General features: G+C 62.6%; 57 protein-coding genes and 1 tRNA gene (2 of these 58 running past the window's edge). 14 read left to right on the top strand and 44 right to left on the bottom strand.

Annotated features, from left to right (window positions below; translation table 11 throughout):
- The 7 genes from arsJ to F3K02_RS05030 form a co-directional block, all read left to right on the top strand.
- Positions 1-773: the 3' portion of an organoarsenical effux MFS transporter ArsJ gene (gene arsJ / locus F3K02_RS05060; RefSeq protein WP_177133955.1), read on the top strand. The gene continues 496 nt to the left of window position 1, outside the view; the window shows 773 of its 1,269 coding nt (coding positions 497-1,269); its start codon lies off the left edge, out of view; it ends in the stop codon at positions 771-773.
- A 29-nt stretch (positions 774-802) separates the two neighbouring features.
- Positions 803-1,324 carry an arsenate reductase ArsC gene (locus F3K02_RS05055; RefSeq protein ID WP_177133953.1) on the top strand — a complete coding sequence of 174 codons (522 nt, stop codon included), beginning with the start codon at positions 803-805 and terminating at the stop codon, positions 1,322-1,324.
- A gap of 4 nt (positions 1,325-1,328) precedes the next feature.
- On the top strand, positions 1,329-1,832 hold the full coding sequence (locus F3K02_RS05050) for an arsenate reductase ArsC (protein WP_177133951.1): 504 nt from the start codon (positions 1,329-1,331) through the stop codon (positions 1,830-1,832).
- A gap of 17 nt (positions 1,833-1,849) precedes the next feature.
- Positions 1,850-2,878: an ACR3 family arsenite efflux transporter gene (gene arsB, locus F3K02_RS05045; protein ID WP_177133949.1), complete on the top strand. Its 1,029-nt coding sequence runs from the start codon at positions 1,850-1,852 to the stop codon at positions 2,876-2,878.
- A gap of 121 nt (positions 2,879-2,999) precedes the next feature.
- Positions 3,000-3,413: a hypothetical protein gene (locus tag F3K02_RS05040; protein ID WP_177133948.1), complete on the top strand. Its 414-nt coding sequence runs from the start codon at positions 3,000-3,002 to the stop codon at positions 3,411-3,413.
- A gap of 54 nt (positions 3,414-3,467) precedes the next feature.
- Entirely contained in the window at positions 3,468-4,100 is a 633-nt protein-coding gene (locus F3K02_RS05035; protein ID WP_177133946.1) for a DOMON-like domain-containing protein, read from the top strand.
- 8 nt (positions 4,101-4,108) lie between these two features.
- Positions 4,109-5,311 carry an exo-beta-N-acetylmuramidase NamZ family protein gene (locus F3K02_RS05030; protein WP_218179359.1) on the top strand — a complete coding sequence of 401 codons (1,203 nt, stop codon included), beginning with the start codon at positions 4,109-4,111 and terminating at the stop codon, positions 5,309-5,311.
- Between the two features lie 58 nt (positions 5,312-5,369).
- Here F3K02_RS05030 and F3K02_RS05025 read toward each other — a convergent pair whose 3' ends face one another.
- The 26 genes from F3K02_RS05025 to F3K02_RS04900 all read right to left on the bottom strand — a co-directional run bounded on the left by F3K02_RS05025 (position 5,370) and on the right by F3K02_RS04900 (position 30,654).
- The gene (locus tag F3K02_RS05025) at positions 5,370-5,927 is read right to left on the bottom strand and encodes a hypothetical protein (RefSeq protein ID WP_177133944.1); all 558 of its coding nucleotides are present in this window, start codon (positions 5,925-5,927) and stop codon (positions 5,370-5,372) included.
- A 79-nt stretch (positions 5,928-6,006) separates the two neighbouring features.
- Entirely contained in the window at positions 6,007-6,504 is a 498-nt protein-coding gene (locus tag F3K02_RS05020; RefSeq protein ID WP_210825236.1) for a GNAT family N-acetyltransferase, read from the bottom strand.
- A complete protein-coding gene (gene glmM / locus F3K02_RS05015) occupies positions 6,504-7,838 on the bottom strand; it encodes a phosphoglucosamine mutase (protein ID WP_177133940.1) in 1,335 nt (444 codons plus the stop codon). Before glmM ends, F3K02_RS05020 begins: the two co-directional genes overlap by 1 nt.
- Positions 7,839-8,010: 172 nt before the next feature.
- On the bottom strand, positions 8,011-8,427 hold the full coding sequence (locus tag F3K02_RS05010) for a hypothetical protein (protein WP_177133938.1): 417 nt from the start codon (positions 8,425-8,427) through the stop codon (positions 8,011-8,013).
- Between the two features lie 13 nt (positions 8,428-8,440).
- Positions 8,441-10,345, bottom strand: coding sequence for a type IV secretory system conjugative DNA transfer family protein (locus F3K02_RS05005; RefSeq protein ID WP_177133935.1), 1,905 nt, complete (start codon positions 10,343-10,345; stop codon positions 8,441-8,443).
- Entirely contained in the window at positions 10,342-11,316 is a 975-nt protein-coding gene (locus tag F3K02_RS05000) for a hypothetical protein (RefSeq protein ID WP_177133933.1), read from the bottom strand. The genes F3K02_RS05005 and F3K02_RS05000 overlap by 4 nt, the downstream gene beginning before the upstream one ends.
- 48 nt (positions 11,317-11,364) lie before the next feature.
- Positions 11,365-12,789, bottom strand: a complete 1,425-nt coding sequence (locus F3K02_RS04995) for a phospholipase effector Tle1 domain-containing protein (RefSeq protein ID WP_177133932.1) — start codon at positions 12,787-12,789, stop codon at positions 11,365-11,367.
- A 21-nt stretch (positions 12,790-12,810) separates the two neighbouring features.
- Positions 12,811-13,296 (bottom strand): hypothetical protein, encoded by a 486-nt coding sequence (locus F3K02_RS04990; RefSeq protein ID WP_177133930.1) that lies wholly within the window; start codon positions 13,294-13,296, stop codon positions 12,811-12,813.
- A 103-nt stretch (positions 13,297-13,399) separates the two neighbouring features.
- Positions 13,400-13,864, bottom strand: a complete 465-nt coding sequence (locus F3K02_RS04985; protein ID WP_177133928.1) for a hypothetical protein — start codon at positions 13,862-13,864, stop codon at positions 13,400-13,402.
- A gap of 5 nt (positions 13,865-13,869) precedes the next feature.
- Positions 13,870-14,919: a P-type DNA transfer ATPase VirB11 gene (gene virB11 / locus F3K02_RS04980; RefSeq protein ID WP_177133926.1), complete on the bottom strand. Its 1,050-nt coding sequence runs from the start codon at positions 14,917-14,919 to the stop codon at positions 13,870-13,872.
- Between the two features lie 19 nt (positions 14,920-14,938).
- A complete protein-coding gene (locus F3K02_RS04975; protein ID WP_177133924.1) occupies positions 14,939-16,039 on the bottom strand; it encodes a TrbI/VirB10 family protein in 1,101 nt (366 codons plus the stop codon).
- Positions 16,036-16,845, bottom strand: a complete 810-nt coding sequence (locus tag F3K02_RS04970) for a TrbG/VirB9 family P-type conjugative transfer protein (RefSeq protein ID WP_218179358.1) — start codon at positions 16,843-16,845, stop codon at positions 16,036-16,038. Before F3K02_RS04970 ends, F3K02_RS04975 begins: the two co-directional genes overlap by 4 nt.
- Positions 16,842-17,738, bottom strand: a complete 897-nt coding sequence (locus F3K02_RS04965) for a VirB8 family type IV secretion system protein (RefSeq protein WP_177133923.1) — start codon at positions 17,736-17,738, stop codon at positions 16,842-16,844. The genes F3K02_RS04970 and F3K02_RS04965 overlap by 4 nt, the downstream gene beginning before the upstream one ends.
- 57 nt (positions 17,739-17,795) lie before the next feature.
- A complete protein-coding gene (locus F3K02_RS04960) occupies positions 17,796-18,227 on the bottom strand; it encodes a TcpQ domain-containing protein (protein WP_210825216.1) in 432 nt (143 codons plus the stop codon).
- Between the two features lie 61 nt (positions 18,228-18,288).
- Positions 18,289-19,887: a TrbL/VirB6 family protein gene (locus F3K02_RS04955; protein ID WP_177133919.1), complete on the bottom strand. Its 1,599-nt coding sequence runs from the start codon at positions 19,885-19,887 to the stop codon at positions 18,289-18,291.
- Positions 19,888-19,942: 55 nt separating this feature from the next.
- Complete coding sequence (locus F3K02_RS04950; protein WP_218179357.1) at positions 19,943-20,617, bottom strand: hypothetical protein; 675 nt, start codon at positions 20,615-20,617, stop codon at positions 19,943-19,945.
- Positions 20,618-20,662: 45 nt separating this feature from the next.
- Complete coding sequence (locus tag F3K02_RS04945) at positions 20,663-21,028, bottom strand: hypothetical protein (protein ID WP_177133915.1); 366 nt, start codon at positions 21,026-21,028, stop codon at positions 20,663-20,665.
- Positions 21,029-21,335: 307 nt separating this feature from the next.
- Positions 21,336-21,863, bottom strand: a complete 528-nt coding sequence (locus tag F3K02_RS04940) for a hypothetical protein (RefSeq protein WP_177133913.1) — start codon at positions 21,861-21,863, stop codon at positions 21,336-21,338.
- Between the two features lie 131 nt (positions 21,864-21,994).
- Positions 21,995-22,426, bottom strand: a complete 432-nt coding sequence (locus F3K02_RS04935) for a hypothetical protein (protein WP_177133911.1) — start codon at positions 22,424-22,426, stop codon at positions 21,995-21,997.
- Entirely contained in the window at positions 22,427-24,898 is a 2,472-nt protein-coding gene (locus F3K02_RS04930) for a VirB4 family type IV secretion/conjugal transfer ATPase (RefSeq protein WP_177133909.1), read from the bottom strand.
- 52 nt (positions 24,899-24,950) lie between these two features.
- On the bottom strand, positions 24,951-25,271 hold the full coding sequence (locus F3K02_RS04925; RefSeq protein ID WP_177133907.1) for a VirB3 family type IV secretion system protein: 321 nt from the start codon (positions 25,269-25,271) through the stop codon (positions 24,951-24,953).
- A gap of 42 nt (positions 25,272-25,313) precedes the next feature.
- Positions 25,314-25,679, bottom strand: a complete 366-nt coding sequence (locus F3K02_RS04920) for a TrbC/VirB2 family protein (protein WP_218179356.1) — start codon at positions 25,677-25,679, stop codon at positions 25,314-25,316.
- Positions 25,680-25,692: 13 nt separating this feature from the next.
- Positions 25,693-26,808: a lytic transglycosylase domain-containing protein gene (locus F3K02_RS04915; protein ID WP_218179355.1), complete on the bottom strand. Its 1,116-nt coding sequence runs from the start codon at positions 26,806-26,808 to the stop codon at positions 25,693-25,695.
- A 192-nt stretch (positions 26,809-27,000) separates the two neighbouring features.
- Positions 27,001-27,846, bottom strand: coding sequence for a dihydropteroate synthase (folP, locus tag F3K02_RS04910; protein ID WP_177133905.1), 846 nt, complete (start codon positions 27,844-27,846; stop codon positions 27,001-27,003).
- 69 nt (positions 27,847-27,915) lie between these two features.
- Positions 27,916-29,838, bottom strand: a complete 1,923-nt coding sequence (gene ftsH / locus F3K02_RS04905) for an ATP-dependent zinc metalloprotease FtsH (RefSeq protein WP_177133904.1) — start codon at positions 29,836-29,838, stop codon at positions 27,916-27,918.
- Between the two features lie 138 nt (positions 29,839-29,976).
- On the bottom strand, positions 29,977-30,654 hold the full coding sequence (locus tag F3K02_RS04900; protein ID WP_177133902.1) for an RlmE family RNA methyltransferase: 678 nt from the start codon (positions 30,652-30,654) through the stop codon (positions 29,977-29,979).
- A gap of 44 nt (positions 30,655-30,698) precedes the next feature.
- On the opposite strand from F3K02_RS04900, the gene F3K02_RS04895 reads away from it, so the two are divergent.
- The 3 genes from F3K02_RS04895 to F3K02_RS04885 are packed head-to-tail and all read left to right on the top strand — an operon-like array spanning position 30,699 to position 34,054.
- Complete coding sequence (locus F3K02_RS04895) at positions 30,699-31,169, top strand: YhbY family RNA-binding protein (protein WP_177133900.1); 471 nt, start codon at positions 30,699-30,701, stop codon at positions 31,167-31,169.
- A 60-nt stretch (positions 31,170-31,229) separates the two neighbouring features.
- Entirely contained in the window at positions 31,230-33,323 is a 2,094-nt protein-coding gene (locus F3K02_RS04890) for a M3 family metallopeptidase (RefSeq protein WP_177133898.1), read from the top strand.
- Between the two features lie 56 nt (positions 33,324-33,379).
- On the top strand, positions 33,380-34,054 hold the full coding sequence (locus tag F3K02_RS04885; protein ID WP_177133896.1) for a glutaredoxin family protein: 675 nt from the start codon (positions 33,380-33,382) through the stop codon (positions 34,052-34,054).
- Positions 34,055-34,073: 19 nt separating this feature from the next.
- On the opposite strand, the gene rpiA is transcribed toward F3K02_RS04885, so the two are convergent.
- Entirely contained in the window at positions 34,074-34,745 is a 672-nt protein-coding gene (rpiA, locus tag F3K02_RS04880; RefSeq protein WP_177133894.1) for a ribose-5-phosphate isomerase RpiA, read from the bottom strand.
- A gap of 41 nt (positions 34,746-34,786) precedes the next feature.
- Between rpiA and F3K02_RS04875 the strand changes: the two genes are divergently transcribed.
- Positions 34,787-35,878: a quinone-dependent dihydroorotate dehydrogenase gene (locus tag F3K02_RS04875; RefSeq protein ID WP_177133892.1), complete on the top strand. Its 1,092-nt coding sequence runs from the start codon at positions 34,787-34,789 to the stop codon at positions 35,876-35,878.
- A gap of 18 nt (positions 35,879-35,896) precedes the next feature.
- Here the strand turns inward: F3K02_RS04875 and F3K02_RS04870 are convergent, their stop codons facing one another.
- From F3K02_RS04870 to uvrB, 13 genes are all read right to left on the bottom strand, one after another.
- Entirely contained in the window at positions 35,897-37,003 is a 1,107-nt protein-coding gene (locus F3K02_RS04870) for an NAD(P)/FAD-dependent oxidoreductase (RefSeq protein ID WP_177133890.1), read from the bottom strand.
- A 68-nt stretch (positions 37,004-37,071) separates the two neighbouring features.
- Positions 37,072-37,146, bottom strand: a tRNA-Val gene (locus F3K02_RS04865).
- 94 nt (positions 37,147-37,240) lie between these two features.
- Complete coding sequence (gene dnaQ / locus F3K02_RS04860) at positions 37,241-37,948, bottom strand: DNA polymerase III subunit epsilon (protein WP_177133888.1); 708 nt, start codon at positions 37,946-37,948, stop codon at positions 37,241-37,243.
- Positions 37,949-38,044: 96 nt separating this feature from the next.
- Positions 38,045-38,383: an ISC system 2Fe-2S type ferredoxin gene (gene fdx, locus F3K02_RS04855; protein ID WP_177133886.1), complete on the bottom strand. Its 339-nt coding sequence runs from the start codon at positions 38,381-38,383 to the stop codon at positions 38,045-38,047.
- 31 nt (positions 38,384-38,414) lie between these two features.
- Positions 38,415-40,298 (bottom strand): Fe-S protein assembly chaperone HscA, encoded by a 1,884-nt coding sequence (gene hscA / locus F3K02_RS04850; protein ID WP_177133884.1) that lies wholly within the window; start codon positions 40,296-40,298, stop codon positions 38,415-38,417.
- Between the two features lie 52 nt (positions 40,299-40,350).
- Positions 40,351-40,869: a Fe-S protein assembly co-chaperone HscB gene (hscB, locus tag F3K02_RS04845; RefSeq protein WP_177133882.1), complete on the bottom strand. Its 519-nt coding sequence runs from the start codon at positions 40,867-40,869 to the stop codon at positions 40,351-40,353.
- Positions 40,870-40,933: 64 nt separating this feature from the next.
- A complete protein-coding gene (iscA, locus tag F3K02_RS04840) occupies positions 40,934-41,257 on the bottom strand; it encodes an iron-sulfur cluster assembly protein IscA (protein ID WP_177133880.1) in 324 nt (107 codons plus the stop codon).
- A 22-nt stretch (positions 41,258-41,279) separates the two neighbouring features.
- Positions 41,280-41,666: a Fe-S cluster assembly scaffold IscU gene (iscU, locus tag F3K02_RS04835; protein WP_077331347.1), complete on the bottom strand. Its 387-nt coding sequence runs from the start codon at positions 41,664-41,666 to the stop codon at positions 41,280-41,282.
- 12 nt (positions 41,667-41,678) lie between these two features.
- Positions 41,679-42,896, bottom strand: a complete 1,218-nt coding sequence (locus F3K02_RS04830) for an IscS subfamily cysteine desulfurase (protein ID WP_177133876.1) — start codon at positions 42,894-42,896, stop codon at positions 41,679-41,681.
- Between the two features lie 162 nt (positions 42,897-43,058).
- Positions 43,059-43,595, bottom strand: a complete 537-nt coding sequence (gene iscR / locus F3K02_RS04825) for a Fe-S cluster assembly transcriptional regulator IscR (protein WP_177133874.1) — start codon at positions 43,593-43,595, stop codon at positions 43,059-43,061.
- Between the two features lie 162 nt (positions 43,596-43,757).
- Positions 43,758-45,683, bottom strand: a complete 1,926-nt coding sequence (locus F3K02_RS04820) for a sensor histidine kinase (protein WP_177133872.1) — start codon at positions 45,681-45,683, stop codon at positions 43,758-43,760.
- Positions 45,680-46,372 carry a LuxR C-terminal-related transcriptional regulator gene (locus F3K02_RS04815; RefSeq protein WP_177133870.1) on the bottom strand — a complete coding sequence of 231 codons (693 nt, stop codon included), beginning with the start codon at positions 46,370-46,372 and terminating at the stop codon, positions 45,680-45,682. Before F3K02_RS04815 ends, F3K02_RS04820 begins: the two co-directional genes overlap by 4 nt.
- Positions 46,373-46,462: 90 nt before the next feature.
- A complete protein-coding gene (uvrB, locus tag F3K02_RS04810; protein WP_177133868.1) occupies positions 46,463-48,568 on the bottom strand; it encodes an excinuclease ABC subunit UvrB in 2,106 nt (701 codons plus the stop codon).
- 113 nt (positions 48,569-48,681) lie between these two features.
- Here uvrB and F3K02_RS04805 point away from each other — a divergent pair, with 113 nt between their 5' ends.
- Positions 48,682-49,890 (top strand): amino acid aminotransferase, encoded by a 1,209-nt coding sequence (locus F3K02_RS04805; protein WP_177133866.1) that lies wholly within the window; start codon positions 48,682-48,684, stop codon positions 49,888-49,890.
- A gap of 69 nt (positions 49,891-49,959) precedes the next feature.
- Here F3K02_RS04805 and ygiD read toward each other — a convergent pair whose 3' ends face one another.
- A complete protein-coding gene (gene ygiD / locus F3K02_RS04800; protein WP_246309179.1) occupies positions 49,960-50,778 on the bottom strand; it encodes a 4,5-DOPA-extradiol-dioxygenase in 819 nt (272 codons plus the stop codon).
- 302 nt (positions 50,779-51,080) lie between these two features.
- Between ygiD and F3K02_RS04795 the strand changes: the two genes are divergently transcribed.
- Positions 51,081-52,556, top strand: a complete 1,476-nt coding sequence (locus F3K02_RS04795; protein ID WP_177133862.1) for a polyhydroxyalkanoate depolymerase — start codon at positions 51,081-51,083, stop codon at positions 52,554-52,556.
- A 46-nt stretch (positions 52,557-52,602) separates the two neighbouring features.
- Positions 52,603-53,265 carry an electron transport complex subunit RsxB gene (gene rsxB / locus F3K02_RS04790; protein ID WP_177133861.1) on the top strand — a complete coding sequence of 221 codons (663 nt, stop codon included), beginning with the start codon at positions 52,603-52,605 and terminating at the stop codon, positions 53,263-53,265.
- A 24-nt stretch (positions 53,266-53,289) separates the two neighbouring features.
- Here rsxB and F3K02_RS27865 read toward each other — a convergent pair whose 3' ends face one another.
- The 3 genes from F3K02_RS27865 to F3K02_RS04775 form a co-directional block, all read right to left on the bottom strand.
- Positions 53,290-55,605, bottom strand: coding sequence for a methyl-accepting chemotaxis protein (locus F3K02_RS27865; RefSeq protein ID WP_343066996.1), 2,316 nt, complete (start codon positions 55,603-55,605; stop codon positions 53,290-53,292).
- A gap of 98 nt (positions 55,606-55,703) precedes the next feature.
- Complete coding sequence (locus tag F3K02_RS04780; RefSeq protein ID WP_177133858.1) at positions 55,704-56,042, bottom strand: hypothetical protein; 339 nt, start codon at positions 56,040-56,042, stop codon at positions 55,704-55,706.
- 222 nt (positions 56,043-56,264) lie between these two features.
- On the bottom strand, positions 56,265-56,275 hold the 3' portion of the coding sequence (locus F3K02_RS04775) for a VOC family protein (protein ID WP_177133856.1). Its footprint extends 478 nt past the window's final position; 11 of the gene's 489 nt are visible here — the last part of the coding sequence; the start codon falls outside the window, past its right edge; it ends in the stop codon at positions 56,265-56,267.

The raw sequence follows: 56,275 nt of genomic DNA, 5'->3' as shown, positions 1-56,275 counted from the left end.
GCTTTTTCCTCGGCGGCCTGCTGCTCGATGCGCTGGGCTTCCAGCACGCGCTCTGGGCCATGGCCGGCTTGCTGGTGCTGGTGTTGGCGGGCGTGGTGGGCTTCGTGCCGCCACTGATGGGCAAGAGCAAGGCGTCCAAATCGGCCAAGGAACTGTTTGCGAAGAACGCCGGCATCAACGCGCTGGCCGCCGCGCGTGTGGCGCTGTTCGGCGCACGCGACGTGTGGTTCGTGGTCGGCGTGCCGGTGTTCCTGTATTCGCAGGGCTGGACCTTCACCATGGTCGGCGGCTTTCTCGCGCTCTGGACCATCGGCTACGGCCTGGTGCAGGCGCTCGCGCCCAACATCGTCAGCCGCAGCGCCGACGGCCTGAGCGCCGAGGTGCCGGAGGCGCGCTGGTGGTCGCTGGCGCTGGCGCTGATTCCAGTGGGCATCGCCACCGCCGTGCTGCTGGAAGCGCCGAATTTGCAGTGGTGGGTGGTCGGCGGCCTGGGCCTGTTCGGCTTCGCCTTCGCCGTCAACTCCTCGGTGCACTCCTACCTGATCCTGGCCTACGCCGGCAGCGAGAAAGCGGCCGAAGACGTGGGCTTCTATTACGCCGCCAACGCGCTGGGCCGCTTCTTCGGCACGCTGATGTCGGGCCTGCTCTACCAGTGGGGCGGCTTGCTCTACGCGCTGGTGGGCTCGGCGCTGATGCTGCTGGTGTGCTGGCTGCTGACGCTGGGCTTGCCCACGCGCCTGGCGCTCCACGGATCTCCCTCACCCACGCCCTAGTTCCTGCATTCCTTCCAAAGGACGATTCCATGAACACCCCCAAGGTTTACAACGTGCTGTTCCTGTGCACCGGCAATTCGGCGCGCAGCATCATGGCCGAAGCCATCCTCAACGCGCAGTCGGCTGGCCGGTTCCGCGGCCACAGCGCGGGCAGCCACGCGGTAGGCAGCGTGCACCCGATGGCTATCGATCTGCTGCAGCGCAACCACTACAGGACCGACAGCCTGCGCAGCAAGAACTGGGACGAATTCGCCACGCCGGACGCGCCGGTGATGGACTTCGTGTTCACCGTCTGCGACAAGGCGGCGGCCGAAGTCTGCCCGGTCTGGCCCGGACAACCGATCTCGGCCCACTGGGGCGTGGCCGATCCGGCCGCCGCCACTGGTACCGAAGAGCAGCGCCAGCGCGCCTTCAACGATGCGTTCAGCGTGCTCTCGCGCCGCATCTCGCTCCTGATGTGCCTGCCGATCGAAAAGCTCAGCCGTCTGACGCTGCAGAAAGAAGTGACCGACATTGGCCTGGTCACGGCCACCGAACCCGCCAGCGCCTGAGCCCATGAGCCTCCAGCACCCCGTTCACATCCTCTTTCTCTGCAACCACAACACCGCCCGCAGCCTGATGGCCGAAGCCGTGCTCAACCACATGGATGGGCCCACGTTTCGCGCCCACTCGGCCGGTTGCCAACCCAGCCAGGACGGGACTGCGCACCCGCTGACACTGGAAGTGTTGCAAGCCGCCGGCATCCGAACCGATGGTCTGCGCAGCAAAAGCTGGGATCGGTTCGCGCTGCCCGAAGCGCCACACATGGACCTGATCATCACGCTGTGTGACGACGCGGCAGCGGAAGTCTGCCCGGTCTGGCCAGGCCACCCCGCCACCGCGCACTGGAGCTATGAAGACCCGACGCTTCTGACCGGCAGCCACGACGAACAGCTGTATGCCTTCAAGCAGGTCTTGCACGCGCTGCACCAGCGTCTGGAGCTGCTGATGAACCTGCCCCTGGCCCAGCTCGACCGCCTGATGCTGGAAGCCGAAGCCCGGCGCCTGGCCCAGGGCTGACCCATCACAATCGCCGCATGGGACTCTTCGAACGCTACCTCACCGTCTGGGTCGGCCTGGGCATCCTCGCGGGTGTCGGCCTGGGCCTGCTCACGCCCGCCAGCTTCGCCGCCATCGCGGCGATTGAAGTGGCGCACGTCAACCTGATCGTCGCCGTGCTGATCTGGATCATGATCTACCCGATGATGATCCAGATCGACTTCGCGGCGGTGCGCGACGTCGGCAAGAAGCCGCAGGGCCTGTTGCTCACCGTGGTGATCAACTGGCTCATCAAGCCGTTCACCATGGCGGCGCTGGGCGTGCTGTTCTTCAAATACCTGTTCGCGCCCTTCGTGGACCCGCAGTCCGCCAACGAATACATCGCCGGCATGATCCTGCTGGGTGTGGCGCCCTGCACCGCCATGGTGTTCGTCTGGAGCCAGCTCACCAAGGGCGACCCCAACTACACGCTGGTGCAGGTGTCGGTGAACGATCTCATCATGGTGTTCGCTTTCGCGCCCATCGCCGCCTTCCTGCTCGGCGTGACCGATCTGGCCGTGCCCTGGCAGACACTGCTGCTGTCCACCGTGCTCTATGTCGTGCTGCCGCTGGTGGCGGGTGTGCTCACGCGCCAATGGCTGCGCTCGAACGGTGGCGAGACAGCGGTGAGCGCGTTCGTGAAGTTGCTCAAGCCCTGGTCGGTGGTGGGCCTGATTGCCACCGTGGTGCTGCTGTTCGGCTTCCAGGCCGAGACCATCGTGGCCCAGCCGCTGGTGATCGGGTTGATCGCCATCCCCCTGCTGATACAGACCTACGGCATCTTTGCCATCGGTTACGTGGGCGCGCGCTGGCTCAAGCTGCCCCACAACATCGCCGCGCCAGCCTGCCTGATCGGCACCTCGAATTTCTTCGAACTCGCCGTGGCGGTGGCGATCTCACTGTTCGGCCTGCACTCGGGCGCTGCGCTGGCCACGGTGGTCGGCGTGCTGGTGGAAGTGCCGGTGATGCTGTCGCTGGTGGCGCTGATCAACCGAACGCGGCACTGGTTCGTGCCCCAGACGCTCTGAGCAGCGGCACCGCGCTGCACCAGCGTCCTCACTACAATTTGAACGAGCTGCGGTGGCAGCCTGCCTTGGCGGTTCCCTTCGGTGAAGAACCGCCTTCTTCGGTCGATCCAGGAGCATCCCCATGCACACACCGCGCACCCTGTTGGTCGTCAGTTTGCTCTCATCGATCTGGGGGTGCTCCAGCATTTCCCTCGAACCCACCGAGCCGCCAGTGCGCGAGGTGAAGTCCATCGACGGCCAGTCTGAAGGCGAGGTCACGGGCACCGCCGCACCCGGCAGCCGGTTTGCCCAGCTCCGGATCGGCATGGAGGCCCAGTCGGTCCGAAAGCGCATCGGCGAGGCCGATGCGATGTACTCCCACGACACCGGCAAGCGCTGGATCCCGTTTTACTTCGGCAGCGATGCCCGCCGCATCATCACCCACTACAAAGGCGACGGCTGCCTGACCTTCACCGGCGGCACCGTCTGGGGCGGTGGCAACAACCAGCTGATCCGCATCGACAACGACCCGTCGGGCCGTTGCTACCAGCCGTGAGCGCGACGCGCTGACCACGGCCGGAGCGGCTCCGGCCTGCCAGAATACGGGGCTGTGACTTCCGCCCCCACCCCGATCCAGCCATTGCCCGCGAGGCCTCTGGCGCTGACCTGCCACCCCGCCACCCCCTGCCCGCTCGACCTGCAGCTGAGCGTGTCACTGGCGGCGGCGGGTACCGAGACTGGCGCCGGCTGGCTGCTGCACTACCGCATCACGGGTGACACGGCGGGACTGCTCGTCCCGCCGCCCCGTGTTCCCGGACCGGCCGATGGCCTGTGGCAGCACACCTGCCTGGAGGCCTTCGTCGCCCGCGCTGGCGAGCCGGCCTACCAGGAGTTCAATTTTTCGCCATCGGGTCGGTGGGCGGCTTACCGCTTCAGCGCCGAACGGGTGCGCGATCTGCCCGCCGAGGCAGCAGCGCCGCCCTTCGAGCCTGAGCTGGAGTTCGCGGAACAGGCGCAGTCCCTCAATCTGCAAGTCTGGCTGCCGCGTGAGGCATTGCCAGAAGCCACGGCCAGCGCGCCCCTGATCCTGGGACTGAGTGCCGTCCTGGAAACCCGCGATGGCCAGCTCAGCTACTGGGCCCTGCACCACCCCGCCGCACGCCCCGACTTTCACCACCGCGCCGGTTTCGCGCATGTGCTCGACCTGCCGCCGTTTCCCACAGCACCCTTCAACCCCGCCTGACACCCCGCATGAAATTCGGCATCGAACGTTTTCTGGAAGACCCCGCCCTGCGCGCCCCGCTCGCCGGCCGGCGGATCGCCCTGCTGGCCCACCCGGCTTCGGTCATCCGCGACCTCACCCATTCGCTCGATGCGCTCGCCGCCCTGCCCGACGTGAAACTCACGGCCGCCTTCGGCCCGCAGCACGGCCTGCGCGGCGACAAGCAGGACAACATGGTCGAGTCGCCCGACTACCTCGACCCGCGCCTCGGCATTCCTGTGTTCAGCCTGTACGGCGAGGTGCGCCGCCCCACCGACGCCATGATGGACGCGTTCGACGTGCTGCTGGTCGACCTGCAGGACCTGGGCTGCCGCATCTACACCTTCATCACCACGCTGCGCTACGTGCTCGAAGCCGCCGCGCAACATGGCAAGGAGGTCTGGGTGCTCGACCGCCCCAACCCCGCCGGCCGCCCGGTCGAGGGCCTGACGCTGCGCGAAGGCTGGGAGAGCTTCGTCGGCGCAGGCCCCATGCCTATGCGCCACGGAATGACCATGGGCGAGCTTGGCCACTGGTTCATCACCACGCTGGGGCTGACGGTCGAATACCGCGTGATCACCATGGAAGGCTGGGCGCCCGACGCTGCGCCCGGTTTCGGCTGGCCCACCGAGCGCACTTGGGTCAACCCCAGCCCCAACGCCGCCAACCTCTGGATGGCCCGCGCCTACGCTGGCACCGTGATGCTCGAAGGCACGACGCTCAGCGAAGGCCGCGGCACCACGCGCCCGCTGGAGCTGTTCGGTGCACCTGGCATCGACGCGCGGCGCCTGATCGCCGACATGCACCGCACCGCACCGCAGTGGCTCAAAGGCTGTGTGTTGCGCGAGTGTTTCTTTGAGCCCACCTTCCACAAACACGCCGGCCAGCTCTGTGCCGGCGTGCAGATCCACGTGGAAGACCCGACGCACTACGACCACACCGCGTTCCAGCCCTGGCGCCTGCAGGCCCTGGCGTTCAAGGCGCTGCGGCTGCAGGCACCCAACTACCCGCTGTGGCGCGACTTCGCCTACGAGTACGAACACGATCGCCTAGCGATCGACCTGATCAATGGCGGGCCGGCACTGCGCGAGTGGGTGGACGACCCAGAGGCCTCGGCGGATGAGCTGGATGCCCTTGCGGCGGCCGACGAAGCGGCCTGGGCGCAAGCGCGTCGGCCGTACCTGCTGTACTGAAACCCCGCCGCATCGCCCGCATCCCGAACGGGGCTGAAGCACCCACCCGGCACCAGCCTCAGCGCCGTGCCATCACCGCCTGTGTCACAGCGCCCATGTCGTGTTCCACCACCTGCCGGACCCAGGACATGCGGGTGGCGCGCAGCTTCTCGGCCACCTGAGGTTCGCTGGCCTGGAAGCGATGCGCCACCTGCAACGACACCAGACCGCGACCGTCCGGGCTCTTCACATAGCGAAAGACATTGAACTCCATGCCCGCCTGATCGGCGGACCAGGTCAGGAAGTCGATGGTGGCATCGGTCTTCGTTTCATTGCTCATCACGCTCGTGCGAGCCTGCGGGTTGGCCTTCATGACCACCCGCTCCAGTTGCAGGGCCGCGGCCACGGGGTCGTTGTCCAGAAACGGCATCTGCTGAAACCGCAAGCCGACCAGCCGGGTCCAGTTGTTCAGGTTCTCCGTCGGGCGCACGAATTCCACCACCCGGTCGCCGCTGGGGGGCGCACCGACAAACTGCTGGATGTAGTTTTCACCGTCAAAACGGAACGACGCGGGCTGCGCCCACAACGCCGCGCCGGGCAGCACACACAGCAAGCCACAAAACGACCGTCTTTTCATATCCACTCACTCCCTTAAAAACCATCCAGGCCAGGCACAGGGCTCTGCGGCCCTCTTCGTGCACGGCCTTGTCTTGTATTCAGGCGGCTTCCAGCCACTTCTGCATGAACTGCGCCGTGCCCATCGCCGGGTCCAGCTGGTAGCCGGCGTAGCCGATGCGCTGGTAGAGCTTGACCGCGGGCGCATTGCCCGACAGCACCTCCAACGTCATCTTCACCGCCCCGCGTTCGCGGGCAATGATCTCGGCCAGCGCCAGCATCTGCTCGGCGATGCCACGCCCTCGGTGGCTGGACAACACGGCCACGTCGTGCACGTTCACCAACGGCTTGCACGCAAAGGTCGAAAAACCCTCGATGCAGTTGACCAGGCCCACCGGCGCATCACCGTCAAATGCCAGCACGCTGTAGGCCTGTGGTCGTGCCGCGAGTTCGCGCACCAGGTGGGACTTGGCAAAGTCGCTCAGGCCATCACCGCCACCCGCCGGATCGCTGGCGTAAGCGTCGAGCAGCATCACCAGCGATGCCGCATCGTGCGGGTTGGCGTAATCCGCGCGGCGGACAGAAACCGCGGCCGCCATCATCCGGCCCTCACCGCGTTCACCAGCCGCTCGGCGCAAGCCTGGGCCTGCTGAGGATCGCGCGCCTCGACCATCACGCGAAGCAGCGGCTCGGTGCCACTGGCGCGGATCAGCACGCGCCCCGTGTCCCCCAGCTCGGCCTCGACCGCTTTCGTCTCATCGGCCAGCAGGGTGTTGGTTTTCCAGTCCTGCCCGGGCTGCAGGCGCACATTGATCAGGGTCTGCGGAAACAGCGTCACATCGGCCAGCAGCTGCGCCATGGTCTTGCCGCTGCCGGCGCACGCCTGCAACACCTGCAGCGCCGACACCAGGCCGTCGCCGGTGGTGTGTTTGTCCAGCACCAGCAAGTGCCCCGAGCCTTCACCACCGAGGATCCAGCCGTGGCGCTCCAGCTCTTCGAGCACGTAGCGGTCGCCCACCCGGGCGCGCACGAACTTGACCCCGCGTTTCCGGAACGCCACCTCGACCGCCATGTTGGTCATCAGCGTGCCCACGACCCCGGGCACGTCCACGTCGCGCGCGATGCGGTCGGCCGCGATCAGGTACAGCAGCTCGTCGCCGTTGTACAGGCGCCCGCTGGCGTCCACCAGTTGCAGCCGGTCCGCGTCACCGTCCAGGGCCACGCCATAGTGGGCCCCGCTCGCCCGCACCGCATCGACCAGGGCCTGCGGATGGGTCGCGCCGACCTCGTGGTTGATGTTCAGCCCGTCGGGGGCGCAGCCGATGCGCACCACCTCGGCGCCCAGCTCATGGAACACCGCGGGCGCGATCTGGTACGCCGCGCCGTGGGCGGCGTCGACCACGATCTTCAGGCCCTTGAGGGTGAGGTCGTTGGAGAAGGTGCTCTTGCAGAACTCGATGTAGCGACCCGCCGCGTCGTCCATGCGACGCGCCTTGCCCAGGTTGCGCGAGTCGGCCCAGACCGGGTCCTTGTCCAGCTCGGCCTCGACGGCGTGCTCCCAGTCGTCCGAGAGCTTGTTGCCCTGCGCGCTGAAGAACTTGATGCCGTTATCTCCAAAAGGGTTGTGGCTTGCCGAGATCACCACGCCCAGGCTGGCGCGCTGTGCGCGTGTCAGGTAGGCCACGGCCGGTGTCGGCACCGGTCCGAGCAAGACCACGTCCACCCCGGCGGAGTTGAAGCCGGACTCCAGCGCGCTTTCCAGCATGTAGCCCGAGATGCGCGTGTCCTTGCCGATCAGCACCGTGGGGTGCGCCTCGTCGCGCTTGAGCACGCGGCCCACGGCGTGGGCCAGTTTGAGAACGAAGTCGGGCGTGATCGGGGCCTGGCCAACGGTTCCGCGGATGCCGTCGGTGCCAAAGTATTTGCGGGTCATGGATTCAGAATGATTTGTGCAGAGACACCCGGGATTATCGGGGTGTGGCCGCGGCCTCGCGCCCCTCAGGGACGACGCGCTCGTTCAAAGGTTCAGCGGTTCAAAGAGAGCTTCGCGCCAGAACGGATGCCACCGGTCTCGCAGGCACCAGAGTTCATCCCGCCTGTGAGCACTAGACAAAATAAATCAGGTTGAAAAATCCAACGCAAACCATCGTTACCGCCAGAGCCATCAAGTGCTTGCGATCATGCGCCGACTTGCGATGGATCCATGCATGAAACGGCACTGCGAGGAGGATGAGCACCGGTACAGCATATAGAGCCATGACCAGGAACAGGCCGGAAAACTCGTTTCTATGATCCGCCTGAAACCACACCCAGCCCATGGCTAGATTGATGACTCCCAGAATCAGTGCGTGCAGCAACAAGAACCGGATCAAAGAACCGAACGACCATTGCGATGATGGGTGCCCAGTCACTGGGGCATCCACAAAAACTCTGTCATGGCGCCGGAATCCAGATCCGTCCTGCGCCGGGATACGCCCCTGATGACCGGCTGATGATCGACCATCAGCAAAGGTTGGATCCACCGGTACATTCGGGTTACCGATCCAACAGACTCATCACCCCATCCACCTCGCGCTGGATCCCCGCCAGCCCGGTGTATTCGCCGGGCGCTTCGGGTGTGCGCTGGCGGTGCGCCTCGTACTGCTGAGCCAGCGAGGATTCGACACTCTGGTGAACCACGGGCGAGGCATCCTGCTCAACGGCTGCGCGATGCACCGGGGCGTTCGCCCCGGCTTCGAAGGTCTTTGGCAGGCTGCCCGGCAAGGCCAGCATCGGCACCTCCACCTTGGGCAGCAAGCGCTCCTTGAAAGCCGCTTCCTTGAAATAGCGGATCTTCTCAGCCATCACCGGGTGCGCCATGCCTTCGACCAGCAGGATCTGTTTGTCGTCGCCCAGGGCCTTTAGCTCCTGCGGCAGCATGAGCGCACGCCGCTCGTCGCTCTCGCTGCGCGTGTAGCTGCTGTCGCGCGAACGGCTGCGGCTCACACTGTCCTTGCGCATGGCTGTGTAACCCAGCATCTCGCTGTATTCGTTGGCGTCCTGCTGCTCACGCGGCGCGAAGATGATGCGCAGTGCGTGGTTGGTCATGATGGTGCGCGCGTTTTCCTTGCCATAGGTGGTCTCCAGCTGCGCCATGCTCTGGATGATGGGCATCAGCCGCAGGTTGTAGCCGGCCATGAAGCTGACGGCGCTGGCGATGATGTCGACGCGCCCGATACTGGTGAACTCGTCCATGAGCAGCAGGCACTGGTGCTTGAGCTCGGGGTTTGCCTGGGGCAGTTCACGGGTGTTCTGGTTGATCAGCTGGCTGAAGAACAGGTTGAGGATCAGGCGGCTCTCGGCCAGCTTGTTGGGCTGGATCACCACGTAGATGCTCATCTTCTTTTTGCGCACATCCCGCAAATCGAAGTCGTTGCCGCTGGTCGCTGCGTCCACCACCGGATTGAGCCATGGATTCAGCGGCTCCTTGAAGGTGCCCATGATGCTGGCGAAGGTCTCGTTGGCCTGACCGAGCAGCGTGGCGAATGCGGTACGTGCGCTTGGGCTCAGGTGTGGCCAGGCCGCCAGCTCCGACAGGTAGGCCTTGATGTCCTGCCCCGGTCGGCCAGACGCCAGACGGTACAGACCGCCCATGGTGGGTGCGTCATAGGGTGCGTCGAACTGGTCTGCCAGGTACGCGGCCTGCTCGAAGGCGTACAGCGCGAAGGCCACAAAGGCGTTCTGCGCCTGGTTGGCCCAGAACGGGTCTTTGTGCAGCTCCGACACCGGGTACAGCATGGCCGCGATGCTCTGCACATCGCTGATGCGGAAATGTTCGTCCTTCGACACATAGGACAGCGGGTTCCAGCGGTGCGTGCGCCGGTCTTCGGCGAAGGGGTTGAAGAGGTAGACATCCTGCCCGTAGCGGGCGCGAAAGCCGCTCGTGAGGTCGAAGTTCTCCTGTTTGATGTCGAGCACCACCACCGAGCCCTGGTAGCTCAGCAGGTTGGGGATCACGATGCCCACACCCTTGCCCGAGCGGGTGGGCGCGGCCAGCAACGCAAACTGCTGGCCGTTGAAGTAAACGAACTTCCCGTCCTTCTTGCCCACGACCAGCGCCGTCTCTTCGGGCTTGAGCATGCGTCGCTCCCGCAGGTCGCCAGCGGTCGCGAACCGGGCCTCTCCGTACAGGTTGGGCTTTTTCCGGAACAGCATCAGCGCGGTCAGCGCCACCAGCACCAGCAGTGGCAAGGCAAACCCGATCACCCCGCTGCTCTTGATCACGCCGGCGTGGGCGGGCACATCCGAATAAGCAGACCAGTAGCGCCAATAGTCCAGCCAATCCATGCGCGCCCAAGGCATGTCCAGGCGCCAGAAAAGCACCAGACCGCTCAGATACAGACCGGCGAACAGGGCTGCTGCCAACGCCACCAGAAAAAACAGCAGCTTGGCTTGCCTCATGGCTTGCTGTTCCCCTCGCCCAGGCGGGCTACCTGCTCTTTGTAGCGGCGCAACTGGTCGCGAGACCAGTCGTAACGGCACAGCTCGGTCGCTGCTGGCAAGGCCTTGACAGCCACCCCTTGTTCACGCACCTGTGAGGCACAGCGCGCGTCGCGGTAGCGGTGCCAGCTCTGGTGGTCCAGATGCTGTGTTCTAACGTAGGCCTCGGCGTAGCCCTTGCCCAACGAACCGATCAGGACCTGCTTCTTGCCCATGCGGTATTCACGCACCATCGTCAACAGGACGCGGTCTTGCTCAATGCGCGCCCGGCGACAGCTGATCAACTCGGGCGCCAACGGGTCGCAGATCGCGCTCACCTTCGCGACAGCCTTCCCCTTTTTTGGCAAGTCCGCCTTGGCACGCACCCACCGCGCGGTGGCTGGCGCAAAACAGTGGCTTTCCTGTTGGGAGGTGCCGGCTGCATTGACGACTTTCAAGGACAGGCAACCCGGTTCGGTCGCCGCGATCTCGCCGGCATTGGACACGACATCCACCTGGGCAAAGTTGCCCGTCTTGGCATCAAACTGGTACAGGCTGTCGACCGACAGCTTGCCGTCCATTGCGAACAGGCGCGTGACCTTGAAGTCCAGCAGGCCGTCCCCGTTGAAATCCTTGAAGTCCAACCAGGCCTGCCGGTCCAGCCGCTCGCGTGGCAGTTCAAAAGCGTGTGGCAACGCCTGCAACTCCTTGCCATCGCGACTCACCACGATGTAACCCGACCCCACCTCGCCCTCCACCGCGTCCGCCTTGTCGTCGAACTCAAAGTCGAAACGCAGCGTGCCGGCATCGAGGCCAATCTGCTGAGTCAGGGCCTGCAGGCCGCTGCGCTGGGGTTGGAGGAAATGGAGGGGCACATGCCCACACGCGGCCAGCGCTGCTGTCAGCAGCAGCGCCCCCGGAACACGCATCCTGCCCCATATCTTTGTCTTCATTGGCACTCCCTTTTCAGTTGATTGGTTTTTCTCGGCGGCACAACAGCCTCAAGCGCGCGCCCTTTCCTGCGCGACCACTTGCCCGACTTGTTCGGCTGAATACCCTGGGTTCAACAGACCTGCGCCGAGGCTTTGCCGAGCCTGCGCCTGCCATGCGCTCAAGGCCCCGTCCTGCTCAAAGGACGCCCCTCGCTCGGGTGGGCGTGTAGCAGCGAACACCTCGTCCACGGCCCGCACGGTCTGTTCCAGCGGTTGGTTCAGGCGCCCGTTGGAAGCCTGGTCATAGAACTGCCGTTCGATTTGTGATCGCACCGCCTGCTGGTCGGTCACGGACAGGTTGGCATTCAGCATGCGCTGATCGAAACGGTGCTGAAGCAGTACATGGTTGTCCTTCTGTGCATCGCTCAGCCGGCGATCCTGGAGCACGCCGCGCATGTGCTCCGGGAAGGTTTCAAATCGGGCGGGGTCGGCGTGTACGGGCGTCGTGCCCCGCGAACCGCGCTCACCCTGCACCGCCCATTGCAGCGAAGGTCGGGTCTGACCCGGATCGCCGTCGCTCGAAACGCTGTACAGCTTGTCGCCGTTGCGCGCGGTCTGGTAGGCCTCTGAGTGCAGTGGTACCGGCTCATTGGTGTCGAACCGCTGGCTGGCGGGCACGTCCGCGACAGTCACCCCGGTGTTCTGTAGGTACTTCGTCGAGCCCTCCAGCGCGGCGGCGGCCGTGCCCCGCTGGTGAGAGCCCCCACCGATGCCGCAATGGTTGCCATGCAGGTTGACGGTCCTGACGCGCGGGTCGCGGCTGTAGTCAGCCGCTTTGAACTCCGTCCGGAACTCATCATCGGCTCGCACCACCAGCACATCACCCTGCACATTGGGCGGCAAGCGCATGTCGCCCTTGATGTAGCTGTGCACCGGGTCGAACATCACCATGCCCTTGACCTCGATGCCCCCAGGCGGCGCCAGCACCTTGCCATCCTCGGTCACCAGACCTTTGTCGTTGAGCATCTGAGCCAGCAATACCTGAGACGCGGTGCCGCGGCTGAAGCCTACGCTGGAAAGGCTGATGTCTTTGAAGGTGGCGGAGGGGTTGTTGTGGAGGTAGTTGCCGGCCTTTTCTACGAAGTCCAGGTAGGCTTGTTTGGCAGCAACCCGTACCGGTTCCGTGGGAAATGGGCCTGCTTGGAGCAAATCACCCATTTCGCCCCCTGTACCCACTCCAGGGTAGTAACGGGCCTGAAGATTGCCATTCGACGGCGAGGCTTCCTCAGCTTGCTTGTGCAGATTCGCCACATTCGTCGGATACGGGTTGCCCGACAGCCGCAGATTGTCCTTGTCGTTGTTCGTGCCATCAAACGCCGCAAAGAAAACGAACTTCCCGGCTGGTGCGCCATGAAGCAGACCCATGGCATCGCGCTGTATCTGAACCTGCTGGACTTCTTCTCGCGACAGATGGCGCTCGATGGTGGTTCCCATGCCCGTAGCTCCTGATCAGATCTATCTGGACAGTTCGTTGGTGGGATAGATTTCAAAGGTTTCCCGGTACCTGGATGAACTCGTCTTCTTGTTGGGGGACAAGTCGCTGTTGCGGACCTTGGGCGTGATCACATACACATAGAGCTGCTTGCCTTCGATCACAAACGTCAGGCCATGGTCGGTCATGTCCTTGGGTAGACGCTGGCGCAAATCCACCCGGTCCTCGACCACCTCCCCTGTCGACTTGATGCGCCATTTGACAAATAGGAATTCCCCAACCGGCATGGGTCCATTGACACCCGTTGATGGCGGCAACATGCTCTTACCCTCATTGATGGGGTGCTCGGGCGTGATGACACTTGCCCGAACCATCCGGTACTTGTCACCGTAGCTGTATTCCAGCAACTCATGGGCCGGGTACCACTTGTCGTTCCAGCCATCAAACGCGAACTTGTGCCAAGGCTCCGCCACCTTGGTCGCGCAGGCTGTGGCCAATACCAGGGTCATCAAGACGCCCACGAAAATCCGCCATGTCCGCATCAGGTCACCTTAAAACTATGCGCAGCACCGATGGCCGCAGAAAGAGAGGGGCGAAAAGGTCAAGAGCATCTCAATACCCGCATCGCGAAAAAACCGAGGTATCCACTTTGTCGCTCAGCCGGGCGTCTTCACGCCGGCTCGACCAGTGCAATTCGTCCTGACGCAACTCAAATACGTAGGTCTCAAGCACTTTGGGCACCTCGTAGGGCGGTGCGTCCACGAGGCCCTGGATGCGCCAGGTGTTGCGACGACGCGGTTGAACGTCGGTCACGAAAATCGTGGTGCTCTGGCCGGGTTGCACCCACTGCACCATCTGGCGCTCATGGATCACCAGCGCGCCCGACTCCGGTTCCACCGGGTGACGGCCGAGGTAGCTGGCGCATTGGGTCGCGCCCGCTTCTGACTTCGGAAACCACAACCCGCGCATATCCACCGGCGTCAAACCCGGAATCGGGGTCGCTCCCTGGACCAGTGGCGAAGCCAGGCAAAAGCATGCAGCGCTCAGCCATTTGAACAACAAAGAGGTGTCAGTCATGTGTGTCACGCGTCCAGTGCCAGCTTGCGCTGGGGGTCAAAATCGATGCCTGTGATGTAGCGCTGGCCCGCGTGGGCCTTGATGTGCACCACCACGTCGATGGTCAGCATCAGCAGCCGCTTGATTTCGCCGAACGCCAGGCCGGAACCCTCGGGCGAAGCCTTGACCATCAGGGCCATCTGGTCCCAGGTCTGGCTGGTGCTGCCGGCGTGGCAACTGGTGATGGAACCGGGGTGGCCCGACGCACAGTTGCGGATGTAATAGAACGACTCGTCACCCCGGATTTCCGCCAGGATGATGCGATCGGGCTTCATGCGCAGGCAGGCTTCCATGCAGCCCTTGGCGGTCACGTTGGCCGTGCCCTGCCCGCCGCGTGAATAGATCAGGTGAACCCGGTTGGGCTGCTCGATGAACAGCTCGCGCGCGTCTTCGATGGTGATCAGGCGCTCGTCGTCCGGGATGTGTGTCACCAGCGATTTCATGAAGGTGGTCTTGCCGCTGCCGGTGGCCCCGGAGACCACGATGTTCTTCTTGTAATGCACCGCTTTGCTGAAAAATCCGTGGAAATCCCGTGCGCGCTTCAATGCCAGCAACTCCTCGTCCATGGCACTGATGCTGCCGTCTTCTTCCAGAATCTGCGCGAAAAAGCCGTCTTCCTGGTACTGGTTCAGCGTCTTGGTGTAGCGCGAAGGCAAGCGGATCGTGATCGACACGTGATCGGACGGCACAGCCGGCGGCAGCACGAACTGCGCGCGCTGCCCGGTGGGAAAAGTCAGCGACACCACCGGGTCCACCTGCGTGATGCGTTGACCGGTCTTGCTTTCGTTGACCACCGTGGTGCAGAACTGCCTGGCCCGATCAAATGTGAGCCCCGGCACGTCGATGCGTTGCCATCCGTCGACCGTTTCCAGAAACACCTCCCCCGGACGGTTGATGCAGATTTCCGTGACGCGGGGATCGTTCAGAAAACTCGTGATCCCCAGCACGTGGTACTGGTACTCTAGAAACTCCGTGGAAATGTTCGCGATGAGTTCGTCGCTGGTCTGTGCCGTCATGACAGGGAAGCCGCTGAGATCAGCGCATCACGCTGGAGAAGTCGACATCGCGTGCTGCGAAAATGTTGATCACCGTGCCGTTGAGCACCGTCACCGTCGCCTTGCGGTTCGCCGAACGGGCGAGCATGTCGTTGGCGGCCTTCTTCGCGGTGGTGGCTGTTGCAGATTCCCAGGGATCGATGCGCTCCTGGATCGCCCCGCCTGCGTAGGTCGTGGTCTGCCGTCCGCGAATGTCGTTCTCGTTGGCGAACTTCTGCGCACCGGCATCGATACCGTCCGCGAGGAGACTGACCAGCAAAGCCGCACCTATGCGCTCACCCCAGTGACCGTCGTAGTGACCCGGGATGCCCGCGCCACCCAGTGCGTCGGTGCCCGCGCTGTCGATCCGCACATCCAGACCGGTGGTGGTCAGCACGCGGGTCCAGAGGATGCCCACCCGATCGTAGTTTTCATCGGCGTACTTGTACTCACCCGTGACCTTCGATCCTTTGTCGATCAGCAAGCGGCTGCCGTTCATCGAGTAGATCGGCTCGGTCACGATGCAGGACGTCATGCCCGGCAGGGTCGACACCACCTTGGTTTCAAGCGAACAACGGATGAAGGTTCCGCGCGTCAGCGTGAAATCGGCATTGGCCAAGACCTCCACCGCACCCCGCTTCACCGCCGAAAACTCGTCTTCGAACAGCGGGTTCTTCTTGCCTTTTTCAGACGCAGCCACCAGGTTGTTCTCACTGGCCATGCGCCGCTGCATCAAATCGTCCTTGACCGGCGCCGCGCCTTCGCCCGTTTGCGGCATGGCGAGCGGCATCGGCGGCACATTGGCCCTGGCGACCACATCAACCGGCGGCGCCGGCGGCGCCGGCGGCGGCAGCTTGAGCAATGGCTTCTCGGGAACGGTCACCTCTTCGTAAGTGATCTGCTTTTTCTTGTCGTCATCGGCCGAGAACGCATTGCTCGCCACCCACAGCGTCATGCCGATGGTCGCCAGCGACACCAGGACGATGTAGGCCACCGCCGTCTTGTTCACGCCGCGGGTCAGACCCGCAGACAGCTTGGGCATGTTGTCCGACAGCACGGGGCCTTGGCCGCCACCGTTGGCATTGGGAAATTGCATCTTCATTTGTTCCTCCTGAGTCCCACCACGTCATTGCCCAACCGCATCACCAGAAACGGGTAGACACCCAGCACCACCATCACGTTTTTCTCGCTCTTGGTGTTGACCAGAAACTCCTCGCCAAGGCGCTCGTTGCGCCCAAACACCGCCGGGAAGTTCGCCATCGGCGGCAGGTGGATGTAGGTGAACTGCTGGTTGTCATACACCCGCGTCGGGACGATGGTCGATGCCTCGTTGACCGTCGAGTAGTCGTAGTTCAGGTGGTAGTTGCCTTGGGAATTCAGCGCGCCAGCGGTCGGCGACAGCACGGCATTGGCCGCCGCCAGGGCACTGGCCCTGTCCGGCGCTTCGCTGCCATAAACGAAGCGGACCTTGTAGAACACGCCGGCGCTCTTCGCCTCCTCCAGCGTCTTCCACTTGGATGACGACACCTTCAGATCCAGCAGGTACGAGCGCATGTTGGTGCGGATGTACATGTTGGTGTCCACATCCACGTTCTTCGGGCGGATGTAGAAGATGTTGTCGCGCCGCACAAGTTCCCAGCCATCGCTGAAGCCCGTTCCGAAGTCCTTGATCTGTTCTTGCGGGCTGATCTCGATCTGGGTGGCAATGCCCAGTGCCGTGTTCACCCGGGTCACCTGATCGGGCAGGTAAGGCACTTCGCGCACCTCCTGCGCCTGAGCCGCGCTGTGCGAAACCATGCCAGCCCCTGCCAACAAGGCCCACTGGGCCAGAATTCGCGATATTTTTTTTGTCATTGTGAAGCCACCCCTGTCTGTTCCGGAAAGTTCGGTTGATTCAGAAAACATCATTGCCCCTGCGTCGGCGTGGCCGGCGCACCGGGCAAACTCGGCTGCTGCGCGGGGGCGGCCGGAGCCGACTCCGTCTGCGCCCCATCCGATCCATGGTGCGTCACACCCTCCTCTTCGTTCAGCAGCGGAACGCCCATATCCTGGTTCGCCGACTTGAACACCGGAGCGTTGAACTCGTCATCCACCCTGAACGCCGTCACCTGGAACCCCAAGGGGTTGCGCAGGCGCAGGTTGTCGCTCATCTTGAGGTTGGTCTTGTACTCGTAGCGCAGCGTCCCGACGTGGCTGCTCAGGTAGTCGCTCTTGCCCGTGGTCTTGTCAAACTTCCACTTTTCGAAGCGCACCGTCGCACCCGTCGGCCGCGCACCACGCTCCTCGTCCAGGCCGTTGAACACGATGCTGTTGACCTTGACCCGGATCGCCGTGTTGCGCCCCCATCGCTTCTCAGGGCTGTTGTTCGTCCCATCGAACTGCTTCACAAACAGGCCCTTGACCTGATCGTTCGACATCGCCGCCACGTACTCCCAGTCGTGCTCATTGATCGTGTCGTAGTCGTACCCCTCTCGGGCCTGCACAAACCGCGCCACATGGCTGCGGTTCAGCGCCTCGCTGGCGTAAATGCCCGTCGCGGCCACGTTGTCGCGCAGCGGCGAAATCGTGCTGGTGCTGCGCTTCAAGTCCACTGTCACCAGGTACGGGACCTTTTCCTTGAGTGGCAGCATGTAGGCAATGCCACCCGCCATCAGGACCGTCAACGCCATCGAACCCATCGCCACGATCCATGCCCGACGCTCACTGCGCTTGACCATGGAAATCACGTTCGATTCAAAGTCCATCGACTTCTTGAGAATCACCTGAGAAGCCTCGGAGAGCTCCCGCTTGAACAATGCCATATCAGCCCTGAAACCCTTGTTGATCCATACCTGTCAAACCCGATCCCGACCGCCCGTTCAAGGCATCCGGGTCACCAGCACAGCCTTGTTGGCCGACACCTGGATGCGCAGCTTCTGGGCCGCGTAGTTGCGGCGCACCGTGTTGAGCGCACGCTGAAGGTTGTTGTCCTTGATGGATTCCAGTCCACTCACCAACGTCAGGTCGCTCGGGTACTGCCAGTCCAGCGCACCGCCGTACTCCTTTGCCCATCGCTCCAGCATGTTGCGCAAGGTCGCGTCGGTCGGCAGCATCTGGAATTTGATGAGCTCCGCTTCTTCCTTGAGCGGAATTTCCTGGGGCACCGAAGCAAGCGTGTTGACTGGTTTCCAGTTGTCGGCGATGTCGATGGCCTTGGGCACGGCACACGCCTGGAGGAGGCCCAGCACGAGCACGCCTGCCGCCGCGCGAGCCATTCGATCCCTGGTTTTCATTGTTTTCGTCTTGGTCATGTTGTATTTACGGATTAAAAAACGCAATTTCCCGACATCAAGTGACTCTTGAAATGCCATATCAGCGGTAGCGAAGAGGCGGACGCGCGGGGTGCGCTTCATTTCTGGCCAAGGGCACCTTATTTGCGTCATGGACATCTGTGTCTGATCCGGATACACGAAGATCGCCACCACGGCCCGCACTGCCAGCGAGTGCCGCGTCGGTGCCAAGCGTTGTATAGACACCCCGCTTTTCATCCAAGGTCACTTCTTGCGCATTGCGGCCCGCAGGGCTTCCGGTTGGCGGGTTGCCCATCGACTCGTCGCGACGCAGCTCGCCCGACTGCTCCATCGCATACTGGTTTTGGCGAGCAGACTGAAAGCCAGTGGACCCCCTGTCATTGGCCAACAACCCTCTCGATCCAGACAAGTTCTGAGACCCCGTGGACTCATCGCTTGGGGAGCCAGCCTCCGAGTTGAGGCGCGCAATGGCCGTTTGCGCGCTGTAAACGCCCCCATTGCTGGAGCCGCTGTATCCCGATTGAGTGAGCGACTGGGAACCACCGATCAGACCCGGCGCTTGATTGGGCTGTCCCCCAGCAATACCTGCTTGTCCGCCGGCCCCGCTGTTTTGCGACTGGTTTTGGCCCAATGCGACAACGCCGGTTCCAGCGCCCAGTCCCTTGGCGGCACCCAAACTCCCCGCCACAGCACCGGCCCCTGCAAACCCGAACGCCCCGGCCGCAAAGCCAGCGCCAGCGCCGAAAAACTGCATGATGGTGTGGGGGATCGCCATGATGATGGCCGACATCAACGTTCCGAGAGCCGCCAATCGCAACGAGCTCCCTGAAATATCGAACAAGCCAGTTCCGCTCAAGATGCCGCCGTAATAAGCCAGAACCACCGCCCCCCCGTAAATGGCCGTTGCTTTCAAAACCAGCGCACCAATCAGGGTCAGCGTTGCCATCGAGAACAGGGCGCCCAGAATGAACTTGGCCCAAGACCAAAACAGTGCCGAGGTCTGCTGAAACAGCAGGAAGAAGATGAACATCGGCGCCAACATGATGGCCAATGTGACCGACAGTTCGGTCAACATCAACAACACCGCCACCAGCATCGCCGGACCACTTTGTCCGATCAAGCCCACGGTCGTTGTGATGGCATTCGGATCCTTCCCGTTGTCAATGACCTTCATCGACTCGGTGATGGAGTTGAGCAGCGAGGTGATGCCCAGATTTAGGTCTACGAGCGTCGTGATGTCGGTACCGTTGGCCACGGCTTGTGAGATCAGGTTTTTGAAATCACCCACCCAATCCACGATCACTGGCGAATTCGCGGCGACAAGGCCCACCAGCGACAAGATCAAGACCATCTTGCCCGTCTGCATGAACAGCGGCACGATGGGGTTTCGATTCGCACCCGAGATGATCTGAAACCCCTGAAAAGAGACCCAGATGGTCATGATCACGGTGGACATCACCCCCAGCGCCATCGCAAGCTTTTGTGCGACCAGCTCCCTGTACGGACCCTGGATGATGTCGTCCATGATGTACTCGCGCACCGAGCAATAGAAAAACGCATCATTGAGCACTGTCAACAAATCCGCGCTGGCCCCGGTGATGCCGCCCAGCCCAAACGTGGCTCCGGCAGCCAACACCCCCGCAGCGGAACAAGCAGGCATCAGAAACCTCCAGCAAAAAACAATTTCAATGTCATGGCTGTTCGCTCAGACGACATCAAGGCATGACGAACGGCACAGAGGGCTTGCGCAGCGCCCCTTTGCCTGCATCGAACCGGCCTGTGTCCCGCTCGCGCTTGGCCTCGACCATCTGCATTTCGTAGGTCTTTTCCCGCTGCTTGTAGCCGTCCATCAACACCTGCAATTGCATCGCGTCGGTCTGCAGCAGCGATTGTTGTGCCTGCAGCTCGAAGTGGTAACGCTGCATTTGACCTGATTTGTCACTAACATCATTTCGAGACGAATCCACGAGTTTCACAATCTGCTCTCGTCGCTTGTTCAACACTTTGAGCATGTCCTGACTTTGTTTGAGAGTTTGCAAGCGCAGATTTCTCAAGCCCACGCAAGCGTTGTAATGCTTGAGAAACTTTGCATCATTGGAGCCGCAGTCCTGCTCGGTGCCAATGTACTTGTCTGCATTGTCCACAGTGATGGTTTCAAATTTGGTGTCCAGCCCTTTCAAGATGGCTTGGTTGGAGCCGGTACCCAGAGTGAAATCTTGGCCGGAAGACGAACTGGAGATGGCACCTTTGAAATCTCCGTCGAGTTTGTCATGGCCATTTCCCAGCTTTTTCACTTCATTTATTCTTTTTATTTCCTGAAGCACAGCTTCGTCATAAACAGCCCATTGAGCCATAGAAAAGCTCGGAGCCAAGAAAACCAAGAGCACCATCAAATGCCTCATCACAAACCCCCTTTAAAACAACTCATACCTGCATCAGTCAAAGTCTTTTCTCAGCGTTGCAATTGGCATAGTCAACCTGTCCCAACGCACCCAATATGTCATTCCAGTCGTATCGTTGATATCCACGTCAAGCTGCTGCCCATTTTCACTCCAATACAGCGTTTCATCAGAGCTGACTGAATTGGGTTCTCTTCCAACCGCGCGGACGACCTGGGCCCTGGTCATCCCCTCGACGACCCTGTCGTAGGCCGCCCGGAGGTCAATGCCTTCCGAATCGTCACCACCGCCCCCCCCGCCACAAGCCGCCAACGCCAAAGCAGCCGTGCCGCCCAACGCAAACCGCTCCAGCACCCGTCGGCGGTTCAACAAAATGAAGGAATCTTGGGAAATGTGTTTCATGGTTTTCTTCCTGCCTTAGGGTTCGCGCGGAGCGCAACATTGATGAATGGCCAAGCTCGTAGCACGGTGTGCTTCGTATATGCTTGCCTCGCCTGGAAACCGGATAAGCATAGTCAATATTTGTATCCAAAAGACTTATCAACTGTCAGATCTGACAATGGATTGTTCTCAGTTTTTAACCTATACCCAACGACTCTTAGGTACAGAGCACTAAGACGCTTGGCGCGCTGCGGTCTGGCGGTGCAGCCGACGCCCACAGTCGGTGATGCCGCGTTCCGCTGCCGATCACCCAGCGCCGCCTGACGTCTCAGAACCAGGAAGTCGGGTTGCCCAAGCCATGCCATTCGCCGCCGGCTCTTTCGCAGTTCTTCTTGGACTTGCGCCATTCAGACAACGGTTGCGGTGTGTAGTGGTAGTGGTTGCTCAAGCTTCCCTTGCCACTTCGGGCACCGGTGCAAACCCCCAGCGCCTTGGACGGGCACTTGGGCACCAGGGCGGAGTCGACCTTCATCGGGGTCATTTGAACCAGGCAGGCTTTTTGAAGCTCGGAAGCACTTTCCCCCTCCGAGGCAGCGCTTTCCCAGCAACTCAGCAAGGGCAATGACGGACGGGTGATGTCCATGTTGCCCTTTTGCACACAGGAAACCTGGGGCACGGCGGCGTGGCCGGGCTTGGGCATTTTCAGCTCAGCGCTTTCAGGCAGCTCCGTCAGCTCCGTCAGCTCTGGCGGCTCCGGGGCTTCGGGCATTTGCCCGGGTTTGGGTGTGCTGGACGGATCCGGCAGACCGGCAAAGCCGTTTGAACTTGCCAACGCCAGCACCACACTGGCGAACAACGGTGCCCATTGACGGGCAGAATAAGAGAAACGCATGGACCCTCCCTGGGTTGCTTCTGAAATCTATTTTTTTACAATCTGGAAATATGTTTGCCCCCCAATACGTTGCCAACGACGGGGGGTATGCCGGATCACTCCTCCATGAGGTGCTGGCATTCCTTCAGCCCGTCTGGGCTGCCGGGTGCTCCTTTGGTGTCAAAAGGCATCTTCCCGGGGCTTTTCCAGGTGCCGGGCTTGAGGCCATGGGGGCAAACCTCTTCGTACGTGCTGGTCCACTTGGGGTTGAAGCAATAGTTGCTGACGATCTTCCAGGTTCCCGCGATCGGATTGACACCCACCCAGCAATGCGGAGGGTAGCCAAAGGCGCAAAAGGAAAACACGTCCTGTCCAGCCGGCAGGTCGTCGTTGAAATAGGCGTTGCCCGTGCCCGTTCCGGCCGGCGCCAGCCCACCGCACTCGGACTGACCCGCAGCAGCAAAGGCCGACGGCACCGCCATCAACAGGGCCAAAATCAAGATCCACCGTTTTGTTTTCATTCGAGATTCCCTGTATATCGTCCGCATTCAGACTTCGTACCGAACCGATTCCGTCGGTGCATGCCGCAGGAACTCATTGCTGGACACCATGGCAGCCTTGCGGTGGGTTCGCAGCCCTTTGCGCCGCGCGTGGAACTCTGGCAACCAGGTATCGGGTTGGTTGGGTGTCGGGTGCTCACTCAGCAGTTCGCTGAGGATTTCAACGTTGTCGCTCGAACCGGACAACACCGCCAATTCGTCGTCCATGCCATTCAGATTGAGCTGGCACAACACGGCGTTGTGGCCTTGTTTGACCAGGAAGCAACGGCTGCGCTCGTCCAGCCCAACCACCAGCTCAAACTCGGCCTGCGTCAGTTTGAGACCTTCGAGGTAGTCCTTGGCGTCCGCATTGGGGTTGGGTAGAAGGATGAGCGTCGCGGTCTGCTCGATCAATGCGGCGGAGATGTCGCTGTTCAGGGCGTCCTGCGGACTTTGGGTCGCAAAGATGCCCAGGCCGTTCTGTTTGCGAATGGTCTTTTGTTTGTTCTTGGCAAAGTCCTTCAACCCGCCCTTGCCTTCGAGCACTTTCCAGAACTCGTCCATCACGTAGATGAACGGCCGACCATCGATCAGGCTCTCCATGCGGTGGAGCAGATACTGGATGATGGGTTCGCGGGTTTTACCGTCTTCGATGATCTCGGTGTAGTCGAAACCAATGATGTTGGAGCCCGAGAAATCGATGTTGTCCCTGGGATTGTCAAACACCCAGGCCGCCGGGCCGCCTTTGCACCAGACCGAGATGCATTCGAAGAGGCTGTTCTCCCCCATGTTGGGCAGGCTCTTCTGCAGATTGGTCATGGTTCGCAAATGCAGTGGTGTATCGAGAATGGCACGCACGGCGCGGATCAGGTCTTCCTGCTCGGACGGTGAGTACTTGTCCTTTCCACACAAGGTCTGCACCAGTTCGACCAGGAACTGTTCGTTCTCCGGCGTGTTCTCGCATTGCAGGGGGTTGAATCCGGTCGGGCGCCCTTTTTCGAGCGTGAAGTAGCGGCCTCCGCAAGCCCGTATAAAGATCTCGGCACCACGATCCTTGTCAAAGAAAAATATCGTGGGCTCGGGCTGGATTTTCTGCACCTGCGCGAGCAGGAAATTGATGAGCGCGGTCTTGCCAGTGCCAGACTTGCCAATGACCATCGTGTTGGCGATGGCCTTTTCGCCGAGCGAGTATTCGTGAGGCTTGGTGGCGTGAAAATTGAAATGGTAAGCCTGATTGTTCAGCGTTTGCAAAATGCTGACGGATGGACCCCAAGGGTTGAAATGGGGTTTCCCGGTGGCAAAGTTGTGCAATGGACACAAGCCCAGGAAATTGAGCGAACTCAGGTTCGCAATTCGCGGTCGAAAGCGCCAGTTACAAGGCAGCTGTGCATAAAAAGCAGCGGGAATCGCCACATCTTCCTTCACTGTCACAAAGCTCGCGCCCGACAACTGAGCCCGCGCTTGAGAAATGTTGTTGTACAACTCCTCTTGGCCCGATGCGAAGACAGCCATGTTGAAATGGTATTGCCCCAAGACAAAGTTCCCGGAAGCCAGTTGATCCATCGCGAAATCCAGCTCCACAATCTGACTGACTGCTTTATCCTCGGAAGACAACATGGCGCCCTTGGTCCGTTCAAGCGCCTTCATGGAGGCGTAACGGCTCATGGGCGTGAAGGAGTGCGTGACGATGTATTCAAACTCCAGATACTTCAGGCCATTCAGAATGCCCGGCCAAGAGCTGTCTGCATATTCCTTGATGTTGAGAATTGCACCATAGAAGTTGTCACCGTTGGCCGTGCGGATTGCAAAATCGCCACTGCCCGTTGAAAACATGTGTTTGCTCGTCGGCAAATAGTCGTAGATCGGTGCGGGCAACACGGGTACCGGCTCATCGACGTGGTTTACCAGATAACTGAAAAATTCCAGGTTTTCGGAGAACACCTGTTTGTGGATGCTTTCGTACAAGCCCAGCCGATACGGTGAATAATCCTGCAGAAGTGCCTCAACATTGCCAACCAGTTCGTAGATTTTTTCGAGATAGGCCTTTTCCTCGCGGCGCAGGACTTCCACGTCCCTGGAAATGGCCGCAAATCGCTTTCCACTGACCACGGGACGGTAAATCATCGTCAGATACAGCTCGTTCTGCATCAGGCGTTTGCTGGACAAGCGCTCCATGTAGCTCTCGTGAAGTGCCTGACTGAACCGGTGCGGGAAGCTGGCTTCGGCCTTGATCGGCCGGCGCCGACGCACGTCGTGCGCCCAGAAGGCAATGTTCTCGAAATCCGGCGCGCGCAGGCTTTGCAACAGACTGTTGAACGTCTTGTGACGGTGCTCCAGCTCCCAGTCCTCCCGCCCGACGAACGGAAACCCGCTCAGGAGCCAGGTGATCATGTAGTCACCTTCTCGCGACTTGACCACGTGGGTATCCACATGGGTACTGAAAGGGATGAAATTGCTGTAGTCAGCGTCAGGGGAAAACATATCTGGGGTGGGGTCAACTACATATTAATTTGATCATGATTGCCACAGCACGTCAGACCTCGTAGCCACGCACTTTTTTTGCATGCCTGGAATACTTTGACGGCCCAAATACCCAGGCACCACCGTTTTGCAGTTGATTTTTCGGAAAAAAACGAAAGGCCAGATTCAACCCGATCAGACGAAAAATCATTTCATCTTTTTTCGTCATGAATCGCATGATGAAAATGCTGAAGGGAATCAACAACAACATGTACAGCGAAAAATACATGGCCAACAAAAGCGGTAATCCTGCACCCACGAGAAATGGTATGTACGGGACACCCAAAATCATCGCTGGGCGGGTACATCCCCGGAACAAGACATCTTTTTGCACATCGACTCCAAAATTCTCGCCCGAGGTAATCTCTGATAAAAATCAGCAAGTAGTCGCACCACCAGTCCACCCCGCGGTAAACCAACCGGCGATAGCTGCTGCACCACCGATCAAAAGACCGCCGATAAGAACGGGGGCAACATCGGAAAGTCGTTTGTGAGCGAACGCAATTTGATATCCGGCAAATACAATCGCAACCGTAACCACCAACACCGAAACAGCCTTCAACAAGGTTTCAAAATTCTGGAAAAACAGCACCACGTTGTCACAAGCCCCCTTAAAGCCACCTGTGCCACCCGGAGCCGCCTGGGCATACACATCAACGGAGAGCATCATCAGCACGAAAAAAAACACCAGCGAAAGCACTGTTTTGTTTTCGATTTCCTGTTGGTTAAATTGCCAATTCACGGTTTACTCCTGATTAAAAAACAAAAGACTTGTCGGAAGATGATGGTTTGCTCTGCAACCCAGGACTGGCGTCGCCGACCCGTGAAGGGCCGTCAACGGCGTTTTCAGGCTTCCCTGAAGACTCGGTGGCCTGCAACAAACTGCCGCCTTTGCGGGTGGCCATGGCCCTGGCTGCAGTGAATTTTTGTGGCTTGGGCGTGCCTCCTGCACCAGGTGCCACAAGAGCATTCAGGTCGGGCAATGGAAGCTGTTCTGCGGGCAAGTTCGCGCTGGCGGGCAGCAGCAAGCGTGTCTGGTAGGGGTCGCCATTGACACCCACCACTTGCGTGGGGATGTTGCTCAGGCCACCCGATGAAAGCTTTGCCGCTCCCGGCATTTCGGCGCCCGGTCCGGGGACAGGTATTGCGGGCCGGTTTTCTGCCGTTTCGATGCCAGTGCCGTCGATTGGCAACCGTTGCGAGGGCGCCCGTGCGTTGGCCAGCGCCGCCGCCGTCACGGACAACGGCGTCGAAGGCTGGTATTTGCGGATGTTGTGCGGTTCTGGATACCCAACGGCCTGCCTGGATGGGGCAGCGGTTGACGCGCCGCTGCCACCCAGGGGCAGGTTGTCGTCCCTGGCTGGCTTTCGCGGGTTGTTGTTGTAGGGAATGATCCGGACTGGTTGGGCTTGAGCCACAAGGCCAAACTGGACCTTTCGCATGGAGGCAAAGATTTTCTGCACGTAACCAGTTTCAAACCCGGTGGCGAAGTTGCCCGAGTAGTAACAGCTGAACGCCTTGCCCCAGTCCTGGGCGCGGTCGTAGCACTCGCGCAGGATGCGGGAACCCGCCCGGAGGTTCGAGCAAACATCGAATGCTTCAGCGTAGGTATTCAAGCCGTATTTCGCCAGGTTGTAGCGATTGACCTGAGCAATACCCACCGAGAAGTTGTAGCCCTCTTCTTTCAGCTGGCGAACCGCAGCCAGCGCCTCTTCAAGGTTTTTGGGTTGACTTGCAAGATACCCACCCACAACGCCGATGGCGAACGGATTGCGTGACGACTCCACGTGAACCACGTGCTGCATCACTTCATGGGGTACCGACAGATCGGGGCAATCCAGCATTGAAACCATCAACGGCAAACGCACCATGCCCTGGATCAGTGCATCGCCGCACAGGTGTCGGCAATGATGACCAGAGCGAGCGCCAGGGTGCGGCCGCTTCCTCCTGAAATCAGTTTTATTGCTGGTTAGTGTAACTTGTGTATTATAAAAATCCGATCATCAAGGCAGATCACGACTACCTTAGTTGTCTCAAATTGTAAACAGCAGCCCGGGCGAGGTTCAGGAAGCCAGGGTTTTTGAGGCCTGCATGGCAGCCCACACCGCCAACACATCGCCGGTCTCCCGCACATCGTGCACGCGCACAACACGCCCCCCCCTGTCCACGGCCAACAAGGCCGCCGCCACGCTGGCCGACACGCGTTCGGCAGGCAGCTCTCGCCCAGTCACGACACCCAGGGAGGACTTGCGCGACCAACCCGCCAACAGGGGATAGCCCGCGACGAGCAACTCCTGCTGGCGCGCGAGCAGGCTGAAGTTCTGCTCGACGGTTTTGCCAAACCCGATGCCGGGATCGAGAACGATACGCTCGGCAGCCACATTCAGAGCGCGCAAGGCGCTCACCCGAACTCGCAAAAATTCGGAGACCAACGGCACCACGTCCCCATGCATGGGAGCAACCTGCATGGTCTGCGGATCGCGGTGCATGTGCATCAGGCACACACCACAGCGGGGATGCGATGCAACCACCTGCAATGCATCACCCTGACGCAGCGCCCAAATGTCGTTGATGATGTCGGCCCCTTCGTCCAGGACCGCCCGCATGACCTCGGGTTTGTAGGTGTCCACGGACAAGGGCACACCAAGCTTGGCAGCTTCGCGAACCACAGGCAGCACGCGCGCCAGCTCCTCGTCCAGCGGCACCGCCGGGCTGCCTGGACGGGTAGATTCGCCACCGATGTCGAGGATGTGCGCCCCATCTTTCAGCAACTGCTCGCAGTGCGCCAGCGCAGCTCGGGTGCCGGCATGCTGCCCACCGTCTGAAAATGAGTCGGGCGTGACGTTGACGATACCCATGAGCTTGGGTTGGCTGAGGTCGATGTCGAAGCGGGAGGTTTGCCAGTGCATGTGTGGACTCCGCAAAAAGCAACGGGGCCAAAGGCCCCGTCAGGTGAAAGCAGGTAAGAGCCTGCGGAATCAGGCCGCCGTTGGCGCCGGATCGGTGTTCACAGCCGGTGTGCCACCGCTGCCACTGCCGCCGCCACCCACGGAAGGGTTACGGGGCGTCCAGTCCTTGGGCGGACGGGGAGGCTTGCCGGCCATGATGTCATCAATCTGGTCGGCATCAATGGTTTCCCATTCCAACAAGGCTTTCGCCATGGCATGCATCTTGTCGCTGTTTTCTTCGATCAGGTCACGCGCCAGCTTGTACTGCTGGTCGATGATGCGGCGCACCTCCGCGTCGACCTTCTGCATGGTGGACTCGCTCATGTTAGTGGTCTTGGTCACTGAGCGGCCCAGAAACACTTCGCCTTCATTTTCAGCGTAAACCATGGGGCCGAGTGCATCGGTCATGCCGTAGCGCATCACCATGTCACGTGCAATCGTGGTCGCGCGTTCGAAGTCGTTGGACGCGCCGGTGGTCATCTGGTGCATGAACACTTCTTCGGCGATGCGGCCACCGAACAACATGCTGATCTGGTTCAGCATGTAGTCCTTGTCGTAGCTGTAGCGGTCTTGCGCGGGCAGGCTCATGGTCACACCCAGTGCGCGACCGCGCGGAATGATGGTGACCTTGTGCACCGGATCGCACTTGGGCAGCAGTTTGCCGATCAGCGCGTGGCCAGACTCGTGGTAGGCCGTGTTGCGGCGCTCCTCCTCGGGCATCACCATGCTCTTGCGCTCCGGGCCCATGAAGATCTTGTCTTTGGCCTTTTCGAAGTCCTGCATCTCGACCACGCGGGCGTTGCGGCGCGCGGCCATCAGGGCGGCTTCGTTGCACAGGTTGGCCAGATCGGCGCCGCTCATGCCGGGCGTGCCCCGGGCGATCACGCTCGGGTTCACGTCGGTACCCAACGGTACTTTGCGCATGTGCACATTGAGAATCTGCTCGCGGCCACGGATGTCGGGCAGCGTCACATAGACCTGACGGTCGAAGCGACCCGGGCGCAGCAAGGCGGCGTCCAGGATGTCTGGGCGGTTGGTGGCGGCCACCACGATCACGCCCAGGTTGGTCTCGAAACCGTCCATCTCGACCAGCATCTGGTTCAGGGTCTGCTCGCGTTCGTCGTTGCCACCACCCAGACCAGCGCCACGCTGGCGGCCGACGGCATCGATTTCGTCGATGAAGATGATGCAGGGTGCGTTCTTCTTGGCGTTTTCGAACATGTCGCGCACGCGGGCCGCGCCCACGCCGACGAACATTTCAACGAAGTCAGAGCCCGAAATGCTGAAGAACGGCACCTTGGCTTCGCCGGCGATGCCCTTGGCCAGCAGCGTTTTGCCAGTGCCTGGAGGGCCAACCAGCAGCAACCCGCGCGGTATGCGACCGCCCAGCTTCTGGAATTTGGCCGGATCCTTCAGAAAGTCCACGACTTCCTTGACTTCTTCCTTGGCCTCATCGCAACCCGCCACGTCGGCGAAGGTCACGGTGTTGTTGTTCTCGTCAAGCATGCGCGCCTTGCTCTTGCCGAAGCTGAAAGCACCGCCTTTGCCGCCACCCTGCATCTGGCGCATGAAGTAGATCCAGACGCCGATCAGCAGCAGCATCGGACCCCAGCTCACGAGCAGGGTCATCAGCAGCGAGCCTTCTTCGCGCGGGCGCACGTCGAACTTGACGTTGTTGTTGATCAGGTCACCCACCAAGCCGCGGTCCAGATAGGTCGCCGTGGTGCGGATACGCCGGTCATCCTGGGTCACGGCCACGATCTCGGTGCCACCCTGGCCTTCCTGGATGGTGGCGCTCTTGATGCGCTGGGCCTTCACCTCGTCGAGAAACTCGGAGTAGCCGATGTAGCCAGCGCCAGCCGCTGCGCGGCCGTCAAACTGCTTGAAGACGGTGAAAAGCACCATGGCGATAACCATCCACACGGCGATTTTCGAGAACCACTGGTTGTTCAAGTGCAGCTCCTGGCTAGAACATTGTCGTAAACACGCATATTGGACCCATTTTAGGTCTTTCAAGAAGACCTGCCATTGGCAAATGACTTGGCAATGTCAATCAGAGGGTTAGCTTTTGTTTGGCGCGACACAAAGTGTTCAGACCCGTGCCTGAGGTTTCAGACCCAGGCCCACCAGAAAGGTTTCAGAAGATTTGTCGCGTGAAGCCTTGGGCTTGATGGCTTTGACCACGCGGAAGGTCTGGCGAAACAGCGCTACCGCGAGGTCATAGGCCCCGCCGTGAAAGAGTTTGACCACCAGCGCGCCGTCGGGCTTCAGGTGGTGCACGCTGAAATCCACGGCGAGTTCGATCAGGTCGGTGATGCGCGCTGCGTCGGCCGATCCGATGCCCGACAGATTCGGTGCCATGTCGGAAACCACCACATCCACAGCCGCCACACCCCGGTCGATCAGCGACTGCTCCAGCGCGGCCAGCACCTCGGGTTCGCGAAAGTCGCCCAGGATGAAGTGAACACCCTCCACCGCTTCCATGGGCAACATGTCGAGCGCGATGATCTGACCGTGAAGTTCGCCCACCGCCGCGCCCTGCGGGCTCAGGCGGCGCCGCACATACTGGCTCCAAGCGCCGGGCGCGGAGCCCAAGTCGACCACGCAGTGCCCAGGATGAATCAGGCCCAGCGTTTCGTCAATTTCCTTGAGCTTGTAGGCGGCCCGCGCGCGGTAACCGTCTCTTTTCGCCAGCTTCACATAAGGATCGTTGACGTGCTGGTTGAGCCAGGCCTTGTTAACCTTCTTGCTCTGGGTCTTGACTTTCATGCCCATAAAGGTCTTTTCAGTTCTGTGTAAACGATAATTGTCCCATGCCCCAGATCACACTCACTCCCGCCCAGCGCAAAGTCCACCGCGCTGATGCCCATCACCTCGATCCCGTCGTCCTCGTTGGCGGCGATGGATTGAGCGCGTCCGTCAAAAAAGAAATCGACAACGCCCTGAAGGCCCATGGCCTGATCAAGGTGCGCGTGTTCAACGACGACCGTGCCGCGCGAGAGCTCATGCTCAAGACGCTGGCCGACGAGCTCGACGCCGCACCGATCCAGCACATCGGCAAACTGCTGGTGCTGTGGCGCCCGATGCCGGAGAAAGAAAAAGCGACGGACGAAGAGCGCATGCCGGGACCGCGCGACGTCAAGGTGCTCAAGTTCAGCAAGCGGGGCGGTCAGCGTCCCGAAGTCAAGGTGGTGCGCGTCCTGGGCAACCAACGCCTCACACCCGGCGGCCAGGTCAAGCGCGCCAAGGTCATGAAAAAGAGCATCAAGAAGAGCGCCCAGTGAGCCGATGCTCCCGGCCACCAGCGGCTTGAACTTCCCCTGTCGCGCACCATCTGAAACCGCATGAACCTTCAAACTGCGCCCGGCGCCACCCTGCCCCTGCTGGATTTTTCCGATTTGCCGCGTTTTGACGCCATCACGCCGGATCAGGTGGCTCCGGCGCTGGACGTCTTGCTGACCGACGCCAACCGCGCGCTGGAGCAGGTCACGGCGGACACGTTCCCGGCTGAATGGGCCGCCATTGCCGGCGCGCTGGACGTGGCCACCGAGCGCCTTTCGCGCGCCTGGGGTGCCGTCAGCCACCTCAACAGCGTGGCCGACACGCCCGAGCTGCGCGCCGCTTACAACGAAGCCCTGCCCAAGGTCACTGAATTCTGGACCCGGCTCGGCTCGGACGAACGCCTCTACGCCAAGTACAAGGCCATGGACCCTGCCAGCCTCAACGCGGAGCAAACGCAGGCGCACAAAAACGCCATGCGCAGCTTCGTACTGGGTGGTGCTGAGCTGCAGGGCGAAGCCAAGGAGCGTTTTGCCTGGCTGCAGGAGCGCCAGGCCGAGCTGGGGCAAAAATTCAGTGAAAACGCGCTCGACGCGACCGACGCGTTCTCGCTGATCGTGTCCACCGAAGAGCTGGCGGGCGTTCCAGCCGATGTGCAGCAGGCGACGGCCGCAGCGGCCAAGGCCGAAGGCCAGACGGGTCACAAGCTGACCCTCAAGATGCCTTGCTACTTGCCGGTCATGCAGTTCGCCCACAGCAGCGCGCTGCGCGAACAGCTCTACCGGGCCTACGTCACGCGGGCCAGCGACCAGGCGGCCGCGGAGGCACTGAAGTTTGACAACACCGCCATCATGGCTGAGCTGCTGGCCCTGCGCCATGAGGAAGCGCAGCTGCTGGGCTACCGGCACTTTGGCGACGTGTCGCTGGTGCCCAAGATGGCCGAATCGCCCGAACAGGTGATCCAGTTCCTGCGCGATCTGGCTGGCAAGGCGCGCCCATATGCCGACAAGGACTTGGCGGACCTGCGCGCTTTCGCCGCCAGCGAGCTTGGCCTGACCGACCCGCAAGCCTGGGACTGGCCCTACGTCGGTGAAAAACTCAAGGAGGCGCGCTATGCCTTCAGTGAGCAGGAAGTCAAACCCTATTTCACAGCGCCCAAGGTGCTCGCCGGGCTGTTCCAGATCGTTGAAACGCTGTTCGAAGTGGCAATTCGCCGCGACACCGCACCGGTCTGGCACCCTGGCGTGGAGTTCTACCGCATCGAACGCACTTCGCCGGCCGGCGCCCAGCTAGTGGGTCAGTTCTACCTCGACCCGGCCGCCCGCACAGGCAAACGTGGCGGGGCCTGGATGGACGATGTGCGCGCCCGCTGGCTGCGCCCGGACACCGGTGCACTGCAGACACCGGTGGCGCACCTGGTCTGCAACTTCGCTGAAGGCGTGGAAGTCGACGGCGAAAAAAAGCCGCCGCTGCTGACGCACGACGACGTCATCACCCTCTTCCACGAGTTCGGCCACGGCCTGCACCACATGTTGACTCAGGTGAACGAGCGCGATGTCTCAGGCATCAGCGGTGTTGAGTGGGACGCGGTGGAGTTGCCCAGCCAGTTCATGGAGAACTTCTGCTGGGAATGGGACGTGCTCAAGCACATGACGGCCCATGTGGACACTGGCGAACCGCTGCCTCGCGACCTGTTCGACAAGATGCTCGCGGCCAAGAATTACCAGAGCGGCCTGCAGACGCTGCGCCAGGTGGAGTTTTCACTGTTCGACATGCTGCTGCACAGCCAGACCGAGCCCGTCACCAACGGCGACGCCATCCTGGCGCTACAGCAACAGGTGCGCGATGAAGTCGCCGTGTTGGAACCGCCCGCCTACAGCCGCACGCCCCACACCTTCAGCCACATCTTTGCAGGTGGGTACTCTGCCGGTTACTACAGCTACAAGTGGGCCGAAGTGCTGTCGGCCGATGCCTACGCCGCGTTCGAGGAAGCGGCCCAGAAGAATGGGCGCAGCACGCTGGACGTGGAAACGGGCCGACGCTACCGTGAGGCGATTCTGGAAGCTGGCGGCAGCCGCCCGGCCATGGCGTCGTTCAAGGCGTTCCGTGGACGGGAGCCGGGTATAGACGCCCTGCTGCGTCATCAAGGCATGGCCTGAGCGCAGATGCCCGCCTGAATGTGGTTCGAAACTTGTATTTGGCAAAAGGATTTGACATGAGCATCACCCTTTCCCAGACTTCCACGCAGCGCACACTGGTGCGTGCAGCGTTGGCTGGCGTCGTGTTCGGCGCGCTCGCCGCACCCTGGGCCTCGGCCCAAGGCGTGTACCGCACCGTGGGGCCCGACGGCAAGGTGACCTATTCGGACCAGCCACCACCGGCCAACGGCAAGGCGTCCGTCGTCGGTGGCGCCAGCGCCGGAGCGGCCGCCAACCCACAGCTGCCGCTGGAACTGCGCCAGGTGGTCAACCGCTATCCGGTCACCCTCTACACCGCGACCGATTGCGCGCCTTGCAACACCGGGCGCAACCTGCTCACCGCGCGCGGCGTGCCCTTCACTGAAAAAACGGTCAACTCTGCCGAGGACGCCGCTGCATTGAAGCGCCTGAGTGGAGAAACCTCGCTGCCCTTCCTCAGCATCGGCGGGCAACAGATCAAAGGGTTCTCGGACGCCGATTGGACGCAGTACCTGGACGCCGCGGGTTACCCCAAGCAATCCGTCCTGCCATCCGGTTACCGTCGGCCTGCAGCAACGGCGTTGGTGGCAACGCAACCCGTGCAGGCGGCCGCAGCGGCGCGACCGAATGCCGCTCCGGCCCGGCCGCCGGTGCAACCGGCCGAGACGCCGGTGACACCACCAACGGAGAACCCGGCCGGCATCCGTTTCTGAACGGTTCTGGCCCTGAGACTCAGAACGTCAGCGTCTTCACGCCGCTGCTGGTCCCCAGCAGGCAGACGCTGGCCTTCTGGTGGGCGAACACACCCACGGTGACCACGCCTGGCCATTGGTTCACTTCGCTCTCGAAGGCCAGCGGATCGGTGATCTGAAGGCCGGTCACATCCAGGATGTGCTGACCGTTGTCGGTCACCAGCGGAGCGCCGTCCTTGAGCCGCAGGTGAGCCTTGCCGCCGAGGGCGGCAAACTGGCGGATCAGCCGGGCCGTGGCCATCGGGATCACCTCCACCGGCAGCGGAAAAGCACCCAAGGCCTTCACCATCTTGGATTCGTCGGCGATGCAGATGAACCGGCGTGACTGGGCGGCCACGATCTTCTCGCGTGTGAGCGCCGCGCCACCGCCCTTGATCATGTGACCCTGCGCGTCGATTTCGTCGGCGCCATCGATGTAGACCGACAGTTCGGCCACCTCATTGGCTTCGAAGACCGGGATGCCCAGCGCTTTCAGCCGGGCCGTGGAGGCTACCGAACTCGACACCGCGCCGGGGATCTGGTCCTTCATGGTGGCAAGCGCATCGATGAACTTGTTGACCGTGGAGCCGGTGCCCACACCGACGATGTCACCAGGGGTCACGTATTGCAGGGCGGCCTGGCCCACCAGGGCTTTGAGTTCGTCTTGGGTCATTTGAGACAATCAGCGGTTACGAAGAATCATCCCATTATCCAATGTCCCTCCTGCCCTACGCTGTCGCACGCCCCTTCCTCTTTGGCCTGGACCCGGAAGCCGCCCACGAACTCACGCTGCACAGCATCGCGAAGCTGCAACGCTCGCCACTGACCTGCCTCTATGGCGAAACCCGGATCGACGATCCGGTCACCCTGGCCGGCCTGAACTTCCCCAACCGGGTCGGTCTGGCGGCAGGGCTGGACAAGAATGCCGCCTGCATCGACGGCCTGGCTGCCATGGGTTTCGGATTTGTCGAAGTGGGCACGGTCACGCCCAAGGCGCAGCCCGGCAACCCCAAGCCACGCATGTTCCGTTTGCCCAAGGCCAGCGCCCTGATCAACCGCTTGGGTTTCAACAACGATGGCCTGGACGCCTTCATCGCCAATGTGCAGCGGGCGCGCTTTCGCAGCAAGGGTGGCGCCCATCCGATGCTGCTGGGCCTGAACATCGGAAAGAACGCCAGCACGCCGATCGAGCGCGCCACCGATGATTACCTGACCTGCCTGGAAGGTGTGTATCCCCACGCCGACTACGTCACGGTCAACATCTCCAGCCCGAACACCCAGAACCTGCGCAGCCTGCAGAGCGACCAGGCGCTGGACGCGCTGCTCGGCGCCGTCGCAGAACGCCGGGAAGCCCTCGCCCAGCAGACAGGTCGACGCATTCCCATCTTCGTCAAGATCGCGCCCGATCTGGATGACACGCAGATCGAGGTGATTGCCACCACCTTGATGCGTTACGGCACCGACAGCACAGGCCTGGCGAACAACGCCTTCGGCGTGATCGCCACCAACACGACCCTCAGCCGCGAAGCGGTGGCCGGCATGCCCCACGCCAACGAAACGGGCGGGCTCTCGGGCGCGCCGGTGCTGGCGGCCAGCAACCGCGTGATCCGGCGCCTGCGGGCCTGCCTGGGCAAGAGTTTCCCCATCATCGGTGTGGGCGGCATCCTCAGCGGCGCGGATGCGGTGAGCAAGATCCAGTCGGGCGCCAACGTGGTCCAGATCTACACCGGGCTGATCTACAAAGGCCCGGCGCTCGTGCGGGAAGCGGCCGAGGCGATCAGGAGCGCCGTACCAGCGCACCATTGAATGGAATTGCAGCGGCGCTCACAGCAGCGCCGCAACCTGCTCGCCAATGGCCAGGCAACTGGTCAGGCCCGGAGACTCGATGCCCAGCAGATTGACCAATCCCGGCACGCCGTGCACGGGGGGACCGTCAATGCGGAAATCGGCCGCGGGTTCATGGGGGCCGCTGATCTTGGGTCGCATGCCGGCGTAGCCAGGCAACAAAGCGTGTTCGGGCAATCCTGGCCAGTACTGGCGAACCGCGGCGTAAAAGCCCTCGGCGCTGGCCGGATTCACGCCCAAGTCATCCGGGTCGTCGGTCCACTGCACATCCGGCCCGAACTTGGCCTGTCCGCCCAGATCGAGTGTCAGGTGCACACCCAGCCCGGCCAGGTGCGCCTCAGGATCGGGCGCGGGGTAGATCAGGCGAGCGAATGGCGAGCGCCCGCTCAAGGTGAAGTAACTGCCCTTGGCGTACCAGGCCCGGGGCGCGTGCACGGGGTCCAGGCCCTGGGTGTACCCCGCGATCTGACAGGCATGCAGCCCAGCGGCATTGACCACGCTGCGCGCCAACAAAACGGTGCCATCCTGCATCAGCACCTCGATCCCGGCATCTATCACCCGCAAGCGGTCGACACCGCTGTGACAAGCCACCAGTCCGCCAGCGTGTTCCAGATCGCCCTGCAGGCTCAACATCAGGACGTGGCTATCGACAATGCCGGTGGACGGAGAGAGCAAAGCCGCGAGGCATTCGAGCGCAGGCTCCCGGGCCAGCGCCTCAGTGCGTGAGAGCCACGTCAAATCGTGCACACCATTGGCTTCGGCGCGAGCCTGGATGCCCGGCAGGCCTCGCACCTGCGAGGCCGTGTTGGCGACGATCAGCTTGCCGCACCGGCGGTGAGCGATCCCGCGTTCTGAACAATAGGCGTACAGCAGCGCCCTGCCCCGCACACACAGCCGCGCCTTGAGCGAACCCTGGGGGTAGTAGATGCCGGCGTGGATCACTTCGCTGTTGCGCGAACTCGTACCGGTGCCGATGGTCGCCTCGCGCTCCAGCACCATCACCTCGCGCCCGGCCAGCGCCAGCGAACGGGCCACCGCCAACCCGACCACGCCGGCGCCGATCACCACCACATCCACCTGTTCCATGCCGCCAACTCCTGTCAAAGACACGACTCCAACGAAAAAGCCCCAAGCGAAACGCTTGGGGCTTTGTCTGGTGGGCGGTGCAGGGTTCGAACCTGCGACCCCTGCCGTGTGAAGGCAGTGCTCTACCACTGAGCTAACCGCCCGATTGATCTGACCGATCTCTCGGAAGCCTCAAATTATAGCGTCTTATTTGAGCCATTTTTTCCCGGTGCGCAGAAAATTTGGAGAAATGCCCGGTCAAGCCGCCTCGAGCTTGCGCCAGAGCGTCTTGCCTTTGCAGGCCTTGTCCAGATCGGCCAGCGCGACATCGTGCCCCTGCAGCTCCTGCTCGTTGGCGCGAAGCACGGGCAACTCGAACCGGGACAGATCGATCACGATGGTTTCGACGCCCGCTTCGCTGCTTTCATTGCCTTCAATCAGCAACGCGTCCTGGCCGCGCGTCATGTTGATGTAGACATCGGCCAGCAGTTCGGCATCGAGCAACGCACCGTGCAGCGTGCGCCCGGAATTGTCCACGCCCAGCCGGTCACACAGCGCATCGAGGCCGTTGCGTTTGCCCGGGAACATCTCCTTGGCCATCACCAGGCTATCAATCACCTGACCGATCACGGTCTTGAGCGGCGGACGCCCCAGGCGGTCCAGTTCCTTGTTGAGGAAGCTGATGTCGAACGGCGCGTTGTGGATGATCAATTCGGCGTCGCGCAGGTAGTCCAGCAGCTCGTCGGCGATCTGCCCGAACTTGGGTTTGTCGCGCAGGAATTCGTTGCTGATGCCGTGCACCTTGAGCGCGTCCTCGTGGCTGTCGCGCTCGGGGTTGACGTAGAAGTGCAGGTTGTTGCCGGTGAGCTTGCGGTTGAGCAGCTCGACACAGCCGATTTCAATGATGCGGTCGCCGCTGTCGGCGGACAGGCCCGTGGTTTCGGTGTCAAGAACAATCTGTCTCATGGATTCCTCGCATCAGTGGAGATCCGCCGCCGGGCCGCCCCAAGGTGGATCACCCCCTCGGGGGGCAGCGACCCGCACAGCGGCGGAGCGTGGGGGTCAATGTTTCTCTTTGGCGTGGTTGATCGAATACTTCGGGATTTCGATCGTCACATCCTGCTGAGCCAGGATGGCCTGGCAGGACAGGCGCGAGTTGGGCTCCAGGCCCCAGGCCCGGTCGAGCAGGTCTTCTTCGTTGTCGTCCAGCTCGTTGAGGCTGTTGAAACCTTCGCGCACGATCACGTGGCAGGTGGTGCAGGCACACACCATGTCGCAGGCGTGCTCGATCGGGATGTTGTTTTCGAGCAGCGCCTCGCAGATCGAGGTGCCAGCAGGTGCGCTGACCTGGGCTCCCTGCGGACAGTATTCGGGGTGGGGCAATATCTTGATGATGGGCATGGGGTTCCTGTGCGTCGGTCCGCGGCGGGTTTCAGACTTCTTCGAGCCGTTTGCCGGCCAGGGCATGCTGGATGCCCCGGTTCATGCGCATGGCGGCAAAGGCTTCGGTGCCCTTGGCGAGCGCTTCGGTGGCGGATTCAATCGCAGCGGTGGTGTCACCGTTGAGGGTCTGACTCAACTGGGCAATGAGATTGTGAATGGCTTGAAGCTCGGCGGGCTCCAGCAGATCGGCGTCGGCCGCCAGGGCACTGTGTGTGGCTGCGATCATGCGGTCGGCATCCACCCGGGCTTCGACCAGCGCGCGCGCCTGCATGTCCTGCTGCGCCGTGGCAAAGCTGTCCTTGAGCATGGCGGCGATCTGTTCGTCCGACAGGCCGTAAGCCGGCTTGACGTCGATCGTGGCCTCTACGCCGCTGCCCTGCTCTTTCGCATGGACGGACAGCAACCCATCGGCATCCACCGTAAAGCTCACGCGGATGCGCGCCGCACCCGCGGCCATGGGCGGGATGCCGCGCAGCGTGAAGCGCGCCAGACTGCGGCAGTCGGCCACCAGATCGCGCTCGCCCTGCACCACGTGCAGCGCCAGCGCGGTCTGGCCGTCCTGGTAGGTGGTGAAATCTTGCGCCAGCGCGGTGGGAATGGGGCTGTTGCGCGGCACGATGCGCTCGACCAGACCGCCCATGGTCTCGATACCGAGCGAGAGCGGGATCACGTCGAGCAGCAGCAGGTCGCCGTCGCGGCTGTTGCCGGCGAGCGCGTTGGCCTGGATGGCTGCGCCCAGCGCCACCACCTCGTCCGGGTTCAGGTTGACCAGGGGTTCCTGACCAAAGAAATCCCCCACGGTGCGGCGGATCACCGGCATGCGGGTGGAACCACCGACCATCACCACGCCCTTGACTTCATCCTTGGCGATGTGGGCATCGCGCAGCACCTTGCGCACCGCCGCCATGGTGCGGGCCGTGAGTGCGGTGGTGGCGGCCTCGAACTGGGCCGGCGTGACGGTCTGGCGCAGCGTCTGGCCACCGACCAACGCTTCGAACACCGCATGACCGGTGCTGGCATCCACGGCCGACAGGGCTTCCTTGCAGCGGCGGGCCTCGGCGTGCAGACCCGCACGCTCGGATGCGTTCAGCGGCGTGGTCACGCCTTGTTGCGCCAGCACCCAGGCAGCGAGCGCCTGGTCGTAATCGTCGCCGCCCAGCGCGGAGTCGCCACCGGTGGCCATGACCTCGAACACCCCCCGCGTCAGGCGCAGGATGGAGATGTCGAAGGTGCCGCCGCCGAGGTCGTAGATGGCGTAGATACCTTCCGAGCCGTTGTCCAGCCCGTACGCAATCGCTGCGGCGGTGGGCTCGTTGATCAGTCGCAGCACGTTGATGCCGGCGAGCTGCGCCGCGTCTTTCGTGGCCTGGCGCTGCGCGTCGTCGAAGTACGCGGGCACGGTGATGACCGCGCCAAACAGCTCATCGTCGAAGCTGTCTTCGGCCCGGAAACGCAGCGTGGCCAGGATTTCGGCGCTCACCTCCATGGGAGTCTTGCGTCCGGCGATGGTCTCGACCACGGCCATGCCGTTCTCGTCCACCACCGTGTACGGGAGCTTGTCAGCGTCGGCCACCTGCGCGCGCGTACGGCCCATCAGTCGCTTGACCGAGCTCACGGTGTTCGCAGGATCGCTGACCTGCGCGGCCAGCGCTTCAAAGCCGATCTGGCGACCCGAGCCGCCTTGCGCCGGATCGAGGTAGCGGACCACGCTGGGCAGGATCACGCGGCCGTCCGCCGCTGGCAGGCATTCGGACACCCCGTGGCGCACCGCGGCCACCAGCGAATGCGTGGTACCGAGGTCGATGCCGACCGCCACCCGTCGCTGGTGCGGATCGAGGGACTGGCCGGGTTCGGAAATCTGCAGGAGAGCCATGGGCGCGGGTTCTGGTGGAGAAAGAAAGCAGAGGGTTGCGGAGGACAGCCCGCTATTGTCCCAGCTGATCGAGCCGGTTCTCGACGTCGCTGGCAAAGCGCTCAACAAACATAAGGGCTCTGACCTGCTGGGCCAGTGCGGCGAAGTTGCGCTCGCCGTCGGCGGTCTGCTGCAGCTGGGTCAACATCGTGCGACGCGCAGCGCTCACCTCGTCCGCCATGCGCTCCAGCGCCTCGCTGCTGCGGGCGTCTTCCAGGTCTTCACGCCATTGCATCTGCTGCATCAGGAAGGCGGCCGGCATGGCGGTGTTGTTTTCTGCCTGGATCGGCACGCCATTCAGCTCGCACAGATAGGCGGCGCGCTTGAGCGGGTCTTTCAGGCGCTGGTAGGCCTCATTGATGCGCACCGACCATTGCATGGCCAGGCGCTGCGCGGGAGCATCGGACGATGCAAAACGGTCTGGATGGGCCTCGCGCTGCAGGTCTTTCCAGCGTTGGTCCAGCGCGTTGCGGTCCAGCGCAAAGGCAGGTGCAATACCGAAAATTTCGAAGTCGTTGGACAGCAGGTTCATGACATCAAAAAGCCGCCAGGACGGTACGCACTGGCGGCTACTAGTGGGTGATTCGGCAACAGTATCAGATTCTGAAACTCTCGCCGCAACCGCAACGGTCGCGCTCATTGGGGTTGTTGAAGCGGAAGCCTTCGTTCAGACCCTCGCGCACGAAATCGAGCTGTGTGCCGTCGATGTAGGCCAGACTCTTCGGGTCCACCAGCACCTTGACGCCGTTGTCCTCGAACACCACATCTTCCGGTGCAATCTCGTCGGCGTATTCCAGCTTGTAAGCGAGGCCGGAGCAGCCGGTGGTCTTGACGCCCAGGCGCACGCCCACGCCCTTGCCACGCTTGGCGATGTAACGGGTGACGTGCCGCGCAGCGGCTTCGGAGATCGAAATAGCCATGGTGCTGGAAATTTAGCCTGGATCAGTTCAGGTGTTTCTTGCGGTAGTCGTCCACCGCGGCCTTGATCGCGTCTTCGGCCAGGATGGAGCAGTGGATTTTCACCGGCGGCAGCGCCAGCTCTTCGGCGATCTCGCTGTTCTTCAGCGCGGCGGCCTGGTCCAGCGTCTTGCCCTTGACCCATTCGGTCACCAGCGACGACGAGGCAATCGCCGAGCCGCAACCGTAGGTCTTGAAGCGCGCGTCTTCGATCACGCCGGTGGTCGGGTTCACCTTGATCTGCAGCTTCATCACGTCGCCGCAGGCGGGTGCGCCCACCATGCCGGTGCCCACCGATTCGTCGCCCTTGTCGAACGAGCCGACGTTGCGGGGGTTTTCGTAGTGGTCAACCACTTTTTCAGAATAAGCCATGGTCTTTCTCCTTCAGTGTGCGGCCCATTGAATCGTCGAGATATCAATGCCGTCTTTGAACATTTCCCACAAGGGGGACAACTCGCGCAGCTTCGCCACGTTTTCCTTGATGGTGCCGATCGCGTAATCGATCTCTTCTTCGGTCGTCCAGCGGCCGATCGTCATGCGCAGGCTGCTGTGGGCCAGTTCGTCGCTGCGGCCGAGCGCGCGCAACACGTAGCTGGGCTCGAGGCTGGCCGAGGTGCAGGCCGAGCCCGACGACACCGCCAGCCCCTTTATGCCCATGATCAGCGACTCGCCTTCGACGTAGTTGAAGCTCATGTTGAGGTTGTGCGGCACGCGTTGCGTCTCGTGGCCGTTGATGAACACCTCTTCGATGCCCTTCAGGCCGGCGACCATGCGGTCATGCAGCGCGCGGATGCGCAGGTTCTCGGTGTGCATCTCTTCCTTGGCGATGCGGTAGGCCTCGCCCATGCCCACGCACTGGTGGGTCGGCAGCGTGCCCGAACGCATGCCACGCTCATGACCGCCACCGTGCATCTGCGCCTCGATGCGGATGCGTGGCTTGCGGCGCACGTACAGTGCGCCGATGCCCTTGGGGCCGTAGGTCTTGTGGCTGGTCAGGCTCATCAGATCGACCGGCAGCGTCTGCAGGTCAACGTTGACCCGGCCGGTGGCCTGCGCCGCGTCCACATGGAAGATCACACCCTTCTCGCGGCAGATCTTGCCGATGGCGGCGATGTCCTGGATCACACCGATTTCGTTGTTCACGAACATGACCGAAGCCAGGATGGTGTCCGGGCGGATGGTCGCCCTGAAGACGTCCAGGTCGAGCAGGCCATCGGCCTGCACGTCGAGGTAAGTCACCTCAAAACCCTGGCGCTCCAGCTCGCGCATGGTGTCGAGCACGGCCTTGTGCTCGGTCTTGACCGTGATCAGGTGCTTGCCCTTGGTCTGGTAGAAGTGCGCCGCTCCCTTCAGGGCCAGGTTGTTGGACTCGGTGGCGCCGCTGGTCCAGACGATTTCGCGCGGGTCGGCGTTGATCAGGGCGGCCACCTGCTCGCGGGCGGTCTCGACCGCCTTTTCAGCCTCCCAGCCCCAGGCATGGCTGCGTGACGCCGGATTGCCGAAATGTTCACGCAACCAGGGAATCATGGCATCCACCACCCGCGGATCGCAGGGGTTGGTGGCGCTGTAGTCCATGTAGATGGGAAAGTGCGGTGTGCTCATGGCGGTCAATGGATTGGGCTGGCGGTTGGGATCGGTAGGGATCGACAGGAATGGCATGCAGGAACAAACGAACGACGCACCGGAACCTTGGCATCGATCAGGACACCCCGGAACACGTGAAACGGAACCCTGCCACCGGGAAACAGGTCCCGGAAGCCGGTGTCATTTCGAAAAGGCCGCACCTCCGAGTGCGAAGACCGAGTTGGGGGCGTTCACGCGGATCGGTTTGACCACCGGTGCGCTGGAGATGGCCCGTTTGATCATGGGGGCGTTTTCCACCACCACGCCTTTGGCCAGCTGTTCGTCCACCAGCGACTGCAGGGACACCGAGTCGAGGAAATCCACCATTTTGGCGTTGAGCGCGGCCCACAGCTCGTGGGTCATGCAGCGGTTGCCTTCACCCAGGCAGTTTTCCTTGCCGCCACACTGGGTGGCATCGATCGGCTCGTCCACCGAAACGATGATGTCGGCCACGGTGATTTCCGAGGCCTTGCGGCCCAGGCTGTAACCACCACCCGGGCCACGCGTGGATTCCACCAATTCGTGGCGCCGCAGTTTGCCAAACAGCTGCTCCAGGTAAGAGAGCGAAATCTGCTGGCGCTGGCTGATGGCCGCGAGCGTGACGGGACCGTTGTTCTGGCGCAGGGCCAGATCGATCATGGCTGTGACCGCAAAGCGGCCTTTGGTCGTGAGGCGCATTTCAAGCTCCTGAAAGTTGTGGCTTGACCGTCGTTGAAGGTTTGGTGGGCATCAACCCAGCAAACCGCTTCTCCGCCCACCCTGCCGCACCGTTGGCGACTGACACTTCGAAGTCTTTCCCGACTATTTTGATCGAGTATACCCGAAAACCCTGTTCCCTGCTCAAGCTTGCACGGCTGCGCCCAGAGGAGCGGCTCCAGGGTCCGCGGCAAAACTGAAGGTCACGCAGGTGCCCGGGTGAGCGCAGGAGAACCGCACCTCGGCGCCGATTTCCGACGCCCGCATCCGGATGTTGCTGATACCGCGGCCACCTTCACGGAAACCCGATTCCAGCGGATCACCCAGTCCCACGCCGTTGTCGGCGGCACTGAGGAAGATGCGCCCTCCCCGCTCCCAGGTGCGCACCGTCACCCGGGTGGCTTGTGCGTGCTGGACCACGTTGGCAAAAACCTCCTGCAGACACCGGAACAGGTGCATCACACCACGCACTTCCAGTCCCGGAACGGCGGAAACGGCTTCGACCTGCCAGTCCAGATCGATGCGGGCGGCTTGCAGCGTCGGCGAGATGCGCTGGCGCAAGGTGCCCAGGATGGTGGGCAGGTCACCATCCATCGGTTCCAGCGAATCCAATGTCATGCGCAGCTCTTCGAGCGCGTGGTTGAGCATGTTCGCCACGGACGCGCTGTCCACCTTGGCGCCACTGCTGTGCACCAGGTTGAGCGTCTGCACCAGCTGGCTTCCGAGGCCGTCGTGCATGTCGCGGGTCAGTCGCCGACGTTCGGCCTCCAGCACACGCTGGTTCTCCACCACGCGCAGACGGTCAAACACGGCGTGCAGTTCAGCCTCGCGCTCGTTCACCTTGCGCGCCAGCTCGGTATTGAGCTGGGCAACCTGTTCCATCGCCTGTGCTGTGCGCCGGACCAGCACCCAGCCCATGGCAAACATGAGCACCAGGCTGCCCGGTGTCATCCAGCGGATGTCGGTGTCCCCGGGAAAGTCCATCTGCACCACCAGGAAATCCCGCAAACCGGTGGCCATGGTGGCCAGGCTCACCACCACCATCAGACGCTGGTTCACGTTCATGCCCCAGCGGGCCCTGTGTATCACCTTCAGGATGGCCAGCACGCACACCAGTGCGATCACGCCCGTCCACAGCCGGTAGAGCTGGTAGTTCTCCAGCCCGGCTTGCAGCGCCAGCCAGAACGGCCCGAGCGCCATCATGGCCACTACCAGCTTGCGCACCAGGCTTTGCCGGAAATCGAACAGTTCCGACATGAACAGGTAGGTGAACCCGCAATACCAGGTGAAGCTGAGTTTGTGGATGTAGTCCCAGATCAGGAACGGCCCGGGCAGAAACACCGGCGTGGACAACCAGAGTCGCACGGTCAGCACCACCAGTCCACCGCCCAGCAAACCAAACAGGGGCTCAGCGGTCCGGGACCAGATCAGCAGCGACAGCACACCCATCATGAACGACGAGGCGGCCACCATCCAGGTAAGGTTGACTTGCCACCAGGTCAGCCACCGGAAGCGCTGGTACAACACATCCCGGGGGCCCACCCAGACCGGTGACAGTCCGCTGATGCGCAGCAACTGCCCCTTGATCTGGATCTCGATCCGGTTGTCGGCCCATTGGGGCGCCATCAGGCGCTGCGGGAGCTGAACGAAATGTGCCCGCGTGCCGGCATCACAATAGCCGGCGCTCCGCCGCCAGCACTCTGCCGACAGCTCCTGTCCGTTGAACAAAACCCGGAAACGCACTCCCACGCGGGGCAGCAGGAGGGCCAGGCCGCTCTCAATCTGCACGGCTTGCGCCAGGGCCTCGGGCAGCGCCAGCCGGTAGTGCGCTTCGCCGCGCCAGCTGCGCCGCTCGTTGTCCCAGACGTGGGGCAAATCCACGGCGCTGGCTGATGCTTCGTCCTGTCCCGCGAGCAGCACGGTCGCCTGCTCAACCGCGATCGCGCCGGGCATGTGGCCCACGCGGGTCGCCAGCCCGAGCGCCAGCAACATCAAGCCCACCAGCAACCCGGCCCAGAAGTAGGCCGGCGTCCGGTGCAGGCGCTGCAGCAGTGGCTGCCACAACCTCAAAGCAGACCCCGCTGCTGGGCCGCGCGAACCACCTGAACGCGGCTGTGCACCGCGAGCTTGCGATAGAGGTTCTTGATGTGCGTGCCCACCGTGGCCGGCGAGATCGTCAATTTGACGGCTATCTCCTTGTTCACGTAACCCTTGGCGACCAGCTGAAGCACTTCGGTTTCACGGTCCGACAACAGAACCTCGTGCAACAGCTCCACCGCGGGCAAAGACGACTGCACCTCGCGAAACTGTTTCAGCAGCATGCGCGCCAACAGCGGTGAAATGGGGGCGCCCCCTTCGCGGATCTGTTCGATGGCATCAATCAGGGCCTCAGGGCTGCAGCCCTTGAGCACGTAACCCGTGGCGCCCGCTTCCAGCGCGGCCACCAGCCTCGATTCTTCGCCAAAAACGGTGAAAACCAGCAGCTCGGCATCGGGTTGCTGGCGCGCCAGCAATCGCAGCAGGGCTTCACCGCTGCCATCGGGTAGACCGAGGTCCACCAGGAACACATTGGCGTCCGACGCCACGGCGTGCCGCCGCGCGTGGGCCAGCGTGGCGGAGTGACCCAGCAGACGCCACAGCGGGCGAATCAGCAGCGCTTGCTGCACAAACTGCAGGATGCTTGGATCGTCTTCTACCAGGTAGATGCGCGTGTCAGAGCCCGGCCCCTCCGGTTCGCGCAGCGCTTGCGGTGCTTGCATAAATGGATCGGTTGCTGGTTGCCCCCGCGTCCCGTCCATGCTGGCCGGCCCCTGCGCGGGTGCTTGTGGCGCCATTGTCCTTCATTGTTTTCAGGCCACATTGTCCACACCGGGCGCGCCAAAGATCTGCGCCTTGAGGTGGTGCAACTGGTCGCGAACGCCCGCCGCCTTTTCGAATTCGAGGTTGCGCGCATGCTCCAGCATCAGCTTCTCCAGCCGCTTGATCTCACGCGCCACGTCCTTCTCGCTCATGTCGTCCACGCTGGCGCGCAGCGCGCTCTCGGCGGCCAGGCGGTCGGCTTCCTTGCCGGCCTTTTCGCTGTACACGCCATCAATCAGGTCCTTGATGCGCTTGTTGATGCTGCGCGGCTCGATGCCCATGGCCAGGTTGTGCGCGATCTGCTTGGTGCGGCGGCGCTCGGTCTCGCCGATAGCACGCGCCATCGAATCGGTGGTGCGGTCGGCGTAGAGGATGGCGCGGCCATTCAGATTGCGCGCCGCGCGGCCAATGGTCTGGATCAGGCTGCGCTCGGAGCGCAGGAAGCCCTCCTTGTCGGCATCCAGAATGGCCACCAGCGACACCTCGGGGATGTCGATGCCCTCGCGCAGCAGGTTGATGCCGACCAGCACGTCGAACGCGCCCAGGCGCAGGTCGCGCAGGATTTCCACGCGCTCCACCGTGTCCACATCGCTGTGCAGGTAGCGCACCTTGACGCCGTTTTCCGTCAGGTAGTCGGTCAGCTGCTCGGCCATGCGCTTGGTCAGCGTGGTGATGAGCACGCGCTCGTTCTTCTCCACGCGGATGCGGATTTCCTGCAGCACGTCGTCCACCTGGTGGGTGGCTGGGCGCACCTCCACCTCCGGGTCCACCAGGCCGGTGGGGCGCACCAGCTGCTCCACCACCTGGCCCGAGTGCGTCTTTTCGTAGTCGGCCGGCGTGGCCGAGACGAAAACCACCTGGCGCATGCGCTGTTCGAACTCTTCAAGTTTGAGCGGCCGGTTGTCCAGCGCGCTGGGCAGGCGGAAGCCGTACTCCACCAGCGTGGTCTTGCGGGCGCGGTCGCCGTTGTACATGCCACCGAACTGGCCCATGAGCACGTGGCTCTCGTCCAGGAACATCAGCGCGTCTTTGGGCAGGTAGTCGGTCAACGTGGACGGGGGCTCGCCCTCGGCCGTTCCGGACAGGTGGCGCGAGTAGTTCTCGATGCCTTTGCAGTGGCCCACTTCGCTGAGCATTTCCAGGTCGAAGCGGGTGCGCTGTTCCAGCCGCTGCGCCTCCACCAGCTTGCCCATGCCCACCAGTTGGCCCAGGCGCTCGCGCAGTTCGTCTTTGATCAGTTCCACCGCGTTGAGCACCTGCTCGCGCGGCGTCACGTAATGGCTGCTGGGGTAAACCGTGAAGCGAGGGATCTTCTGCCGCACCTTGCCGGTGAGCGGGTCGAACAGCTGCAGGGTCTCCACTTCGTCGTCGAACAGCTCGATGCGGATCGCCATCTCGCTGTGTTCGGCCGGGAACACGTCGATCGTGTCGCCGCGCACGCGGAACTTGCCACGCGAAAAATCGGCCTCGTTGCGCGCGTACTGCATGCGCACCAGCTGGGCGATCAGGTCGCGCTGCCCCATCTTGTCGCCCACACGCAGCAGCATCACCATCTGGTGGTAGCTCTCGGGCTTGCCGATGCCGTAGATGGCCGAGACCGTGGCCACGATCACCACGTCGCGCCGCTCCAGGATGCTCTTGGTGCAGGAGAGGCGCATCTGCTCGATATGCTCGTTGATCGCGCTGTCCTTCTCGATGAACAGGTCGCGCTGCGGCACATAGGCCTCGGGCTGGTAGTAGTCGTAGTAGCTGACGAAGTACTCGACCGCGTTCTTCGGGAAGAACTCGCGGAACTCGCTGTACAGCTGCGCGGCCAGCGTCTTGTTGGGCGCGAACACGATGGCCGGGCGCCCCAGACGGGCGATCACGTTGGCCATGGTGAAGGTCTTGCCCGAGCCGGTCACGCCCAGCAGGGTCTGGAACACCTCGCCGTCGTTCACGCCCTCCACCAGCTGCGCGATGGCGGTGGGCTGGTCGCCCGCGGGTGGATAGGGCATGAAAAGCTCGAACGGCGAGCCCGGAAAACGCACGAACTCGCCTTCGGGCGCACTCGGTTCTTCGACAGGGCTCAAGGAAACGGATGGAAGGGCAGACATGGGCGGATAAAATGGCGGTCGAACCCGACAGCCTACCGCAATCGACGCGCCGCTGCCACACGGCTTCCGACCTCCTTTCTTTTCGCGCACCCTTCCACTTCAGGACCTCTGACATGTCTTTGTTCACCGCCGTCGAAATGGCCCCCCGCGACCCGATCCTGGGTCTGAACGAGCAGTTCGCTGCCGACACCAACCCCAACAAGGTCAACCTCGGCGTTGGCGTGTATTTCGACGACAACGGCAAGCTGCCTTTGCTGCAGTGCGTGCAGGCCGCTGAAAAGACGATGATGGAAAAGCCCACGGCCCGTGGCTACCTGCCGATCGACGGCATCGTGGCCTACGACAACGCCGTCAAGGGCCTGGTTTTCGGCGCCGATTCCGACGTGGTCAAGAGCGGCCGCGTGGCCACCGTGCAAGCTATCGGCGGCACCGGCGGCCTGAAGATCGGCGCCGACTTCCTGAAGAAGCTCAGCCCCAATGCCACCGTGCTGATCTCCGACCCGAGCTGGGAAAACCACCGCGCGCTGTTCACCAACGCCGGCTTCAACGTCGACACCTACCCCTACTTTGACCAGAGCGCCAACGGCGGCCTGGGCGGCATCAATTTCGACGGCATGCTGGCCAAGCTGAACGCCGCCGCCGAGGGCACCATCGTGCTGCTGCACGCCTGCTGCCACAACCCGACCGGCTACGACATCACCCCGGCCCAGTGGGACCAGGTGATCGCCGTCGTGAAGGCGCGCAACCTGACCGCGTTCCTGGACATGGCCTACCAGGGCTTTGGCTACGGTATCGCCGAAGACGGCGCCGTGATCGGCAAGTTCGTGGCCGCCGGCCTCAACATCTTCGTCTCCACCAGCTTCTCCAAGAGCTTCAGCCTTTACGGCGAGCGCGTGGGCGCCCTGAGCGTGGTGGGCTGCAGCAAGGAAGAGACCGACCGCGTGCTGAGCCAGCTCAAGATCGCCATCCGCACCAATTACTCCAACCCACCGATCCACGGTGGCGCCATCGTGGCCGCCGTGCTGGGCAACCCCGAACTGCGCGCGCTGTGGGAAAAGGAACTGGGTGAAATGCGCGTGCGCATCAAGGCCATGCGCCAGAAGCTGGTCGACGGCCTGAAGGCTGCCGGCGTGCAAAAGGACATGAGCTTCATCACCACCCAGATCGGCATGTTCAGCTATTCGGGCCTGTCCAAGGACCAGATGGTGCGCCTGCGCAGCGAGTTCGGCGTCTACGGCACCGACACCGGCCGCATGTGCGTGGCCGCGCTCAACAGCAAGAACATCGACTACGTCTGCCAGGCCATCGCCAAAGTCATCTGACCCGGTTGAACCTGAAAGAAAGGCCACTCAATGAGTGGCCTTTCTGTTTCTGAAGCCCATGGAGCCCGATCACCCCCAGATGACCGAGCGCATGGAAATGGAAGCCGCCTGGAAGCTGTTGTTGAAGAAACGGGGTGCTTCGCCCGCTTCCACCGCCCCCGCGGCGTACAAGAGGGGCAGGTAGTGGTCCCAGGTGGGGTGGGCCATCTGGGCCAGCGGGCCCAGTGCACGGAATCCGTCCAGGGCCTCCAGCCTCCCTTCGGCGATGTGATCGCCCGTGATGCGGTCAAACTCGATCGCCCAGTCGTAGGCCTGGTGGTCGGCGGCCTCGCGGCGGATGGCGCGCAGGTTGTGCACGATGTTGCCGCTGCCCACGATCAGCACACCCCGTTCGCGCAGGGCGCGCAGTTGCTGTCCCAGCTCAAAATGTTCGGCCGGCGGACGGCTGTAATCCATGCTGAGCTGGATCACCGGGATGCTGGCATCCGGAAACATGGGCTTGAGCACCGACCAGGTGCCGTGGTCCAGACCCCATTCCAGATCGTCCAGGCCCAGCGGCGCCCCGCTGCCCGGCTGCGACACGGCCGCGCTGATCGCCCGCGCCATCGCGGGCGATCCGGGTGCCGGGTAGCGCTGGTCGAACAGCGCCTGCGGAAACCCGCCGAAATCGTGGATCGTGCGCGGATCGTCCATGGCGGTGAGCTGCCAGCCGCGCGTGATCCAGTGGGCGGAAATGCACAGGATCAGGCGCGGGTGTGGGCCCCGTTCCAGCAGTTCGGTGCCCAGCATCTCCCAGCTGCGCCGATAGGCGTTGTCTTCGATGGCATTCATGGGACTGCCATGCCCCAGAAACAGCACCGGCTGGCGCACGGACAGGGGCCAATCCATCAACGTGTCCAGACGGGAAACGGTCGAAACCGGTGTGGAGGATTGGGCGGCAGAGGTCAGACTCATGGGAATTCCCAACGCGGTGGCGGCAAGGGCGAGGCCGGAGTGGATCAGAGGGCGGCGTTGCATGAAGAGGAAGGGTTCGTGGATCGGCTGTGGATCGATGCCACAACAGCCGGAAAGCTCGATATCGATTCTTTCACGAAGGTGACAACCTGCCAGTGAATTTAGGTGTTTTCACTCTCACGCGCCCGAGCGCATACTGTTATATTGCACTGCAACATAACGGAAGAATCAGTCCCATGCTCTACCAGATTTACGAAACCCAGCGTTCCATCATGGAGCCGTTCGCTGACCTGGCCGAAGTGGCTTCCAGGCTCTACAACAACCCCGCTCTGCCACTGGCCCAGTTGCCCATGGCGCAGCGCATGTCGGCGGGCTACGACCTGATGCACCGGCTGGGCAAAGACTACGAAAAGCCCGTTTTCGGCATTCACACGGTCGATGTGGATGGCGTGGATGTGGCGATCCACGAGCGCGTGGAGCTGGACAAACCGTTCTGTGAGCTGCGCCGCTTCAAGCGCTTCTCCGACGACACCGCGACCCTGGAGAAGCTGAAGGGGCAGCCCGTCGTGCTGGTGGTGGCACCGCTGTCCGGCCACTACGCCACGCTGCTGCGCGACACCGTGCGCACCATGCTCAAGGACCACAAGGTCTACATCACCGACTGGAAGAACGCCCGCCTGGTGCCCCTGTCCGAAGGTGAATTCCACCTCGACGACTACATCAACTACGTACAGGAATTCATCCAGTACCTGCAAAAGGGTTACGGCAACTGCCACGTCATGAGCGTGTGCCAGCCCACCGTTCCGGTGCTGGCCGCCGTTTCGCTGATGGCCAGCCGCGGCGAAATGACGCCGCTGTCCATGACCATGATGGGCGGCCCCATCGACGCCAGCAAGTCGCCCACGGCCGTCAACAATCTGGCGACCCAGCGCAGCCACAGCTGGTTCGAAAACAACGTGATCTACCGCGTGCCGAGCAGCTTTCCGGGCGCTGGCCGCCGTGTCTACCCCGGCTTCCTGCAGCACACCGGTTTCGTGGCCATGAACCCCGACCGCCATGCCACCAGCCACTACGACTATTTCAAAGACCTGATCAAGGGCGACAACGAGAGCGCCGAAAACCACCGCCAGTTCTACGACGAGTACAACGCGGTGCTCGACATGGACGCCGACTACTACCTGGAAACCATCGAGACGGTGTTCCAGGACTTCAAGCTGGTCAACGGCACCTGGGACGTGAAATCCGTGAAGGGCAAGATCGAGCGCGTTCGCCCAGAGGACATCAAGGCCACCGGCCTGCTCACGATCGAAGGCGAGCTCGACGACATCTCCGGCTCGGGCCAGACGGCCGCCGCCCACGACCTGTGCACCAGCATTCCCAAGACGCACCAGATGCACTACGAAGCCAAAGGTGCGGGTCACTACGGCATCTTCAGTGGCCGGCGCTGGCGCGACATGGTCTACCCGGTGGTGAAGACCTTCATCCTGTCCCACCAGCCCAAACCGGCGCAGGCAGCCGCTGCTGTCGCGCCGACCGCGCCCGCCGTTGTGACCAAACCCACCGTGCGCGCCGCCAAACCGGCCCAGGCCAAGACGGTGAACAAGGTGGCAGCGCCCGTCGCCAAGGCATCGCCGGTCAAAGCCGTGGCCAAGCCCGTGACCAAGGCCCCGGTCGCCGCCGCCAAACGCAAGACCCCTCCCCGCTCCGCTTGATGGCGTGCGGGCCGGGGAGCGCCCTGCTCCCCGGTATATTGGCGACATGAACGATCTCGCCCGGCGCATCGACGCCGCCTTGCCCCAGACCCAGTGCACCCGCTGCGGCTACCCGGACTGCGCCAGTTACGCCGAAGCGGTTGCCTCAGGGGAAGCCGGCATCAACCAGTGCCCGCCCGGCGGCACAGAAGGCATTGAACGGCTGGCCAGCCTCACCGGCCGAAGCCCATCACCGCTGAACCCGAGCAACGGTATCGAAGGACCGCTCACCCTCGCGGTGATCGATGAAGACTGGTGCATCGGCTGCACCCTGTGCATCAAGGTCTGTCCGACCGATGCCATCGTCGGCAGCAACAAGCGCATGCACACCGTGATCGAGCCCTTCTGCACGGGTTGTGAACTCTGCCTGCCGGTCTGTCCGGTGGACTGCATCTCATTGGAGATCGTCAGTGGCGAGCGCACCGGCTGGCAGGCCTGGACCACCGAACAGGCCGCCCAGGCCCGCCAGCGCTACGACGAACGCAAGCTGCGGCTGGCCCGCGAGCAGGTCGAACACGATCGCGTGCTCGAAGCCAAGGCCCGCATGAAATACGCCGATCTGGAAGCCCATTCGCAGCACACCGATCCGGCTGTACTGGACAAGAAGCGCGCCGTCATTGAAGCGGCACTGGAGCGTGCACGGGCCAAACGCCTGGCCAGCGGCGCTTGAGCGTCACACCTGCCGGGGCATCGTTCACTGGAGGCTCAGCGATTTGTAGACGCCGCAGCCCAGGTACAGGTCGTCCACCCGGGTGACATACGACATCTTGGTCTGGATCGCACCACTCTGCGGGTTGACGATGTCGTACTCGACCCAGCCAGGCTCCAGTTCCGCCTGTGCCACGATGCTATCCAGCAGCGCCTGGCCATCGATGCCGGCGATGTCCTGTACCCGGGAGCCCACTTTTTCCGGTTTGCCACCAAACGCCAGGTAGGCGCCCTGACGGTCGAGCACAAAGACGTACATGTCCCGATCGAAGAATGGGCCATCTGGCGCACTCAATTCGCGCAGGAAGGCCTCGCGCCCGGTGGTTCCACGGAAGTCCAGCGCCTGATCAACCAGGGTCATCGCTTCTTCGGCGGTCCCCTGCTGCAACATGAAGGACGACACGGCCCGGGACAGATTGGCCGCGCGGTCCTCCAGCTGGTTCGCCTGGACCACGGCGCGCTCCACCATCTGGGCGTTGCGCTGCGTGATCTCGTCAAGCTGGCTCACCGCCGATGACACCTGGATCAGGCCGGTGCTCTGCTCGGCACTGGCGGCCGAAATGAGCGACATGTTGGCCGCCACGCCGCGCACCCCGTTGACGATCTCGGTCATGTTGCCGCCCGCCGCGCGGATCTGCTTCACGCTCGCCGCCACCTGGGTGGCCGACGCTTCGATCAGCTGCCGGATCTCCTTGGCCGAGGCCGCCGAACGCTGGGCCAGCATGCGCACCTCGCTCGCCACCACCGCAAATCCGCGCCCCTGCTCGCCGGCCCGTGCCGCCTCCACCGCGGCGTTCAAGGCCAGGATGTTGGTCTGGAAGGCCAGGCTGTCGATCACGCCGATGATCTCGTTCATCTGTTGCGCGCTTTTCTGGATGGTCTCGACCGAATCCACCGCCCGCCCCATGGACTGCGCACCGGATTCGGCCACATCGCGCACCCGCGCCGCCTGCGAGTCGGAGTCGCTGGCCGTCTCCGCGTTCTGGTGCACGGTGCTGGAGAGCTGCTGCACGCTGGCGGCCGTCTCTTCCAGGTTGGCCGCCTGTTGTTCGGTGCGGTCCGCCAGGTCGCGGTTGCCCAGCGCCAGGCTTTTGCCCGCGTGCGCCACCAGCGCCGAGTTGCTGCGCACCTCCGCCACCATCGACGACAGGTTGCGGATCATGCCGTCCAGCAGACGGGCCAGATCGGACAGCTCGTCGTTCCCCCGTATCTTCACGCGGGCCTGCAGGTTGCCGGCCGCCGTCTGCTTCATCACGGTCAACACATCGCGAAAATCGATCACGAAGCTGCGATAGAACGACAGCAGCAGGAAGAGCAGCAGGCCCAGACCGAACAGCGCAGAACCCACCGCGATCTGGCGCTGCCATTGCAAGGTGCCGGCACGTTCGTCCAGCAGCGCATCCAGCCTTTGCAGCACCGCGGTCTGGTGCGCGCGGATCGCCGCAATGGTCTGCGTGCCCGCATCGAAATAGGCCTGGCTGCTGACGGTACCGGCCGTGTCGAACGCCTGGCGCGCGGTCTGTACAAAGGCCTCCGTCGAAGCCAGTGCGGCCTCACCTTGCAGATCGTTCTGATCGTGGCGGGCTGCGAAGCCCATGGAAAAACGGATGTCCTGCGTTTCGGCGGTGAGCATGTCAAGCTGCAGGCGCAGGCCACTCATCGCTTCGGCCTGTGGTTCGGACAGGCTGAGCTGCCCCGCCCCCAGGCCGCGCAGGCGAGCAACGGCTTCGCCCCAGCCAATGGTGCGAGAGACCACCATGTCCATGAGGAAATAGGTGGCCGCCTCCGGATCGAACAGCAGCTGGGACCGTTCACCCGTGGTGTAAATCAGCCGCCGCAGCTCGCTCACCACGGCGGTGTGCTGGGCGAACGCATCGACCGGGTCACCACTTTCGATCGATGGCAGCTTCTCGATGCGCGTCTGGAGGTCCTGCCATTCGCGTTCAAGCCCCATCCGGGGCAGCTCGTCCACCGCCGCCCGTGTAGCGGCCAGTGACCGGGTCAGTTCGCCGCGGGTCTTGTCGAGTGCGCCGCGCACAGCGGTGTTACCCGACAGCAGCATGTTCGTCTGCCCCCGATGGGTCTGCACGGACTGCACCACATCGGCCATGAGCGAAATCACCCGCACGCCGTCGGCTTCGTTTTCGGCGAGGCGGATGTCCTCACCCAGTCGCTGAACCAGCAAGACGCAGATGACCAGCAGGGGGACCACCAGCACCGACGACAAGACGCCCAGCTTGGTGGGCAACCGGAGGCGGCGCATCAGCCAGATGCCTGGCGCTAAGGGTGAAAAGCGGAACATGCGCGAAGGTCTCCTGATTCGATGGAACTCTGAGGGTTTATCGGTCCGTTTCCCCTGGGCTTGAACTTTTTCGGCCACCGGAGCCGTCATGTGGCGCTTCAGTGCCTGGCAGGAATCCCGGACTGCCGGGCCTCAAAGTGCCGGAACAGCTGCTCCACCATCAGGTGAAGCGCGTCGTCGGCCAGGTTGTGGGCATGGGCGAGCTGTTCCAGTGCATAGCGCCGGTCGCACAGCATCAGCGCACGGCTGACACACATGCCATGGCTGGACATGCGCAAGGTGAAGGTTTCCAGCAATTCGCGCGGCCACGGCAGCGCCAGCTCACGCTCGCGCCATTGGGGTTGTCGCTGTGCCCATCGGGCGTCGCCTTGTGCCAACAAAGGCATGGCAGCGGGTGGCTCCGCACCGACGGGCGATGGTGACTGCATCGAGCGCATGGATAGTCCCTCCTTGATGAAGTCCAGCCCCTGCGACAACCGGAAAACCGGCTTTTCTGGCGAACTTTTGATGTCTCAAGGGTATCGGCCATCCAACCCGCGGATGCACCGAACAAACGGTGGAAAACCACCCTGCTCCGCGGTTTGCACCCCGCACCAGGCAAAAAAAACCCTGCAGGTGCGAACACCTGCAGGGCCGATCTCCTCCGGTCCGTCAAACCATCAAGCCGCTG

This window comes from Hydrogenophaga aromaticivorans (genome assembly GCF_013387465.1).
Classification (GTDB): domain Bacteria; phylum Pseudomonadota; class Gammaproteobacteria; order Burkholderiales; family Burkholderiaceae_C; genus Hydrogenophaga; species Hydrogenophaga aromaticivorans.
The sequence above is the reverse complement of the archived record's forward strand: the minus strand, read 5'-3'. Positions and strand labels throughout refer to the sequence as shown.

What these genes read in the sequence shown, in the direction of transcription:
- F3K02_RS05055 (WP_177133953.1), top strand. Translation starts at nt 803, where the DNA reads ATGAACACCCCCAAGGTTTACAACGTGCTGTTCCTGTGCACCGGCAAT.
- F3K02_RS05050 (WP_177133951.1), top strand. Translation starts at nt 1,329, where the DNA reads ATGAGCCTCCAGCACCCCGTTCACATCCTCTTTCTCTGCAACCACAAC.
- arsB (WP_177133949.1), top strand. Translation starts at nt 1,850, where the DNA reads ATGGGACTCTTCGAACGCTACCTCACCGTCTGGGTCGGCCTGGGCATC.
- F3K02_RS05040 (WP_177133948.1), top strand. Translation starts at nt 3,000, where the DNA reads ATGCACACACCGCGCACCCTGTTGGTCGTCAGTTTGCTCTCATCGATC.
- F3K02_RS05030 (WP_218179359.1), top strand. Translation starts at nt 4,109, where the DNA reads ATGAAATTCGGCATCGAACGTTTTCTGGAAGACCCCGCCCTGCGCGCC.
- F3K02_RS05025 (WP_177133944.1), bottom strand. Translation starts at nt 5,927, where the DNA reads ATGAAAAGACGGTCGTTTTGTGGCTTGCTGTGTGTGCTGCCCGGCGCG.
- F3K02_RS05020 (WP_210825236.1), bottom strand. Translation starts at nt 6,504, where the DNA reads ATGGCGGCCGCGGTTTCTGTCCGCCGCGCGGATTACGCCAACCCGCAC.
- glmM (WP_177133940.1), bottom strand. Translation starts at nt 7,838, where the DNA reads ATGACCCGCAAATACTTTGGCACCGACGGCATCCGCGGAACCGTTGGC.
- F3K02_RS05005 (WP_177133935.1), bottom strand. Translation starts at nt 10,345, where the DNA reads ATGAGGCAAGCCAAGCTGCTGTTTTTTCTGGTGGCGTTGGCAGCAGCC.
- F3K02_RS05000 (WP_177133933.1), bottom strand. Translation starts at nt 11,316, where the DNA reads ATGAAGACAAAGATATGGGGCAGGATGCGTGTTCCGGGGGCGCTGCTG.
- F3K02_RS04995 (WP_177133932.1), bottom strand. Translation starts at nt 12,789, where the DNA reads ATGGGAACCACCATCGAGCGCCATCTGTCGCGAGAAGAAGTCCAGCAG.
- F3K02_RS04990 (WP_177133930.1), bottom strand. Translation starts at nt 13,296, where the DNA reads ATGACCCTGGTATTGGCCACAGCCTGCGCGACCAAGGTGGCGGAGCCT.
- F3K02_RS04985 (WP_177133928.1), bottom strand. Translation starts at nt 13,864, where the DNA reads ATGACTGACACCTCTTTGTTGTTCAAATGGCTGAGCGCTGCATGCTTT.
- virB11 (WP_177133926.1), bottom strand. Translation starts at nt 14,919, where the DNA reads ATGACGGCACAGACCAGCGACGAACTCATCGCGAACATTTCCACGGAG.
- F3K02_RS04975 (WP_177133924.1), bottom strand. Translation starts at nt 16,039, where the DNA reads ATGAAGATGCAATTTCCCAATGCCAACGGTGGCGGCCAAGGCCCCGTG.
- F3K02_RS04970 (WP_218179358.1), bottom strand. Translation starts at nt 16,845, where the DNA reads ATGATGTTTTCTGAATCAACCGAACTTTCCGGAACAGACAGGGGTGGC.
- F3K02_RS04965 (WP_177133923.1), bottom strand. Translation starts at nt 17,738, where the DNA reads ATGGCATTGTTCAAGCGGGAGCTCTCCGAGGCTTCTCAGGTGATTCTC.
- F3K02_RS04960 (WP_210825216.1), bottom strand. Translation starts at nt 18,227, where the DNA reads ATGACCAAGACGAAAACAATGAAAACCAGGGATCGAATGGCTCGCGCG.
- F3K02_RS04955 (WP_177133919.1), bottom strand. Translation starts at nt 19,887, where the DNA reads ATGCCTGCTTGTTCCGCTGCGGGGGTGTTGGCTGCCGGAGCCACGTTT.
- F3K02_RS04950 (WP_218179357.1), bottom strand. Translation starts at nt 20,617, where the DNA reads ATGGTGCTCTTGGTTTTCTTGGCTCCGAGCTTTTCTATGGCTCAATGG.
- F3K02_RS04945 (WP_177133915.1), bottom strand. Translation starts at nt 21,028, where the DNA reads ATGAAACACATTTCCCAAGATTCCTTCATTTTGTTGAACCGCCGACGG.
- F3K02_RS04935 (WP_177133911.1), bottom strand. Translation starts at nt 22,426, where the DNA reads ATGCGGACGATATACAGGGAATCTCGAATGAAAACAAAACGGTGGATC.
- F3K02_RS04930 (WP_177133909.1), bottom strand. Translation starts at nt 24,898, where the DNA reads ATGTTTTCCCCTGACGCTGACTACAGCAATTTCATCCCTTTCAGTACC.
- F3K02_RS04915 (WP_218179355.1), bottom strand. Translation starts at nt 26,808, where the DNA reads ATGGTGCGTTTGCCGTTGATGGTTTCAATGCTGGATTGCCCCGATCTG.
- folP (WP_177133905.1), bottom strand. Translation starts at nt 27,846, where the DNA reads ATGCACTGGCAAACCTCCCGCTTCGACATCGACCTCAGCCAACCCAAG.
- F3K02_RS04900 (WP_177133902.1), bottom strand. Translation starts at nt 30,654, where the DNA reads ATGAAAGTCAAGACCCAGAGCAAGAAGGTTAACAAGGCCTGGCTCAAC.
- F3K02_RS04895 (WP_177133900.1), top strand. Translation starts at nt 30,699, where the DNA reads ATGCCCCAGATCACACTCACTCCCGCCCAGCGCAAAGTCCACCGCGCT.
- F3K02_RS04890 (WP_177133898.1), top strand. Translation starts at nt 31,230, where the DNA reads ATGAACCTTCAAACTGCGCCCGGCGCCACCCTGCCCCTGCTGGATTTT.
- F3K02_RS04885 (WP_177133896.1), top strand. Translation starts at nt 33,380, where the DNA reads ATGAGCATCACCCTTTCCCAGACTTCCACGCAGCGCACACTGGTGCGT.
- rpiA (WP_177133894.1), bottom strand. Translation starts at nt 34,745, where the DNA reads ATGACCCAAGACGAACTCAAAGCCCTGGTGGGCCAGGCCGCCCTGCAA.
- F3K02_RS04875 (WP_177133892.1), top strand. Translation starts at nt 34,787, where the DNA reads ATGTCCCTCCTGCCCTACGCTGTCGCACGCCCCTTCCTCTTTGGCCTG.
- F3K02_RS04870 (WP_177133890.1), bottom strand. Translation starts at nt 37,003, where the DNA reads ATGGAACAGGTGGATGTGGTGGTGATCGGCGCCGGCGTGGTCGGGTTG.
- dnaQ (WP_177133888.1), bottom strand. Translation starts at nt 37,948, where the DNA reads ATGAGACAGATTGTTCTTGACACCGAAACCACGGGCCTGTCCGCCGAC.
- fdx (WP_177133886.1), bottom strand. Translation starts at nt 38,383, where the DNA reads ATGCCCATCATCAAGATATTGCCCCACCCCGAATACTGTCCGCAGGGA.
- hscA (WP_177133884.1), bottom strand. Translation starts at nt 40,298, where the DNA reads ATGGCTCTCCTGCAGATTTCCGAACCCGGCCAGTCCCTCGATCCGCAC.
- hscB (WP_177133882.1), bottom strand. Translation starts at nt 40,869, where the DNA reads ATGAACCTGCTGTCCAACGACTTCGAAATTTTCGGTATTGCACCTGCC.
- iscA (WP_177133880.1), bottom strand. Translation starts at nt 41,257, where the DNA reads ATGGCTATTTCGATCTCCGAAGCCGCTGCGCGGCACGTCACCCGTTAC.
- iscU (WP_077331347.1), bottom strand. Translation starts at nt 41,666, where the DNA reads ATGGCTTATTCTGAAAAAGTGGTTGACCACTACGAAAACCCCCGCAAC.
- F3K02_RS04830 (WP_177133876.1), bottom strand. Translation starts at nt 42,896, where the DNA reads ATGAGCACACCGCACTTTCCCATCTACATGGACTACAGCGCCACCAAC.
- iscR (WP_177133874.1), bottom strand. Translation starts at nt 43,595, where the DNA reads ATGCGCCTCACGACCAAAGGCCGCTTTGCGGTCACAGCCATGATCGAT.
- F3K02_RS04815 (WP_177133870.1), bottom strand. Translation starts at nt 46,372, where the DNA reads ATGCAAGCACCGCAAGCGCTGCGCGAACCGGAGGGGCCGGGCTCTGAC.
- uvrB (WP_177133868.1), bottom strand. Translation starts at nt 48,568, where the DNA reads ATGTCTGCCCTTCCATCCGTTTCCTTGAGCCCTGTCGAAGAACCGAGT.
- F3K02_RS04805 (WP_177133866.1), top strand. Translation starts at nt 48,682, where the DNA reads ATGTCTTTGTTCACCGCCGTCGAAATGGCCCCCCGCGACCCGATCCTG.
- ygiD (WP_246309179.1), bottom strand. Translation starts at nt 50,778, where the DNA reads ATGGATTGGCCCCTGTCCGTGCGCCAGCCGGTGCTGTTTCTGGGGCAT.
- F3K02_RS04795 (WP_177133862.1), top strand. Translation starts at nt 51,081, where the DNA reads ATGCTCTACCAGATTTACGAAACCCAGCGTTCCATCATGGAGCCGTTC.
- rsxB (WP_177133861.1), top strand. Translation starts at nt 52,603, where the DNA reads ATGAACGATCTCGCCCGGCGCATCGACGCCGCCTTGCCCCAGACCCAG.
- F3K02_RS27865 (WP_343066996.1), bottom strand. Translation starts at nt 55,605, where the DNA reads ATGTTCCGCTTTTCACCCTTAGCGCCAGGCATCTGGCTGATGCGCCGC.
- F3K02_RS04780 (WP_177133858.1), bottom strand. Translation starts at nt 56,042, where the DNA reads ATGCGCTCGATGCAGTCACCATCGCCCGTCGGTGCGGAGCCACCCGCT.